37 protein-coding genes, 1 tRNA gene and 2 pseudogenes are annotated in these 42,649 nt (G+C 68.6%); 29 read left to right on the top strand and 11 right to left on the bottom strand.

What is annotated here, in order from left to right; all coding sequences use genetic code 11:
* Window positions 1-182 precede the first annotated feature (182 nt).
* The 9 genes from ACWEVN_RS15950 to ACWEVN_RS15910 all read left to right on the top strand — a co-directional run bounded on the left by ACWEVN_RS15950 (window position 183) and on the right by ACWEVN_RS15910 (window position 9,250).
* Window positions 183-1,115, top strand: coding sequence for an ABC transporter ATP-binding protein (locus ACWEVN_RS15950; protein WP_449684557.1), 933 nt, complete (start codon window positions 183-185; stop codon window positions 1,113-1,115).
* Window positions 1,112-1,852, top strand: a complete 741-nt coding sequence (locus ACWEVN_RS15945) for an ABC transporter permease (protein WP_452051730.1) — start codon at window positions 1,112-1,114, stop codon at window positions 1,850-1,852. The genes ACWEVN_RS15950 and ACWEVN_RS15945 overlap by 4 nt, the downstream gene beginning before the upstream one ends.
* Window positions 1,853-1,871: 19 nt before the next feature.
* Window positions 1,872-3,065 (top strand): sensor histidine kinase, encoded by a 1,194-nt coding sequence (locus tag ACWEVN_RS15940; RefSeq protein ID WP_452051729.1) that lies wholly within the window; start codon window positions 1,872-1,874, stop codon window positions 3,063-3,065.
* The gene (locus ACWEVN_RS15935) at window positions 3,062-3,667 is read left to right on the top strand and encodes a response regulator transcription factor (protein WP_449684554.1); all 606 of its coding nucleotides are present in this window, start codon (window positions 3,062-3,064) and stop codon (window positions 3,665-3,667) included. Before ACWEVN_RS15940 ends, ACWEVN_RS15935 begins: the two co-directional genes overlap by 4 nt.
* Before the next feature lie 24 nt (window positions 3,668-3,691).
* The gene (locus tag ACWEVN_RS15930; RefSeq protein ID WP_449684553.1) at window positions 3,692-4,345 is read left to right on the top strand and encodes a YdcF family protein; all 654 of its coding nucleotides are present in this window, start codon (window positions 3,692-3,694) and stop codon (window positions 4,343-4,345) included.
* Window positions 4,346-4,379: 34 nt separating this feature from the next.
* Window positions 4,380-5,654 carry a deoxyguanosinetriphosphate triphosphohydrolase gene (locus tag ACWEVN_RS15925; RefSeq protein ID WP_452051728.1) on the top strand — a complete coding sequence of 425 codons (1,275 nt, stop codon included), beginning with the start codon at window positions 4,380-4,382 and terminating at the stop codon, window positions 5,652-5,654.
* A gap of 166 nt (window positions 5,655-5,820) precedes the next feature.
* Entirely contained in the window at window positions 5,821-6,900 is a 1,080-nt protein-coding gene (locus ACWEVN_RS15920) for a serpin family protein (RefSeq protein ID WP_452051727.1), read from the top strand.
* On the top strand, window positions 6,897-8,714 hold the full coding sequence (locus ACWEVN_RS15915; protein WP_449684550.1) for a glycosyl transferase: 1,818 nt from the start codon (window positions 6,897-6,899) through the stop codon (window positions 8,712-8,714). The genes ACWEVN_RS15920 and ACWEVN_RS15915 overlap by 4 nt, the downstream gene beginning before the upstream one ends.
* Window positions 8,711-9,250, top strand: coding sequence for a DinB family protein (locus tag ACWEVN_RS15910; RefSeq protein WP_452051726.1), 540 nt, complete (start codon window positions 8,711-8,713; stop codon window positions 9,248-9,250). The genes ACWEVN_RS15915 and ACWEVN_RS15910 overlap by 4 nt, the downstream gene beginning before the upstream one ends.
* Window positions 9,251-9,457: 207 nt before the next feature.
* Here the strand turns inward: ACWEVN_RS15910 and ACWEVN_RS15905 are convergent, their stop codons facing one another.
* Window positions 9,458-9,907, bottom strand: coding sequence for a MarR family winged helix-turn-helix transcriptional regulator (locus ACWEVN_RS15905; RefSeq protein WP_452051725.1), 450 nt, complete (start codon window positions 9,905-9,907; stop codon window positions 9,458-9,460).
* Between the two features lie 24 nt (window positions 9,908-9,931).
* Between ACWEVN_RS15905 and ACWEVN_RS15900 the strand changes: the two genes are divergently transcribed.
* From ACWEVN_RS15900 to ACWEVN_RS15890, 3 genes are all read left to right on the top strand, one after another.
* Complete coding sequence (locus ACWEVN_RS15900; RefSeq protein ID WP_452051724.1) at window positions 9,932-11,290, top strand: MFS transporter; 1,359 nt, start codon at window positions 9,932-9,934, stop codon at window positions 11,288-11,290.
* Between the two features lie 21 nt (window positions 11,291-11,311).
* Window positions 11,312-11,878 (top strand): carboxymuconolactone decarboxylase family protein, encoded by a 567-nt coding sequence (locus tag ACWEVN_RS15895; protein ID WP_449684546.1) that lies wholly within the window; start codon window positions 11,312-11,314, stop codon window positions 11,876-11,878.
* A 63-nt stretch (window positions 11,879-11,941) separates the two neighbouring features.
* Complete coding sequence (locus tag ACWEVN_RS15890) at window positions 11,942-12,712, top strand: hypothetical protein (protein ID WP_452051723.1); 771 nt, start codon at window positions 11,942-11,944, stop codon at window positions 12,710-12,712.
* Here ACWEVN_RS15890 and ACWEVN_RS15885 read toward each other — a convergent pair.
* Window positions 12,693-13,637 (bottom strand): sigma-70 family RNA polymerase sigma factor, encoded by a 945-nt coding sequence (locus ACWEVN_RS15885; protein ID WP_449684544.1) that lies wholly within the window; start codon window positions 13,635-13,637, stop codon window positions 12,693-12,695. The two genes, ACWEVN_RS15890 and ACWEVN_RS15885, sit on opposite strands and share 20 nt — an antisense overlap.
* A gap of 32 nt (window positions 13,638-13,669) precedes the next feature.
* On the opposite strand from ACWEVN_RS15885, the gene dnaG reads away from it, so the two are divergent.
* From dnaG to ACWEVN_RS15870, 3 genes are read left to right on the top strand one after another with little or no spacing between them, the layout of a single operon-like run.
* The gene (dnaG, locus tag ACWEVN_RS15880) at window positions 13,670-15,586 is read left to right on the top strand and encodes a DNA primase (RefSeq protein ID WP_452051722.1); all 1,917 of its coding nucleotides are present in this window, start codon (window positions 13,670-13,672) and stop codon (window positions 15,584-15,586) included.
* Between the two features lies 1 nt (window position 15,587).
* Window positions 15,588-16,109, top strand: a complete 522-nt coding sequence (locus ACWEVN_RS15875) for a hypothetical protein (protein WP_452051721.1) — start codon at window positions 15,588-15,590, stop codon at window positions 16,107-16,109.
* Window positions 16,110-16,156: 47 nt separating this feature from the next.
* Window positions 16,157-16,924, top strand: a complete 768-nt coding sequence (locus tag ACWEVN_RS15870; RefSeq protein ID WP_452051720.1) for a trans-aconitate 2-methyltransferase — start codon at window positions 16,157-16,159, stop codon at window positions 16,922-16,924.
* On the opposite strand, the gene ACWEVN_RS15865 is transcribed toward ACWEVN_RS15870, so the two are convergent.
* Window positions 16,914-17,084: a hypothetical protein gene (locus tag ACWEVN_RS15865; protein ID WP_003097798.1), complete on the bottom strand. Its 171-nt coding sequence runs from the start codon at window positions 17,082-17,084 to the stop codon at window positions 16,914-16,916. The genes ACWEVN_RS15870 and ACWEVN_RS15865 overlap by 11 nt on opposite strands.
* A 167-nt stretch (window positions 17,085-17,251) precedes the next feature.
* Here ACWEVN_RS15865 and ACWEVN_RS15860 point away from each other — a divergent pair.
* The 3 genes from ACWEVN_RS15860 (at window position 17,252) to ACWEVN_RS15850 (ending at window position 18,588) form a co-directional block, all read left to right on the top strand.
* A tRNA-Asn gene (locus tag ACWEVN_RS15860) sits at window positions 17,252-17,324 on the top strand.
* Window positions 17,325-17,744: 420 nt separating this feature from the next.
* Window positions 17,745-18,206, top strand: coding sequence for a hypothetical protein (locus tag ACWEVN_RS15855; RefSeq protein ID WP_452051719.1), 462 nt, complete (start codon window positions 17,745-17,747; stop codon window positions 18,204-18,206).
* 175 nt (window positions 18,207-18,381) lie between these two features.
* Window positions 18,382-18,588, top strand: a complete 207-nt coding sequence (locus ACWEVN_RS15850; RefSeq protein WP_452051718.1) for a hypothetical protein — start codon at window positions 18,382-18,384, stop codon at window positions 18,586-18,588.
* A gap of 22 nt (window positions 18,589-18,610) precedes the next feature.
* Here ACWEVN_RS15850 and ACWEVN_RS15845 read toward each other — a convergent pair whose 3' ends face one another.
* Together ACWEVN_RS15845 and ACWEVN_RS15840 are read right to left on the bottom strand one after the other, a co-directional pair.
* Window positions 18,611-19,780, bottom strand: a complete 1,170-nt coding sequence (locus ACWEVN_RS15845) for a restriction endonuclease (protein ID WP_452051717.1) — start codon at window positions 19,778-19,780, stop codon at window positions 18,611-18,613.
* Between the two features lie 76 nt (window positions 19,781-19,856).
* Window positions 19,857-20,273 carry a hypothetical protein gene (locus ACWEVN_RS15840; protein ID WP_452051716.1) on the bottom strand — a complete coding sequence of 139 codons (417 nt, stop codon included), beginning with the start codon at window positions 20,271-20,273 and terminating at the stop codon, window positions 19,857-19,859.
* Window positions 20,274-20,992: 719 nt separating this feature from the next.
* Between ACWEVN_RS15840 and ACWEVN_RS15835 the strand changes: the two genes are divergently transcribed.
* Both ACWEVN_RS15835 and ACWEVN_RS15830 read left to right on the top strand, forming a co-directional pair.
* On the top strand, window positions 20,993-21,355 hold the full coding sequence (locus tag ACWEVN_RS15835) for a hypothetical protein (protein ID WP_452051715.1): 363 nt from the start codon (window positions 20,993-20,995) through the stop codon (window positions 21,353-21,355).
* Window positions 21,356-21,414: 59 nt separating this feature from the next.
* Window positions 21,415-22,768 (top strand): annotated as a pseudogene (locus ACWEVN_RS15830) (IS256 family transposase).
* Between the two features lie 373 nt (window positions 22,769-23,141).
* On the opposite strand, the gene ACWEVN_RS15825 reads toward ACWEVN_RS15830, so the two are convergent.
* Both ACWEVN_RS15825 and ACWEVN_RS15820 read right to left on the bottom strand, forming a co-directional pair.
* Window positions 23,142-23,831, bottom strand: coding sequence for a hypothetical protein (locus ACWEVN_RS15825; RefSeq protein ID WP_452051714.1), 690 nt, complete (start codon window positions 23,829-23,831; stop codon window positions 23,142-23,144).
* 768 nt (window positions 23,832-24,599) lie between these two features.
* The gene (locus ACWEVN_RS15820) at window positions 24,600-25,817 is read right to left on the bottom strand and encodes an IS110 family transposase (RefSeq protein ID WP_452051713.1); all 1,218 of its coding nucleotides are present in this window, start codon (window positions 25,815-25,817) and stop codon (window positions 24,600-24,602) included.
* A gap of 227 nt (window positions 25,818-26,044) precedes the next feature.
* On the opposite strand from ACWEVN_RS15820, the gene ACWEVN_RS15815 reads away from it, so the two are divergent.
* The 3 genes from ACWEVN_RS15815 (at window position 26,045) to ACWEVN_RS15805 (ending at window position 27,760) form a co-directional block, all read left to right on the top strand.
* Window positions 26,045-26,338, top strand: a complete 294-nt coding sequence (locus tag ACWEVN_RS15815) for a hypothetical protein (RefSeq protein WP_452051712.1) — start codon at window positions 26,045-26,047, stop codon at window positions 26,336-26,338.
* 184 nt (window positions 26,339-26,522) lie between these two features.
* Window positions 26,523-26,792, top strand: coding sequence for a hypothetical protein (locus ACWEVN_RS15810; protein WP_452051711.1), 270 nt, complete (start codon window positions 26,523-26,525; stop codon window positions 26,790-26,792).
* 692 nt (window positions 26,793-27,484) lie between these two features.
* Window positions 27,485-27,760, top strand: coding sequence for a hypothetical protein (locus ACWEVN_RS15805; protein ID WP_452051710.1), 276 nt, complete (start codon window positions 27,485-27,487; stop codon window positions 27,758-27,760).
* Between the two features lie 418 nt (window positions 27,761-28,178).
* On the opposite strand, the gene ACWEVN_RS15800 is transcribed toward ACWEVN_RS15805, so the two are convergent.
* Window positions 28,179-28,577: a hypothetical protein gene (locus tag ACWEVN_RS15800; protein ID WP_452051709.1), complete on the bottom strand. Its 399-nt coding sequence runs from the start codon at window positions 28,575-28,577 to the stop codon at window positions 28,179-28,181.
* A 1,146-nt stretch (window positions 28,578-29,723) separates the two neighbouring features.
* Here ACWEVN_RS15800 and ACWEVN_RS15795 point away from each other — a divergent pair.
* The 6 genes from ACWEVN_RS15795 to ACWEVN_RS15770 are packed head-to-tail and all read left to right on the top strand — an operon-like array spanning window position 29,724 to window position 41,023.
* Window positions 29,724-30,323, top strand: coding sequence for a vWA domain-containing protein (locus ACWEVN_RS15795; protein ID WP_452051708.1), 600 nt, complete (start codon window positions 29,724-29,726; stop codon window positions 30,321-30,323).
* 26 nt (window positions 30,324-30,349) lie between these two features.
* On the top strand, window positions 30,350-31,738 hold the full coding sequence (locus tag ACWEVN_RS15790) for a protein kinase domain-containing protein (RefSeq protein WP_452051707.1): 1,389 nt from the start codon (window positions 30,350-30,352) through the stop codon (window positions 31,736-31,738).
* 16 nt (window positions 31,739-31,754) lie between these two features.
* Window positions 31,755-35,063 carry a DEAD/DEAH box helicase gene (locus tag ACWEVN_RS15785; RefSeq protein ID WP_452051706.1) on the top strand — a complete coding sequence of 1,103 codons (3,309 nt, stop codon included), beginning with the start codon at window positions 31,755-31,757 and terminating at the stop codon, window positions 35,061-35,063.
* Window positions 35,038-36,576: a hypothetical protein gene (locus ACWEVN_RS15780; protein WP_452051705.1), complete on the top strand. Its 1,539-nt coding sequence runs from the start codon at window positions 35,038-35,040 to the stop codon at window positions 36,574-36,576. The genes ACWEVN_RS15785 and ACWEVN_RS15780 overlap by 26 nt, the downstream gene beginning before the upstream one ends.
* Window positions 36,573-38,927, top strand: coding sequence for a hypothetical protein (locus ACWEVN_RS15775; RefSeq protein ID WP_452051704.1), 2,355 nt, complete (start codon window positions 36,573-36,575; stop codon window positions 38,925-38,927). Before ACWEVN_RS15780 ends, ACWEVN_RS15775 begins: the two co-directional genes overlap by 4 nt.
* A gap of 41 nt (window positions 38,928-38,968) precedes the next feature.
* Window positions 38,969-41,023: a hypothetical protein gene (locus tag ACWEVN_RS15770; protein WP_452051703.1), complete on the top strand. Its 2,055-nt coding sequence runs from the start codon at window positions 38,969-38,971 to the stop codon at window positions 41,021-41,023.
* Between the two features lie 26 nt (window positions 41,024-41,049).
* Here ACWEVN_RS15770 and ACWEVN_RS15765 read toward each other — a convergent pair.
* The 3 genes and pseudogenes from ACWEVN_RS15765 to ACWEVN_RS15755 all read right to left on the bottom strand — a co-directional run.
* Window positions 41,050-41,181 (bottom strand): annotated as a pseudogene (locus ACWEVN_RS15765) (IS110 family transposase); the annotation flags it as partial.
* A 133-nt stretch (window positions 41,182-41,314) separates the two neighbouring features.
* The gene (locus tag ACWEVN_RS15760; protein WP_452051702.1) at window positions 41,315-41,578 is read right to left on the bottom strand and encodes a hypothetical protein; all 264 of its coding nucleotides are present in this window, start codon (window positions 41,576-41,578) and stop codon (window positions 41,315-41,317) included.
* A gap of 527 nt (window positions 41,579-42,105) precedes the next feature.
* Entirely contained in the window at window positions 42,106-42,474 is a 369-nt protein-coding gene (locus ACWEVN_RS15755) for a hypothetical protein (RefSeq protein ID WP_452051701.1), read from the bottom strand.
* Window positions 42,475-42,649: the final 175 nt, after the last annotated feature.

Genomic DNA, 42,649 nt, shown 5'->3' with positions numbered 1-42,649 from the left:
GCCGAGCTCCGAAACCAGGAGAGTGGTGATGCCGGCGAGATCGCGGCGGTAGGCGTCGGTGGTCGTCCAACGCACCGAACGCCACATTGGGGCGCTTGGGCCGGGCACCCCTGACACCTGTCACGGCCAAGTCGTGACGCACGATCCGGGGACCCGGGCCCGCCGGGCGGCAGCCTGGGGGCATGCGAGAAACAGACATCCAGGCGGTGGCGGCGGGGGCCGCGATCCACCTCACCGGCCTGCGGAAGCACTACGGCGACGTGCACGCGGTCGACGGCGTCGACCTGACCATCGCCCCGGGCGAAGTGGTCGCCCTGCTCGGCCCGAACGGGGCCGGCAAGTCCACCACCGTCGACATGATCCTCGGCCTGACCAGTCCCGGTGCCGGCGACGTGCGCGTGTTCGGGCGCAAGCCGATCGACGCCGTCCGCGCCGGCCTGATCGGGGCGATGCTGCAGGGCGGGGCCCTGATGGACGACCTGACCGTCGGCGAGACCGTCGGCATGGTCGCGGCCCTGCACCGCAAGCCGATGCCGGTCGCCGAAGCCCTGCGTGCCGCCGGTGTCGAAGAACTGGCCGGCCGTCGCGCCAACAAGCTTTCCGGTGGGCAGAAGCAGCGGGTCCGCTTCGCCGTCGCCCTGGTCAGCAACCCGGACCTGCTGATCCTCGACGAGCCGACGGCGGCGATGGACGTCGGTACCCGGCGCGAGTTCTGGCAGTCGATGTACTCCTTCACCGAATCCGGCCGCACCGTCCTGTTCGCCACGCACTACCTCGAAGAGGCCGAGGAGTTCGCCGATCGGGTGGTGCTGATGCGCCGGGGCCGGATCGTCGCCGACGGCTCCGTCGCCGAGGTCCGCGCGCTGGCCGGCGGTCGCACCCTGCGCGCCGCCGTCCCGGGCGCCACCGACGCCGTCATCGCCGCGTTGCCCGGCGTCAAGGAGTTCGAGCTGCGCGGCGACCGCGTCGCGATCTCCAGCGGCGACTCCGATGCCACGCTCTGGGCGCTCAAGGCCGCGGTTCCGGCCGTGCACGACGTCGAAATCAGCGCCGTCGGCCTCGAAGGCGCCTTCCTGTCCCTGACCGCCGACGAGACCGCGGAGCCCGTCCGATGAACGCCACCTACCTGCTCACCGAGATCCGCCGGAACTTCCGGGCGCCCCGCTTCCTGATCTTCGTCGTCGCCTTCCCGGTACTGATGTTCCTCTTGCAGACCAACGTCTTCACCAAGGCGAGCGATCCGCACCACGCGGAGATCGCCGCGGTGATCATGATCAACATGATGACGTTCGGCGTGTTCGCCGCGGCGACCAACAGCGGGGCCCGGCTGGCCCTCGAACGCGCGGCCGGCTGGCAACGCCAGCTGCGCCTGACCCCGCTCACCGGCACCGGCTACCTGGCCGGCAAGGGCATCTCCGGGATGCTCGTCGGGCTGCCCGCGCTGGTCCTCGTGCCGTTGCTGGGCGTGCTGGCCGAGGGCGTGCACGTCGACGGCAGCGGCTGGGTGCGGATCTTCGCCGGCATCTGGCTCGGCACGATCCCGCTGGTGCTGCTCGGCCTGCTGCTCGGCCAGTTCGGTACGCCGGACTCGATGCAGCCGATCAACATGCTCGTCACGCTCGGGATGGGGTTCCTCGGCGGGCTCTGGATCCCGATCGAGTCGATGCCCGGCTGGATGCACGACGTCGCCCAGATCATGCCGACCTACTGGGTGCTGCAGGTGGCGCGACCGGCGGTGACCAGCGACATGGTGGTCTCGCTGCCGACGGCGGCCGGCGTGCTCGGCGCCTGGACGGTCGTGCTCGGAGCCCTGGTGATCAGGCGTTACCGTAAGGACAGCGCCCGCGTCTGAGGGCCGGAGGGGAACGACGATGGCGAAGCGCCGGTTCGGTCTGGACAGCAAGGAATCCTGGTGGGAGGACCCGCTGCCGGATGCCGCCGACCGCGGGCCCGGCGGTCCGCGCTGGCCGATCATGTCGATGGTCTTCCTGCTGCCGTTCCTCATCCCGGTCACGCGCTCGCTGCTGGCCGAGCCCGCGGTCACCCCCGGGCTCGTCGCCACCCTCGTCCTCGTCTACGCCTACTCCGCGTGCTACGCGGTGTTCCCGTACTTCTTCCGCCGGGAACGCCGGGTGAAGCTGGCCTTCGGGATCACGATGAACGTGCTGGGGCTCGCCTCGCTGGCGACGGCCGCCGGCAGCGGGTTCGTCCTGCTCTACGGCACGGCGGTGGTCGTGTTCCTGGTGCCCGCCGCCTGGTCGGTGATCATCGACCTGACCACGGTGGCGCTCGGCGCGGTGATCCTGCTGGCGCAGGGCCGGTTCGTGGCGGACTACGGCGACCTGATCACCGTATTGTCGATCACGGTGGCGATGTTCTTCATGGGCAACCTCGTCCGCGCGGTCCGGCGGCTGGAACGCGCGAACGAGGAGATCGCCACCCTCGCCGTGGCGAACGAGCGCCAGCGCCTGGCCCGCGACCTGCACGACCTGCTCGGCCACAGCCTCACCACGATCACCGTCAAGGCGGGACTGGCCCGGCGGGTGCTGGAGAGCGCCGGTGACATCCCGCGCGCGGTCGAGGAGATCCGCGAGGTGGAGAGCCTCACCCGCAGCGCGCTGTCCGACGTCCGCGCGACCGTGTCGGCGAACCGCGAGGTGTCGCTTTCGGCGGAGCTCGTCGGCGCCCGGGCGGCGTTGCGGGCCGCGGAGATCGACGCCGACCTGCCGCACGCGGTCGACAACGTCCGCCCGGAGTTCCAGCCCACCTTCGGGTACGTGCTGCGCGAAGCCGTCACGAACGTGCTGCGGCACTCCGGGGCCAAGCGGGTGCGCGTGCGGCTGGGCGACACCTGGCTCGAGATCGAGGACGACGGCACCGCCACCCACGTCGTCGCGGGCAACGGCCTGCGCGGGCTGACCGAGCGGCTGGCCGCGGCCGGGGGCACGCTGCGGACGTCGGGCCGGCCTGGGGGAGGATTGCTGGTGCGGGCGGAGATCCCGCTGCCCGAACCGAGCCCGGCCACCTCGGCCGTGCGCGCCGAACCCGCGGGAGGACTCGCTTGATCCGGGTGCTGCTGGCCGACGACCAGGCCATGGTCCGCGGGGCCCTGGCCACCGTGCTGGGCCTGGAGAACGACATCGAAGTGGTCGGGCAGGTGGGTTCCGGCGACGAGGTGGTGGCCGCCGCGCGCGAGACCAAGCCGGACGTCGCCCTCCTCGACGTCCAGATGCCCGGGAAGGACGGCCTGGAGGCCGCGGCCGACCTGCGGAACGCCCTGCCGTCGTGCCGGGTGATCATCTGCACGACGTTCGGCCGTCCCGGCTACCTCGCCCGCGCGATGGCGGCGGGCGCGGCCGGGTTCGTCGTCAAGGACGCGCCGCCGGAGCAGCTCGTCGAAGCCGTCCGGCGAGTCCACAGTGGACTCCGGGTGGTGGATCCGGCGCTGGCCGCGGAATCCCTCGCCACCGGCGCCAGCCCGCTCACCGGGCGCGAGCGGGACGTGCTGCGGGAGGCCAAGGACGGCAGCACGGTGGCCGACGTCGCCCGGGCACTGCACCTCTCTGAAGGCACCGTCCGCAATCACCTCTCCGCGGCGATCGGGAAGACCGGCGCGCGGACGCGGGCCGAAGCGGTGCGTGTCGCCGAGGAGCGTGGGTGGCTCTGAGCCGCCTCTGAAAGAATGGCCCGGATGGGTACCGCTGAACGCACCAAACCGTCGGTGGCGAGCTGGGCACGCCGGATCGTCCTCGGCACGCTCCTCGTGCTGGTCGCACTCGTCGGCGGCACCGCGTTCCGGGTCTGGCAGGTGGCCCGCGTGAACGACCGGACACCCGCCGACGTCATCGTGGTGCTGGGCGCCGCGCAGTACAACGGCAGGCCGTCGGAGATCTACGCCGCCCGGCTGGCGAAGGCCAAGCAGCTCTACGACGCGGGCGTCGCGAAGACGATCGTCACCGCGGGCGGCAAGAAGGCCGAGGACAACTACACCGAGGCCCGGGCCGGCCAGCTGTGGCTGACCCGGCGCGGCGTGCCGGCGTCGGCGACGCTCGCCGTCGGCGAAGGCAGCGACACGCTGCGCAGCCTGCGCGCGGTCGCCCAGCAGGTCGAGGCCCGCGGCTGGCGGACGGCGGTGCTGGTCAGTGACCCGTGGCACTCCTTCCGCGCCCGGACCATGGCCGACGACCTGGGCCTGGACGCCTGGACCGCGCCGACGCACAGCGGGCCGATCGTCCAGGAGCGCGTCACCCAGGTCCGGTACATCGTCCGCGAGACCGGGGCGCTGCTGTACTACCGGCTGACGAAGACGCCCGCGGACGATCTGTTCGCCACCTTCCTGGGCTGAGCGTTTTGTCGGTGGTCGCCTTTACGCTGGTCACGTGAACTACACCGAGCACGACACCGCCCGCCTGCTACCGGAGGCGGCCAAGGGCGCGGCGCTGCCCGGGGCCCGGGCGGACGGGCGCAGCGCGTTCTCCCGCGACCGGGCCCGGGTGCTGCACTCGGCAGCGCTGCGGCGGCTGGCCGGCAAGACCCAGGTAGTCGGGCCGGGGGAGGGCGCCGAGGTCACCGGCGTCCCGCGCACGCGGCTGACGCACTCGCTGGAGGTCGCCCAGATCGGCCGGGGCATCGCCGAGGAGCTGGGCGCGGACCCGGACCTGGCGGACACCGCGGGGCTGGCGCACGACATCGGCCACCCGCCGTTCGGCCACAACGGCGAGCGCGCGCTCGACGAGGTGGCCGGCGCGTGCGGCGGGTTCGAGGGCAACGCGCAGACGTTGCGCATCCTCACCCGGCTGGAGCCGAAGCTGCTGTCCGCCGAAGGTGACCCGGTGGGGCTCAACCTGACCCGCGCGTGCCTGGACGCGACCACGAAGTACCCGTGGCCACGGCGGCCGGGTCAGGTGAAGTACGGCGTTTACAGCGACGACGTTCCGGTGTTCCAGTGGTTCCGGGAGGGGGCACCGGCCGAGCGGCGGTGCCTGGAAGCGCAGATCATGGACTGGGCGGACGACGTCGCCTATTCGGTGCACGACGTCGAGGACGGCGTGCTGGCCGGCCGGATCAAACTGCGCGTGCTCGCCCACCCGGACGAGCGCGCGGCCGTCGCCGAGGCGGCCGCCAAGCACTTCTCGGCGCAATCGGTGTCCACTTTGGAGGATGCGGCGGCGGAACTGCTGGCGCTGCCGGTGGTGGCGGCGCTGGCGTCGGCCGAGCCGGACGGGTCACCGGGCGCCCAGGTCGCGTTGAAACGGCTGACGAGCGAGCTGGTCGGCCGCTTCACGACGGCGGCCGTCACCGGCACGCGCGAGAAGTTCGGCGAAGGACCGCTGAGCCGCTACGGGGCCGACCTGTGCGTCCCGGAGCGGGTCGCCGCGGAGGTGGCCCTGCTGAAGGCGCTGGCCCTGCGGTACGTGATGAGCGACCGCCGCCGGCTGGCGATGCAGGAGGGCCAGCGCGAGCTGCTGATCGAACTGGTCCACGCGCTGGCCCGCCGGGCCCCGGAATCCCTCGACCCGCTGTTCGTCCCGGCCTGGAACGCGGCCGCGGACGACGCCGGCCTGCTCCGCGTGGTGGTCGACCAGGTCGCCTCCCTCACCGACGCCCAAGCCCACGTCTGGTACTCCTGGCACGTCACCCGCCTCCACCGCTGACCCGCGCCGTGATCGAAGCGCCGACACGCGTGATGCCCGGCCGAGCAGGCGAAATGCCCAGGGGCGCACGGGCGGTGCCGCGAAACTTTCGGGTGAATTTGTCATCCTCGGGTGGAGTTGCGCGTGGGCGGCCGGTGGGGGTCGACGGTCCGGTAGTCTCGCCCGCATGGCCACGGACAGCCACCTCCGGTTCGCCCTCGCCGTCCACGCGGCCCTCGGTGCCGGGGGCGGGAACACGTGCTTTTCGCCGTACTCGGTGGCCAGTGCGCTGACCCTCGCGGCGCGGGCCGCCCGGGGGGAGACGCGGGACGAGCTCGTGAACCTGCTCGGTGACCCCGACGCGCAGACCGTCGTGCTGCGGGAGGCCGCCCAGCTCGCCGAGGACGACGCCGAACTGGCCGTGGCCAACACGCTGTGGGCCGACGACCGGCTCCCGCTCGAAGACTCCTTCAAGGCCGAGCTCGCCGAATGGCCCGGGGCCGCCGTCGCGAGCGCGCCCTTCGAAAAGGAACCCGAAACCGCTCGCGCCCTCATCAACGACGACGTCGAGCGCACCACGCGCGGGCTGATCCCGCAGCTGCTGCCGCCCGGCTCGATCAGCGACGACGTCGCCGCCGTGCTCGTCAACGCCCTCTACCTCAAAGCCGCGTGGAAACTGCCCTTCCGCGAAGCCAACACCAGCGACGCGCCGTTCCACGCCCCGGCCGGCACCCGGGACGTGCCGACCATGTGGCTCAGCGAGAGCCTCGGCTACGCGCACTCCGGCGGCTGGCAGGCGGTGCAGCTGGCCGCGGCCGGTGGCCTGCAGGCCGTCGTGCTGCTGCCCGACGGCGAGCTCGCCGAGGCGGAAGCCCAGCTCGACCAGGAAAAGCTGACGAACCTGCTCGGCAAGATCCGCGCCAAGCAGGTCGAACTCTCGCTCCCCAAGATCTCGCTCGACGTGTCCAGCACGCTTTCCGGCGTGCTGCACGGCCTCGGCGTGCGGACGATGTTCACCGACCGCGCCGACCTGACCGGGCTCTCACCGGATCCGCGGCTGACCGTGTCCGAGGTGCTGCACCAGGCCGTGCTGCGCGTCGACGAACAAGGCTTCGAGGGGGCCGCGGCCACCGCGCTGGTCATGCGCCTCATGTCGATGATGATCGACGACCCGGTCGCCGTGGCGGTGGACCGGCCGTTCCTGCTGCTGGTCCGGCACGCCGGGACCGGGGCGCTCTACTTCCTCGCCAGGGTGGTCGAACCGTGAGCCTGAAGTCCGAAGCCGTTCCCGAGCTGGTGCCGCCCGCTCCCGAACCGCCGGAAGGCCCGAAGCGCTGGGCGTGGCCGGACTCCGCGATCGCCGGCGGGTTCCTGCTGTTCACGATCCTGCTCTACAACGGGCTGTGGTTCGACCTCAAGCGCGGTTACCTCTGGAACGGCGGCGCCGACCAGAGCCAGTGGGAGTGGTACTCGACGGTCGTCGCGAAGGCCGTCCTGCACTTCCAGAACCCGTTCACCACGGACCTGCAGAACTACCCGCACGGCGTCAACATGGCGGCCAACGCGGCGATGTTCGGCCTGAACATCCCGCTGGCGCCCCTGACACTGACCTTCGGCGCGACCCTCACCTGGGCGATCGTGCTCACCGCGGGCCTCGCCGGCACCGCGCTCGGCTGGTACTGGGTGTTCTCCCGGCACCTGGTGCCGAACCGGACGGCGGCCGCGATCGGCGGCGCGTTCTGCGGCTTCGCGCCGCCGATGATCTCGCACGGCAACGCGCACCCGAACTTCGTCGTGCTGTTCGTGCTGCCCTTCATCGCGCTCAAGACGATCCAGGTCGCGCGCGGTGTACGCCCGGTGCGCAACGGCATCGTGCTCGGGTTGCTCGTCGCGTGGCAGATCCTGCTGGGCGAAGAGCCGCTGGCCATCTTCGCGCTCGCCTTCATCGTGTTCGCGGTCGCGTGGCTGATCCCGCACCGCGCGGAGATCCGCGGCATGCTGGCCCCGCTGGGCAAGGGCATCGGGATCGGCGCGGTCGTCGCACTGGTGATCACCGGTTTCCCGTTGTACTGGCAGTTCTTCGGCCCGCAGAGCTTCCATTCGCTGCTGCACGGCTCGGCGGGCAACGACACGGCGGCCTTCACGCGGTTCGCGACGCAGTCGGTCGCCGGCGCGCCCGAGGCGGCCGCGGACGTCTCGATGAACCGCACCGAGGAGAACGCGTTCTTCGGCTGGCCGCTGATCGTGCTCATGGTGATGCTGACGATCTGGCTGTGGCGCGACGTCGTTTCGCGGGCGCTCGCGATCACGATGTACGTGATGGCCCTGCTCTCGCTCGGCATCGAGATCACCGTGGCGCACGAGGACACCGGCATCGCCGGCCCGTGGAAGTGGCTGGGCCAGCTGCCGCTGCTCGACTCGCTGCTCGAGTCCCGGCTCGCGATGGGCTGCATCCCGGTGGTGGGCGCACTCCTGGCGATCGCGACGCACCGCGTCTGGACCGCGGCCGCCGAGCAACCGGAACCCCTCGAGGGCAAGCAGCGGTTCCCCTTGAAGATGGTCTGGATCGGGGCGGTGGTGGCCGTGCTGCTGCCGATCGCGCCGACGGAGCTGGTGACGCACCAGCGGCCGCTCTCGCCGCCGTTCTTCGCCGACGGGATCTGGCGCCAGTACATCGCTCCGGGCGGTTCGCTGGTGCCGGTGCCGCTGCCGAGCACCGGGGAGGCCGAGCCGCTGCACTGGCAGGTCGACGCGGGTCTCGGCTACCCGATGCCGGAGGGCTACTTCGTCGGCCCGACGTCCCCGACCGACCGCCGCGGCCGCTACGGCGCCGTCCCGCTGCCGACGTCGGACCTGTTCGCCCAGGTGGAGCGCACCGGCCAGGCGGCCGAGGTCACCGAGGCCGACCGCACCCAGGCGCTCGCGGACCTGCGCGCCTGGAACGCCGACGTGCTCGTGGTCGGGCCGCGCCAGAACCAGGAAGCGCTGAAGTCCACTGTGGAGCTGCTGCTGCGCAAGCCGGCGGAGTTCGTCGGCGGCGTGTGGATCTGGGACGTCCGCCCGCTGACGGCGTCTTCGTGACCACTGTGGACGATCAGGGCCGCCCGGAACCGCCCTACGACGGCGACGAAGCCACCACGCTCCTCGGCTTCCTCGACTTCCACCGCGCGACGCTGGCCTGGAAGTGCGCCGGCCTGGACGCGGCCGGTCTGCGCGCGACACACCCGCCGTCCACGATGACCCTCGGCGGCCTGCTCAAGCACCTGGCCTACGTCGAGGACCACTGGTTCTCCCACGTGCTGCACGGCCGTGACCGGATGGCGCCGTTCGACGCGGTCGACTGGGCGGCCACGCCGGACTGGGACTGGGATTCGGCCGCGGACGACACCCCGGAGCAGCTGCGCGACCTCTGGGCGGCCGCGGTCGAGCGCTCCCGGGCGGCGGTGAAGGAGGCGCTGGCCGACGGTGACCTGGGGCGGCGCGCCCGGCGTGCCCTGCGGGACGGCGGCACGCCGACCCTGCGCTGGATCCTGGTCCACCTGGTCGAGGAGTACAGCCGCCACAACGGCCACGCCGACCTGGTCCGCGAGGTGGTCGACGGCAGCACCGGGGAGTAGTCAGCCCCCGGGCCGGGCGATCTGTGCCGAACGGGTCGCGGACCGTCGCCCGCCGGTCGCCGTAGGGCATGGCCGCCGGGAACAGGTCCCGGTCGCCCTCGGCCGACGAGGTCGCGCACCACCATCCGCGGGACCACCGTCGGGAAACCCGGGTTCATACCGGCCCACCCAAGCCGGTTCCGGCCGGGCGCACAAGTCGGAGCCGGATCAGCCGAGGACTTCGTCCGCGAGCCGGTCGAGGTAGCCGGCGAAGCGCTCGCGGTCCTCCCGCGGCCAGTGGCCCACCAGCGCGTCGAAGGCCTGGCGCTGGTGAGCCTGCGAAGCCTCGAGGAACTCCTTCGCGGACTTCGTCAGCGTCAGCACCGCCCGGCGCGCGTCGCGGGTCGACGTCGAGCGCTCGACGAAGCCCGCTCGGGCCGCTTCGCTCACCATCCGGCTGGCCACCGAGCGGTCGATGCCCAGCTGGCGCGCCACGTCCGCGACCGTCACCTCGTCGCCGGCCGCGCCGTCGATCGCCTGGATGACGAACAGGTTCGGCACGGTCCACGACGGCGGGGTGCCGGCGGCGAACCGGTCGACGACGTCCGGGCCCCACTGGCGCGCCCAGTGGCGGACCAGGCGGAACAGGGCCGGGCCGCCCTCGCTTGATGTGTGCATAAGGCACGTTATAACGTGTGCTTTATGCACGCATCTCGGAACCTCGCCTACGCCGGCCTCCTGCTCGGAATGGCCATGGCCCAGCTGGACGGGCTGGTCCTCACCGCCGCGCTGCCGTCGATCGGTGCCGACCTGCACGCTCGCACCGGGCTGGTCGCGGTCACCGCCGCCGGGCTGCTGACCCTGACCGTCGCGACGCCGCTGCACGGCCGGCTCGGCGACCTCTACGGCCGCCGGCCCTCCTTCGCGCTGTCGGTGCTCCTGTTCGCCGCCGCCTCCGCCTGGTGCGCCGCCGCACCCGATCTCGCCTCGCTGATCGCTGCCCGCGCGCTGCAGGGACTGGGCGGCAGCGGGCTGATCGTCACGGCGATGAGCGCGCTCGGCGAGCTGTTCGGCCGCGACGAGCTGCTGCGCCGCCAAGGCCGGCAGACGGCCGTCTTCGCGGCGGCCACCCTCGGCGGCCCGCCGCTGGGCGGGCTGCTCGCCGCCGGTCCCGGCTGGCGGTGGATCTTCCTGGTCAACCTGCCGTTGTGCGTGCCCGCCCTCCTGCTCGGCCTGCGCGGGCTGCCGGCGAAAGCGCGTCCGGACAGGGAGAAGTTCGACGTCCCGGGCAGTGCGCTGCTGGCCGTCGCGGGGACCGCCGTCGTCGCGCTCGGCACGGTCGACGCGCTCGCCAGGAGTCCACTGTGGACGCCGATCCTGCTCGGAACCATCGTGGTGGCGGGCTTTCTGTTCGTCCGGCGGCAGCGCCGCACGAAGAGTCCGCTCATCTCGCCGAAGGTGTTCGCGGACGCCGTCCTCAGGCGCGCGGTGGTGGTCAACGGCCTGGCGGGCGCGGCGCTCTACGGCACCTTCACCTACGTCGCCCTGGTCGCCGCGCTCGGTGCCAGGGCGGCGGCCACCGGGCTGCTGCTCGTCGCCATGACCGCGGGGCAGCTCGTCCTCTCGACGTCCTTCGCCGCGCTGGCTCGGCGGTACCCGGACCTGACGGCGTGGGGCCGGTCCGGCTGTCTGCTCGGCACCGCCGGACTGGCCGCGATCGCAGTCGCCGCCGCCTTCGACGGCACTCCTTGGTTGCTCGCCCCGGGGTTGTTCGCGATCGGTGCGGCCTTCGCCGTCTGCACGTCCGCCTACACCGTCCTCGGCCAGACGCGGGCCGACCGGGCGCTGCTCGGCGTGACGCTCGGGTCGCTGACCTTCGCCCGGCAGGCCGGCGGCCTCGCCGGGGCCGCGGTGTTCGGCTGGCTCGCGCTGGCCACGACCGGCGGCCTCGCCGCACCCGGCCTCACCGTCGTGTTCGCCGCGGCGGCGGGGGCGATGCTGGTGGCGTGGTTCACAGCGCCCGGTGTCACGTCTGCGGACGCCGTCTCGTCCAGGCCGTAGACACCGACGAAGGAGAACGACATGCCGCGCATCCCCGCCAAGAAGACGTCCGAGGCCGGGCTCTTCCTCAAGCTCGTCTACCGGATCGCCGGCCGCCGCTTCGGCGCGGTGCCGGAGCCGATGGCCGTCACCGCGCACCACCGCGGGCTGCTGCGGGCGTCCGTGGTCCACGAGCTGCTGACCGAGCGCGTGTCGAAGAAGGTCCCGGCGAACGTGCGGGAGCTCGCCGTCTACCGGGTCGCGACGCGGATCGGCTGCTCGTGGTGCATCGACTTCGGCACCATGCTGCAGAAGCACGACGGCCTCGACATCGAGCGCCTCACGAAGATCGACGACTACGCGACTTCCCCCGCCTTCAGCCACCAGGAGCGGCTGGCGCTCGCCTACGCCGACGCGATGTCCGGCGACCAGGTCACGGTCACCGACGAACAGGTCGCCGAGCTCGAGCGAGAGTTCGGCCGCGAGGGCGCCCTGGAGCTGACCTACCAGATCGCGCTGGAGAACTCCCGTGCCCGGATGAACAGCGCACTCGGCATCGTCGACCAGGGGTTCACCTCCGGCGACGCGTGCCGCGTCCCGCTCCCGTAGGAGGCGCCGAACCCGACCCCGGGGGGACGCGCCGCCGGGGTCCGCCGCGGGACCGTTCCGCCCATGCACCTCGTCGCCAGTGAACGGATCAAGCTCTTCAGCATCACCACGCCCTGGGTGTGCGGCATCTTCACCCTCGTCGCGCTGGCCTTCCCCGCCGTGATCGCCGCGCTCAGCGCGGGGGAGGCCCACCTGCCGCCCACGGTCGCGAGCACCCAGGCCGGCTACCAGCTCGCCCTGGTCGGCGTGCTGGTGCTGGCCGCGCTCGCGGTGACCAGCGAGTACCACTCCGGCACGATCCACGGCACCTTCCAGGCCGTGCCCGGCCGGACGCCGGTGCTGCTGGCCAAGGCCGCGCTCGTCGCCGGGTACGCCTTCCTGCTCGGCGAAGCCGCCGCGTTCGCGGCCTGGCTGCTGGCGCGGGTCCTCGCCCCGGACGCCGACCTGGCCCTGGACAGCGGCGCCGACTGGCGGATCGTCGCCGGGACCGGCCCGGCGTTCGCGCTGGCCGCCGTCTGCGGGGTCGGCGTCGGCCTGCTCGTGCGCTACACCGCCGGCGCGGTCGCGGTGGTCGTCGCCTACCCGCTGATGGCGGAGAACGTCGTCCAGCTGATCCCGCGCGCCGGCCAGGAGATCCACCGCTGGCTGCCGCTGAACGCCGTCACGAAGTTCCTCAGCGGCCGCGGCGAGGCGAACGCGGGCCGGGACGGCGGCAACGCCACCGTCCTGTCCGACTCGCCGCTGAGCCCGGGCTGGGCGCTGGCCTACTTCGCCGCCTTCGCCGCTGTCCTGCTGGCCGCCGGGATCGTGCAGGTCAAGCGCCGGGACGCGTGATCCGGGTCAGCTTGTCCGGGTTGACCATGTCGTAGATCGCCACGATCCGGCCGTCGCGGATGCTGACCGACTGGACGTGCTCGTCGAGGTCGAAGAAGCCGTCCTGGCCCGGCTGCGGAGCCAGGTGCAGGCCCAGGTCGCCGTTGACGAGCACCGGTGTGCCGCCGGTGAGGATCCCGGGCGCGTACTTCCTGGTGAGCCCGATGAAGAACCGGGCGATCTTGTCCGCGCCGACGATGAGGTTGCGGGCGGTGCGGCCCTTGCCGTTCGAGTCGCCGACGAGCACGACGTCCGGGGCCAGCAGCTCGGTCATCGCCCGGATGTCCCCGGCCTGCAGCGCGGTGACGAACATTTCGAGGAGTTTCGCCTGGTCTTCGAGCGGGACGCGCGGTGCCGGGTCGGCGTCGGCGAGGGCCTTGCGGCCGCGGGAGGCGTACTGGCGGGCGGCGTCGACCGAGACGCCGAGGGCGTCGGCGATCTCCGCGAACGGCACCGAGAAGGCGTCGTGCAGGACGAACGCGACGCGCTGCTCCGGCGTCAGCTTGTCCAGGACGACCAGCGCGGCCATCCGCAGGCCGTCGTCGCGGACCGCGACGTCCAGGGGGTCCTCGCTCACCGGTCGCCCGAACGGCGTGACGACCGGCTCGGGCAGCCAGTTGCCGACGTAGCGCTCCCGCTGCGCGGCGGCCGACTTGAGCCGGTCGAGGCAGATCCGGCCGACGACCGTGGTCAGCCAGCCCCGCAGGTCGCGGATCGCCGCGCGGCCGGCGTCGTCCAGGCCGGCCAGCCGGAACCAGGACTCCTGGACGGCGTCCTCGGCGTCGGCGCGGGTGCCGGTCAGCCGGTAGGCGACGCCGATCAGGTGACTGCGGTGCTCGGCGAACCGCGCGGCGAGTGCGTCCTGGGCGGTGGGCGTGGAGGCCATGCCCCGAGTGTGCCGCAACCGGCAAAGCTAGAGTGGGTGACGTGGCAGGACGGATTCGGGAGAGCGACATCGCGGAGGTGCGCGAGCGGAACCGGATCGACGAGGTCGTCGGGGAGTACGTGGCGCTGCGTCGCGCCGGTGGGGGCAGCTTGAAGGGCCTCTGCCCGTTCCACAACGAGAAGACCCCGTCGTTCAACGTCCGCCCGACGCACGGCACCTTCCACTGCTTCGGCTGTGGCGAAGGCGGCGACGTCATCAAGTTCATCCAGAAGATCGACCTGATCTCGTTCGTGGAAGCCGTCGAGCGGCTGGCCGACCGGGTCGGCATCCGGCTCACCTACGAGGGCGGCGGCGCGACGATCCAGCGCGACCGCGGCAGCCGCACCCGGCTGGTCGAGGCCCACCGCCTGGCCCAGGAGTTCTACGCCGAGCAGCTGGTCACCGACGAGGCGCGCCCGGCGCGGGACTTCCTGTCCGAGCGCGGGTTCGACGCCGCGATGGCGAAGACGTTCGGCTGCGGGTACGCCCCCGGCGGCTGGGACAAGCTGACGAAGTTCCTGCTCACCCGCGGTTTCGAGGTCAAGGAACTGCTCACCGCGGGGCTGTCCAAGGAGGGCCAGCGCGGCCCGATGGACCGGTTCCACCGGCGGCTGGTCTGGCCGATCCGCGACGTCGGCAACGACGTCGTCGGCTTCGGCGCGCGGCGGCTGTTCGAAGACGACCGGATCTCGGCGAAGTACCTCAACACGGCCGAGTCGCCGATCTACAAGAAGTCCCAGGTCATGTTCGGCCTCGACCTGGCCAAGCGCGAGATCGCGAAGCGGCACCAGGTCGTCGTGGTCGAGGGCTACACCGACGTCATGGCGATGCACGCGTCGGGCGTGCCGACGGCGGTGGCGTCGTCGGGCACGGCGTTCGGCGAGGACCACATGAAGGTGCTCCGCCGGCTGATGATGGATGACGACGCCTTCCGAGGCGAAGTCATCTTCACCTTCGACGGTGACGAAGCGGGCCAGAAGGCGGCGCTGAAGGCGTTCGAGGGGGACCAGACGTTCGCCGGCCAGACGTACATCGCCGTCGCGCCGGACGGCATGGACCCGTGCGAGCTGCGGCTGGCCAAGGGCGAAAGCGCGGTGAAGGACCTGGTCGCGCGGCGGACCCCGCTGTTCGAGTTCGTCATCCGCAGCACGCTCAAGAACTACGACCTCGACTCGATCGACGGCCAGGTCGCGGCGCTGCAGAAGACCGTGCCGATGGTGGCCTCGATCAAGGACCGCGCGGCCCGCGACGGCTACGCGTCGAAGCTTGCCTGGTGGGTGGGCTGGCAGGACGTCGCCCAGGTCGTCAACCGCGTCCGCGGGGCCGCGGGCGCGACGGACAAGCGCGGCGGGGCCCCGCTGCGGCAGCCCGCGCGCGCCCAGCAGGCCGCGCCGGCGGCCCCGGCGCAGGACGTCGCCCGCCCGGCCCCGAAGGACCCGCGGTTCGCCGTGCAGCGCGAGGCGCTGAAGGCCGCCCTGCAACAGCCCGCGATCGCCGGGCCGGAGTACGACGCGCTGCCGCTGGAGGCGTTCACACACCCGGTGTACGTCGCGGTGCACGAGGCGGTGCTCAAGGCGGGCGGCGCGGGTTCGGGCCTGACCGGCCCGGCGCTGCTCGACGCGGCGGCCCCGCACTGTCCGGAAGGGACGGTCCGGCGGGTGCTGTCCGAGCTGGCGGTGGAACCGTTGCAGGCCAAGGACGAGGTCGACTCCCGGTACATCTCGTCGATCCTGGCGCGGCTGCAGGAGGGGCTCGTCGGGCGGCAGATCGCCGAGATCAAGGGCAAGCTGCAGCGGCTGTCGCCGGTCGAAGCGCCGGACGACTACCGCGCGCTGTTCGGCGACCTCGTCGCGCTGGAGCAGTACAAGAAGTCGCTGGGCGAGCAGGCGGCCGCCGGCGCGTGGAGCTGAGATGAGTTTCCTGCGCCGGTTGCTCGGCGACCGCACCCCCGACGGGTTCGCCGGAACTTTGGAGCCGGGCGAGGAAGTCGTCGACAGCGCCCCGGTCGAGGGCGGCGGCCACCTGGTCGTGACGGCCCTGGGCCTGTGGATCCCGGCCGGCGACGGAGCGCGGCGCGTCGGCTGGCACCTCGTCGGCAAGGCGACCTGGGCGGACGGCGTGTTCACGCTGACGGAGTCGGCCGAGGCCGGCACGGCGGGTACGGCGGTCGTGCTGGCCGACCTGCCGCCGGTGCGCTTCCGGCTGCCGGCGCCGGGCAAGGTGCCGCGCGAGGCCTACCAGCGTGTCGAGGGCTCGATCCGCTCCCGGCATCGGCAGGAGATCGGCGCCGGGGGAGCGTGGTTCGTGCAGCGCAAGGTGCCTGGCCGCGACGGCAGCGTGCTGCAGGTCCGGCCCGACCCGGGCACCGACGTCGAGCTGGTGACCGCCATCGCCGAGCAGGTCGCCGCGAAGCTGGTCAACCCGGCCGAATAGCAGTACGCTCGTACTCAGTACAGGCGTACTGTTTCTGGGAGGCGACCGTGTGGGATCCGGGCAAGTACCTCGACTACGCCGACCTGCGGGCCCGGCCGTTCCACGACCTCGTCTCGCGCATTGGGGCCGCGTCGCCGCGACGGGTCGTCGACCTGGGCTGCGGCCCGGGCAACCTGACGGTCTCCCTGCGTGACCGCTGGCCCGAGGCGGCGCTGGAGTGCAGCGATAGTTCACCCGAAATGGTGGAAGCGGCCCGCGCTCGCGGTCTGGACGCGCAGCTCCTCGACGTCCGCGACTGGAAGCCGGCGCCCGACACCGACGTCGTGGTGTCGAACGCCGTCCTGCAGTGGGTCCCCGACCACGCTGCGCTGCTGCGGCGGTGGGCGTCGTCGCTGCCGGCGGGGGCGTACCTGGCGGTGCAGGTGCCGGGCAACTTCAACGCGCCTTCGCACGTGCTGACGCGCTCGCTGGCGGCCTCCCCGGCCTGGGCGTCCCGCTTGGAGGAGGTGGTGCTGCGCGAGGACGACGCGGTGTCGACCCCGGCGGAGTACGCGAACCTCCTGGCCGACGCGGGCTGCACCGTCGACGCCTGGGAGACGACGTACGTGCAGCCCCTGACCGGGCCTTCACCGGTGCTGGAGTGGATCACCGGAACGGCGTTGCGTCCGATCCGCGCGGCCCTGCCGGACGCGGAGTGGGAGCGGTTCCGCGCCGAACTGGCCCCGCTGCTGGACTCGGCGTACCCGGCGCGAGCCGACGGGGTCACGTGGTTCGAGTTCCGCAGGGTGCTCTTCGTGGCCCGCGTCAGCGCTTGAGCTTCTCCCCGATCTTCGCGCGAGCCACCCCGGCGGCGCCTTGGACCATCGGGTGGTCGACGACCCGGCGGTAGGTGCGCACGAGCTGCTCGTACCGCCCCCGGCCTGCCTTGGCGCCCAGTACGTACCCCAGGCCTGCCCCCAGCAGGAACTTCTTCATCCGCGTCCACGCCTTCCGTCGTTAGGTCGTCCGACTGTCCATTGTCCAGGAAAACCGCGCGAGCGGGGGCGGTTGCGCTAAGTGGGGGGTGGTGCACGGGGCTTCCGGGGCATGGTCTAAAGTTCTTCTCGTCGGTCGGAGAGGCTGGCACTGGAAGTGAGCAACATTCCCCTGTAGCTCAACTGGCAGAGCATTCGGCTGTTAACCGGAGGGTTCTTGGTTCGAGTCCAAGCGGGGGAGCAAGGGCCCAGGTCACAGACCTGGGCCTTTTTGCTACTCGCGAGTAGGGGCGATTTAGTGTCTATCTTGACGATCGTCCAAGGATGGGGTTGGCCATCGACGCCGGTTCACCGGGGTCCGTGGGACGGTGCCGCCGACCTGCTTTGGCGTCGTGCATGGCGTCCCGTCGGAGATACCGTCGCGATGCCAGGGATCGTTTGGGTAGGTCGATGACCCTACAGCCGGGCTGGCCGCTGACCGGGGCTGACGGCGACGGACGTGCCTCAGATGTCCAAAGCGGGCATGCTGTCGTTCATGGGCCGAGGTCCCCGCCGCGAACGGGGCAGATTCAGGGAGTCTCCTCAAGGTGCCCGCACGCGTGAGTTCGTGCGGCGGGACGAAGCTGATCCCGTCAACGTGCGCAACCGCGACGGACAGCCGATGCGGACGCTGGAGAACTGTCGGAACTGGCAGGAGGAGTCGGAGCGGCTCGCGGTGTGGTTTTCGGATCTTCACCCGGTGACGCAGAAGCGGCTGACCGCCTTCATGATCCGGTGTCCGATGAGAGGCTGTCTGCTAGGCCGCGTCTTCCGGCAGGGGGACCCGAAGGCAAGAATTCAGTATGTCTGGCTGGCTCGGGCTCGTGCTGGCCAGAACTCGGCTGCCATCGTCAACTGGGCGTGGGATGGGGGTCGTGGCTCGAAGGAGTTCATGACCACGAGTTGCAGACACGGGACCGCGCGCGTCGACATCGGGCTTCTGCAGGGCATGATCGAGGCCTTGGACTTTCCGCCGTCGTCGCCGACGGAGGGTTGGCTGAACCACTACGAGATGGCCATCCAACGCGGGTATGCCCGCCGAACGATCATCGCGTCCGACACGGACTGGACTGCGCGGACCTGACTGGCGGAGCCAGGTTCGGTATAGTGATGACCACAACCCAAGATCGCCTGCTCGAGCTACAGACAAGGCCTGCCCGGGCCGATGGCGTCTGAGCGCCCCAGCTACCACAGGAGAGCGCCGGCCGTAGCCGCTTGGAGATGAGCACCAGGACCATCCCCTGGAGGGTCCTGCAAGCATGCTCGTGAACATCCTTACTGCCGCGTTGCCGGGTCTGGCCGTGCCGGCCTTCAGCTATCTGAAGTACCGCGCCTACCTGAAAACTGTTCGGCACGTCGTCGACAACCTGGGCGGCGATGGCCTCGACAAGCTCGACGTGGTTCTTCCGCCATCGGGCCCGATGAGGCATTCGCCACCACATCGGCGGCAGTCGAGTTCGCCCTGAAAGCGGTGGAGAACTCGGCAGCTCATCGAAGGCCGTGGCCGGCGGCGATGTGAGGCTTCTGGGCGAGAAGCGTCTCCAGCCTGCTGTCGGGCCAGAGTTCGATGAGGGGTGAAGCTCCCGTCTCGTTGTGTTTCTCTGCCCAGCTCACGGCATCGGCTGTGAAGCGGCCGGTAGTGGCGATGATGAGACCGCGAACCAGGGGCGGCTCCCATAGCTTGACGGTGGCGACGGTGTCCGACACATCAGTGGGGCGAACAGAACGCGAGCGCCAGTGTTTGGCTTGGACGATCACCCGCTCGTTACGCACGCCGCCGGTGCCGTCACGAAGGACGCGGTCCAGCGAAAGATCTCGTCCTCGATCGGGCGCTCGGGTCTGCATGAGCCATTGGACGTTCTCGTGCTCGGGGAAGCTTCGCAGCAGGTCGTACAGCAGGCGCTCGAAACCGCCGTCATCGAGGCGGTCCCACGGAAGAGCGATCGTGGCGGCCCCGGTCAGGCTTCCGGCTGCGGCCTGACCGAGATCAACGGCTGGAACGGGCAATGGATCGGAGTCGGCGAGCGCACTGGCTTCGATGTCGGAACGCACGCTCGGCCAATCCAACTCGGCGATGTCGTACCAATCGTGGCCTTCGCTGAAACGTAGGTGGCGGCGGAGGTCGCTCCAACGGCCCTTGCGCTCGGCTGTGTCTCCCAAGAGCCGCTCGATCTCGTCGACTGCGGCCTTGATCTTCTCTGTTTCTGGGCCTTCCAGCTTCGTTGAGGAGTCACGGGCTACACCGGCGAGAAGAACGGGCAGCAAGCCGTCGATGGTCGACGTCAGCTCATCGAGTCGCTGGCGGGCGGCGCGGCGACGGGCACGGTTGAGTCGGTACCGATACTCGGCTAGATCCTTCGAAGGTTGTTCTCCGACTTCGTAGGCTTCGAGCGGCGGCACACCGATCTCGAAGCAGTCGACGAAAATCGCACCGATTTCGTCGATATCGGGCAGTCCGGCAGTGATGGTCCAGCCATCGATCTCGGGCAGGCCCGCCAGGAGGTCTGACCACGCGCGTCGGAGGTCGTCGTACTCGGGGTGTGAGCCTCGTGCCGGTCCGGTCGGGATGAACGTCTCGGCCCGGCGCCAGACGTCCTCGAGCTTCGCGACGTTCGCCGCCGTTCGGTCCATAGCGTTGAGCAGGTCGTCGAGCTCCACGATGGAAGTGTTACAGATGAGCAGCGCGCACCTTCGCTACGACACGGAGCGCGGAGCGGCGTCGCCCACCTGTGATCTATAGCGGCACCCGGGCCGATTCAGGTTCGTCGAACTGGTCGCACATGACCATGACCCGGCCGGGAAGCGGCATCGCCTCGGCCGTGAGGATGCCGAACTCGTGCGCGGCGCCGATGCCGAGTGAGATTCGCTCAGGACGGTATTGGATCTGGGCGTACGACTCGTCCCGATCGGAAAAGTGTACGCGCGTGGCGTCGGCTTCTCCGATGTTCACCAGTCGATACAGCGCACCACTCACGTGCTCGACAGCGAAGGCAGGTCGGCGCGCTTGCTCGGCCTGCACACGGGTCACCTCGGCATCCTTTCGATCCTGGCGACGATCGAGCGCCTTCCCCAGGCGTCCGAAACCGAAGCCGACACCGCCTCCGAGGAGCGCGGTGACTATCGGCAGGGTTATCTGCAACCAAACAGGCATGCAGCCATTATTCACCGCGAAGTCCTGGATCGGTCACCACGAGGAGCACCGCGTGGCTTTGTCGGGGCATTCGCGTCGCCTTCGCTAGCTTTCTAGTCTCGCTCGATTTCGACCCACTGCTGCTGCGTCTGTGCCTGTCGAGACCGGCTTGGCACCATTCCCGCCACTCCGTTAAGGGAACTCTGCCCACCGCCAGCAGATCGTTTGCGCGCTCTCGTGGTTGCGATCGACCATCTCCCACAGCGGTGGCTAGGTGGGAAGGAGACCACCTCCGGGCGTGCTCGTGACCCTCTCACTGCCAGTGAGGTGCGCAAGGGCTTCTGACCTGCGACTTTGGCGGATCCGCAGGTCGGCTGGGGCAGTCTGGGGCAGCTGAGTGCACTTCGGTGCGGTTGTGCGCCGTTCGAGGAGGGAGTTTGCCCCAGCTGTGCCCCAGTAAAATTGGTGAGAGAAGCGGCGAACAGTGGTGACGTTCCGTCCTGCCCGCTTCTCCGTTATCACCCGTCTATGGTATCCGGCTAGCGACTGAAACGCCGATAAGCGAAGCGCCAGCAGCCGTCGAAGGAGGGCGGCGGTGGAGGTGCGGGTTCGAGCTCGTCGGGGGCACCACGCAAACCATCATCGCCCGAACAGCCTGACCTGACCGGCACTCTGGTCATCGAGGCCATCTACGACCTCTCGTCGAAGCATGGGAGGCGGTGATGGGCTCCTCGGCCGGCGTGAGCAGATTCGTCACCACGATGATGAGCGTCGTCATCGGGCTGACCTTCTTGTTCGGCTTCGGCAACGTCCTGGCCTTGGCGCTGCGGATCGGTGTACCGGTGTACGTCGCTCCGCTGGTGGCTCCGGCGCTAGACCTGACCGTTCTCGGGCTGCTCGTGGGTACCAGGCACCTGGCGATGCACGGCGCTGCGGAAGCGGTGCTGCGGCCGGCCCGGCGCCTTCTGCTGGCGGCGAGCACCGCGACGCTGGCTCTGAACGTCGCCGACCCGATCTGTGCAGGTCAGTGGGGTAAGGCTGGTTTTGATGAGCAATGCTTGAAACCTGTGGATGGCTGGGAAGGGGGCGTACCTTCCCGGTGACCGGTTGAGGTTTCCAAGCATGGCCGACGCGCCAACGTCGGCCGGGAAGGTACGACCCGATGCTGAGCGTAGTCCCTGATCCTGCTGCGGGTGATGACGGTGCGGCGGGCGGCTCGTCCGCGTCGTCGGTGATCGATGAGCTGGTGCGTGAGGGTGCCCGGCGGATGCTGGCCGAGGCGTTGCAGGCCGAGGTGGACGCCTATATCGCCCGGTTCGCCGCCGAGCGTGACGAGCACGGGCACCGCCTGGTGGTCCGCAACGGCCACCACGAACCCCGCGAGGTACTCACCTCCGCGGGCGCGGTGGAGGTGACCGCGCCGCGAGTCAACGACAAGCGCGTCGACCCGGACACGGGTGAGCGGCATCGGTTCTCCTCGGCGATCCTGCCGCCGTGGGCGCGCAAGACCCCGAAGATCACAGAAGTACTGCCGTTGCTGTACCTGCACGGGCTGTCCAGCGGGGACTTCGTGCCCGCGCTGGGGCAGTTCCTCGGCTCGGCGAAGGGCCTGTCGGGGCCGGTGATCACGAAGCTGACCGAGCAGTGGAAAGCCGAGCAGCGCTCCTTCGCCGAGCGTGATTTGTCTACTGTGGACTTTGTGTATCTGTGGGCGGACGGGATCCACGTCAACATCCACCTGGAAGAGGCGAAACTGTGCCTGCTGGTGATGATCGGGGTGCGCGCCGACGGCCGCAAGGAGCTCGTGGCACTGGCTGATGGCTACCGTGAGTCGGCCGAGTCCTGGGCGGATCTGCTGCGCGATGCCCGCCGCCGCGGGATGCGCGCCCCGGTGCTGGCCGCGGGCGACGGGGCGCTCGGGTTCTGGGGCGCGCTGCGGGAGGTGTTCCCCGAGACCCGGGAGCAGCGCTGCTGGTTCCACAAGATCGCCAACGTGCTCGCCGCGCTGCCCAAGTCCGCGCACCCCGGGGCGAAGAAGGCCCTCGCGCAGATCTGGAACGCCGAGGACCGCCGGCACGCCCTGGACGCGGTGAGGGCGTTCGACGCCGCCTACGGCGCGAAATTCCCCAAGGCCGCCGCCAAGATCACCGACGACGTTGAGGTGCTGCTCGCGTTCTACGACTACCCGGCCGAGCACTGGATCCACCTGCGCACCACGAACCCGATCGAGTCGACCTTCGCCACCGTGCGGCACCGCACGAAGGTCACCAAGGGCCCCGGCTCACGCGCGGCCGGGCTGGCCATGGCGTTCAAGCTCATCGAAGCGGCACAGGCCCGCTGGCGCGCGGTCAACGCACCCCACCTGGTCGCCCTCGTCCGCGCCGGAGCACGCTTCGAGGCAGGCAAACTCGTCGAACGACCCACCGAACACACCCCACCCGCAGCCGCCTAAAAGACCTTCATCCACAGGTCTTGACAATTGCTCGGTTTTGATGCAGTTGGACCGCTGCTCTTGATCGGCTGGGCCGAGGTGGGTCCCGCATTGCTCCGAAGCCTGCAGATGGTCGACACCGCGCAAGATCAGCGAGAAGATCACGACAGCTCAGCGTCCGACCCGGCGGCGGAGCCGGAGTGCGCAGTCCCGGTTGACCAGGAGCCGACGCTCGAGACGACAGCTGCAGGTACCGAAGCGAAGCTGGAACGTGCGAGGAGCCTCAACCGCGAGCACTGGGATCGCTACCAGCGTCCCATTTCAGCTGAAAGCCTGCGACGCGAGCTCGGGGGAGGAGCCTCGACTTCGAGGAAGGTGTGTGCGGCCGTGCGATCCGAAATGCAGGCGGCAATGGCTGCTGTTCCTCCAGGCTGCCCCGAGGTGCCATAAAGCCGAATTCACCCGGCCCGCCCCCGCTGCCCTGGCGGCATGATGCCGCGGGCCCGAGCGGTGTAGACCCACTTGTGGACGGTCCGCGGTGAAACGGCCGTCAGCTCGGCGATCGTCGGCGCGGGCGGCAGGCCCCGTCTCAGGCAAAGCGCGTAGGCGCTGCGGATCCGGACCAGAAAGTCGTCGGTGATTCGGCTGCCCTGTGGCGGGTCGAGCACAGGGAAGTCGTCGGCCTCGGCAGCGGGAGGCTCTGGTGCTTGAGGCATGGAGGCCTGGCGGACACCTGACTCCGCGAATTGCGCGAACCAGCTTTCCGCGACCCAATTGCTCAACGATTTTTCGGGACCCTCGTGCGCTCTGCCCCGGACCGGGCCTCCACAACTGCTGCAGTGTCGGCCGCTGTACGTGCCTGATCCCCAGGTCGTTGCGTAATGCGCCGCCAGCCGGTGGAGGTCTGGCCCGGCCACGTTGGAGCGGCTCTCCACGGATTCCGGCCCTTCAAGCATGGCTGCCTCCAGAGCATCGATGGGCAGCTGCCGGATCGCTGCCAGCGGCAGAGGCTCGCCTTCGCCATCGACGTAGAGCTCAGTGATACGCCACCTGCGGTCGGTGCCTTGCGCGAAGCGCGCGTACACCTGGCCGGGCAGTCCGATGCCGTCCACCCGCACCCAACCGCCGTTGCCATAGCCGATTCGCACGGGCGCAAGTCTACGCCCTATGGTAGTAACTTGACGACAGATACTCTGCTAGCTGGCCCTTACCGTGGAGTTCACGCAGAAGGAACTCGAGTCGTTGGAGGGGCGGGTGGCTCTTCTCTTGCTACTGCTGCCGGCATGTATGGGCATTGCGATGATCATCGCGGTCAGCGGGGCTGTGTTCTCACGCTCGCCGAGCCGGCGCCGTGACGGGCTGACCGCGCTCGCGCTGCTTACGCGGTCGAAGAGCGTCGTCCTGCGCGTTGGGCCGCACGATAGAGTGTGAATTCGCTTCATGTCGCTTCAACGCGGACGCAACGATCGGAATTGGCTAGACGTGGTCTGCGGGTGGTCGACCGTCTGGCTGCGGCATGGGGTATTTGCCAGGACGCCGGCAGTGGCAAGACGGTGTGGGCACATGTTCCGTGTGGCGGAGACAGCCGCGGGCCTTGCAGATGAGGCACTCCCTGAACTGACCGTGGATCGGGAACAGCATCCGCGAACGGGTTCAGCGGCGGGTGAGTCGAAGAGATGATCGATAAGCCGCGTTCAGCGGCCTCCGGGGTTCGGCACATCTGACTCGGAGCAGTGGTGCTTGTCCGATGCGGGTTGACCTGCTGAGGAATCTGATCGGCTCCTATGCAACCTGGTGCTGTGCGCGGCGACACCGCAGGTCGCGGCTGCCGCAGCGAGCACACCTGGGATCCGTGGACGCGGCGGCCGCGGCTCGACGCAGCGGAATTTCCGGCCCGAGGAGTCTCAATGACTGTGTCAAGTAGCGGCTGCGGCCGTGACTGGTGGTGAGGGATGGAACTCGCGGCCGTCGCGCAGCAGGGCCCAGATGACGTCGACCAGGCGGCGGGCCAGGGCGATGAGGGCTTGGGTGTGCCGCTTCCCCTCGCGGCGTTTGCGCTGGTAGAAGGTTTGGGATGGGCTGTCGGGGCGTTTGATCGCCGACAGGGCGGCCAGGTAGAACACCCGCCGCAGACCGCGGTGGTAGCGCTGCGGGCGGTGCAGGTTGCCGCGCACCCGTCCCGAGTCACGGGGCACCGGCGCGAGACCGGCGTAGGCGGCCAGGTGCGCGGAGCTGCGGAAGGCTGCCTGCAGGTCGCCGCCGGTGCCGGCCAGCAACTGGGCCCCGAGGATGGGACCGAACCCGTCGAGGCTGGTGATGTGCCCGGCGTCCGGGTGCTCACTGAACCGGCCGGCGATCTGTTTGCCGAGGTCTTTGCTCTCCCGGTCCAAGTCGAGCAGCTGCCGGGCCAGCCGCGCAATCAACGGCGCGGTCACCGCTTCACCCGGCAGAGCAACGGTTTGCTCATCGGCGGCCGCGAGGGCTTTGTCCACGATGGACGGAATGCTCTTGGCCCAGGCACCGTGTTCGGCCAGATAGGCCGACAGGCCGGCTGCTTCGTCAGCGCGGATGCCGTCTGGGGTTTGGAACCCGGTGAGCAGGATCAGCGCGGAACGTGTGGAGTAGTCGAACGCCCGCTCCAGCGCGGGAAAAATACTCGCGAGCAGCTCACGGATCCGATTGACCCCGCGCACCCAGTCGGCCATCAGATCCTCCCGGCGCGCGGTGAGCACCTGCAGGTCGGCCACGACCTCCTCGGTGCTGGTGATCGGGGTCAGATCAGTGCGCATCCGGGCGGTTTCGGCGATGGTGCGGGCGTCACGCGCGTCGGTTTTGCCTTCACCGGCGAACGCGCCGGCCATCCGGTTGACCAGCCGGCCCGGCACCGACACGACTGGCTGGCCCGTGGCCAGCAGCAACGTGATCAACAGCCCTGCGGCGCCGGAGGTCATGTCCACCGCCCACACCACCCCATCGGTGGCTTTCGCGGTGGTCCGGGTGATCAGCTGCTTGATCGCGGCCTGTCCATTGGCCACCTTCCGCGAGAACACGACCTTCCCGGCTGCATCCACCGCGCAGGCGTGATGGAAACCTTTCCCGACATCGATCCCGACCCACACCTTGCCCACGGCCATCCGGCCCGATCCTCCTGTCTTCGCAGCTGCACCCCGTGGACGACCCGCCGGCATCTCCATAAACAGCGACCAAGCGCAGATCTCAATCAGCGGCCAGGGCGTCCAGAACGACAGGGCGGCCACTCCTCAGAAGCCACCACACAAGGCAAGGACCGATCAGCCACACCCCATCGCCCTGGGCATCCAGGACAACCCGTCCTGAACACCAACAATCTTATGGAGGACCCATGGACACCCTGCGCATCGACAACAAGGTCGACGACTACGAGCAGTGGAAGGCCGCATTCGACAAGTTCGGCCACGTCCGCCAGGAGGGCGGAGTGCCGGCCTACCGCGTCGCGCGAAACGTGGACGACCCGAGCCAGGTCTCCGTCGACCTCGACTTCACGACCCGGGACGAAGCGGGAGCGTTCCTCGAGGTGCTGGCGAAGATCTGGCGGACACCGCAGTCGCGGGCCGTGCTCGTGGGCCACGGCACCCCGCAGATCCACGACGTCCTCGAACAGCGGTCCCTCCGATGATCGGCAACGTCGCGGCCTCGGGTCTGCGGGCAGCGGGGCTACGCCGTTTCACCGCGATCGCGGTCGCGGGTACTGCCGTGGCGGTGCTGTTCAGCCCACGGGACTGTTCGGCGGGTTCTGGGCACCCACACCGGATGGTCCGGCGCCGTCGGGAGCGGTCCTGGGCGGTCTCATCGCCGAGCGCATGATCGAGAAGGTGGCCTTCGGTGCCGGTCTGGCAATTCTGCTCACCGGCCGCCGCTGGTTCGATGCCGGCACCGCCGCTCGCAGCCGTACCGCGTGGCTGGCCACCGTATGGCTGCTTGCGTCGTGGATGCCGCACGGTGCCCTCCACGTGCACAACGGGATGCAGCCGGCCGACCTGCTGGTCATCGAGTGGATCTTCCACGTGGGCACGATCGCTGCCGTCGTCGTACTGCTCTGGGCACTACTGACCCGGGGCCGAAACGCCTGACTGTCAGGGGCGTCCTCCCATGAACGCGGCGCGGAGCCCGGCGAAGCCGACGTCGCGCCGCCCCATGTTGCCGATCTTGGTTGCAGCGCGGGCTCACAACAGCTGCACTCGCCGGCGCGGCCGTTGGGCTACGGGGACCGGCCCGTTGCCCGGACCGGTTCACCAAGCTGTTCCGCAGGCTCAATACCGCCTCTGGATTGCCGCCGGTTCGGCGCACGATCTGCGTCACGGCGCGGTCAGCCTGGTGCTTGGGGCTGGCGATGACCTCAAGTTCGTCCAGGCTCTGCTTGGGCACGCAGCATCGTGCTGACCGCGGACACCTACACCAGCTTTCTGGACGAGCACGCGCACCGTGGCGCGCGGGCCACGGCCGAGCTGATCCTGGCCACCGAGAAGCGCCTGGCGCGGCGGCTCCGCCGGCCGTCCCGACGACGGCACCGTGACATGACCCGCACACGCGGTACACGGAAAGTCGCGGCTCCAGGCTTCGTGCGGTCACGCCCGAGTGCACGGGCTCTGCTCCGGGTGGGAAGGCCGGCCAGGTCGGCGGCCACCTGGTAGAGGCCGTCGGCCTCGTCGAGGTCGCCGCACAGCCGGGCCCGGGCTGCTTCGGCCAGACCCTGCACGACCACCTCGTTCATCGGCGGTCGCTCGACCTCCGGGACACCAGTCGCGGAGATCAGGGAGGCGACGTGGGCGTCGACGTGTCGCAGACGGTCGTCCAGCCCGCGCTCGCTCAGCCCGCGCTATCCGGCTGTCACACGCTTGGGCGTTTATGGCCCATGCAGACAGGTGCCCTTCGCCCACGCGTCGAGATCACGCGCCTCGCACCGGCCGGACCGGAGCAGCTCATCGAGGAGGGCGCGAAGGCCAAGAGCAGCCGCGATCGGATCCGCCGCCCAGAGGTCGGTAGCGAGCGCCGGGGCGGCGGGAAGGTCCGCATCGTCGAGGGCGAGACTGATTGTTGAGATGGCGACGGGGTGAGCTGTGGGTGGGTCGTCGAGCGTGCCGGACGGTCCGGCCTCGTCTGCCGTAGCTTGGCTGACCCCGATCACGTCGTGCGATTCTCCCTGCCAGGCTCGGTGAGGACACCGGACGGATGGACGGATGCGGACCCACGAGCGAGGGAATCCCCGTTGTGCCCCTGTTGGCGCGGGGCCGTCGTGGCGGCTGTCGTCGGGCGTTCACAGGCCGCGTTCTCGTGGGTGAGCCGTTCGCGGGGTGTTCGGCCTGGTTCCGTTCCTGGTCGGTGCGGCCGCTGCCACCCGCTTGCCGCCAGGAGAGACCTTGTCGTGTTGATGTCACAGCGCTTGAGGTTCAACGTGGCTGCGGGCAGGTCGCCGAGACTGGGGCCGGCGGCCAGGTCCGCCGGATTGCGGAGCGGACTTACCAGGTGACGGCGTCGATTCCGATGAGGAGGGGCTGGTCGGTTTCGGTCCAGATCTGGATCCCGATCGTGGTCACCTGGTCGACGGCCGGGACGGTCCAGGTGAAGGGCGTCCAGCCTGCGTGGTCGGGCAAGGGGGTCTCCGTCTGCTGGTCGCCGCCCGGTTGGTTCTCCACTGACCAGTGGTTCCGGCCGTGTGAATCGTGCACGAGGAAGCTGATGCCACCGCGTTCCGGGCCCGGGACCCAGATGTGTGCGCTCACCCGGGTTCTTGGCTTGATCGAATCGACGTCGTGTGAGATACCGACGGCCGAATATCCCTTCGCGGCCGAGGCGCCGGTCACGGTGACCAGGAGGGAGTGCGTGCCTTCGTCGGCGAGGCTCGTGGTGGTCTCCACGTGCGCGACTTGAGCGCCGTAGAGGATCCACCAGCGGACGGCTTCGCTTTCGAAGCCATGCGTGCCGGGGCGGCGGTCGGCGCCCCGGCGGATCGCCAGATGAGCAGCCCGGCGGCGAGGGCGACCAGCGCGAACACCGCGCCCGCCATGACCGTCCGACGACGGTGGTGGGTGGTCCGAGCCGACTCTCCGGCGACCTCAACCGTGTCGGGAGAGTTAAGGAGAGCGGCTGATTCGTGCCGCGCGCGTTCGGCGAGCGCTGTCGCACGGAGTTCGACCAGGGAGCCGTCGTCGATGTCGAGCACCTTTTCCAGCGCTGTCACGAGGTCTTCCAGCGGGATTCGGCGGCCGTGCTCGTAGTCGAGGAGGGCGCCGTGCCCGGCGAGGCCGACCCGCCGGGCCCTGGCTGCCTGAAACCCCGTGTCCGCCTCACCGGGGCAACTCCAGACCACTGATGCCAGGCCACTAACGTATGGTCCGCGTTTGGTTCGCGTATGGTCCATCGGCTACCGACACGCGCTGACCGGCTGACAACGTCCGAGTTGAAAGGTTGAAAGGGCTCCGTTGCGGTGCAGGAGAAACGCATGCCGGTGACCTTGAACTGGTTCCTTCGACCGGCAGGCGTACAGATCTGGAATCTTGTACCGACAAGGCCATCGCCGGGGATATCTGTGGATATGCTGTGCACTCGCGCTGGGGAGTTGGCGGGGTATGTGCTGGTGCAGGAGGCGGACGCCGCCGCGCCCCGTGCCCTCGTTCTACTCGGCATCGACGTTCGCAGATGACGGCGAGCCGCGTCATGGTCCCGACCATGTTGTGTCTTTTTTGTGCCGGCGTGTGGAAGGTGAGGTGAGGTCGCTGCACGAGCCGCCGCTGGCGAGATCCCGGGAGATGACGCCCATGAACGCCAAGACCACGTCAGACGTGTCGCAGGGTGGTGGCTTGTGTCAAATGTCCACTCGTCCACTGGCATGTTGTCCCGGTTGGCCACGGCGTTCGACATGCGCTATCCTGGTCGGCTTTGTTGTGGGGTTAGGGAGGAATGAGTTGATGGATGGTCCTGTTCCTGGACCTGCGGCCCAACGTCCGCGTTCGCCTGCAGCCAGGCCGTTGCCCGTTGTGGTCTTGGCCGATGTGAGCAGCAGTATGGGTGAGTGGGGCAAGATCGACGTGCTCAACTCGTGCATCGCGGCGATGTTCCGGGCATTCGCTGAGGAGCGTGCTGGCCAGATTCTGGTGAGCGTCGTGACGTTCGGTGGTTCCACCGCAGAGGTTCATTTGCGCCCGACGCCGGCTGCGGAGGCACGATGGACTGATATGACGGCGTCTGGGGTAACGCCGATGGATCAGGCGTTTGATGTGGTCCGGGCACTGCTCGAGGACGAAGATTCCATTCCGCGTCGGGCTTCACGTCCGTGTCTGATTTTGTGTTCGGACGGGTTTCCGACGGGACCGGACGGGCGGCGCAGTGATGCGTGGGAGGGGGCGTTGGATCGGCTTCTCACCTCCCGGCGTGGTGGGCGAGCGTTGCGGCTGGCTGTGTCGATCGGACCGGACGTGACGGACGAGGCTCGCGCTGTGCTGGCGGCGTTCGTGGCGGATCCGGCATATCCGGTGGTGAACGCGGAGGACGCGGGGCGGATCACTCAGTTTTTCGAGTTCGCGACGCGGACGGTCACCACACGGATGGCTGGTGGTATCGAGGTGCCACCGTTCGATCCTGAGCAGTTGGCGGACCTACTGTGACCGCGGCGGGAGGAGCGCCGGAGTTGGTGGTCCGCGATGACCACGGTCGTGCGTTGGCTCTGGAGCCAGCGGATATCGGTCAGGGTGGGCAGGGTCGGGTGTACCGGGTGCGGGACAGCCGGCTGGCGGTCAAGGTGGTCAACAGCATGCGGTGGCGGCCCGAGGTGGCCGAGGAACTGAAGTCCCGGTTACGGGCGGTCAGCCGGCTGCCGCTGGACGGCCTGCCGCTGTCTCGGCCGGTGGCGCATCTGGTCGAGCCGCACGTCGGGTATGTCATGGAGTTGCTCGAATCGGTGGTGCCGCTGGCGCAGGTGGGTCGCGCACCGGCGGATGTCGATATTTCCGGCTGGTATCTCCAGGGCGGCGGGTTGGCTCGCCGGCTTCGCGTGTTGACCAGGTTGGCGTGGGTGTTGGCCAGCCTGCACGGGCGGGGCATCGTGTACGGCGACCCGTCGCCGACCAATATCGTGATCTCGGGCCGGACCGACCGAGATCATCTGTGGCTCATTGACACCGACAACCTGGCCGTGACGGCCGACGCCGCCCGGGACATCGGCGGCACTCCCGGTTACGGCGCGCCGGAGTTGGCGTCCTCGTCGACCAGGCTGAGCACGTTGTCGGATGCCTTCGCGTTCGCGGTCCTGGCGTTCGAGGTGCTCGTCAGCCTGCACCCGTTCACGGGTGATCAGGTCCATGATGACGACGAGACCGTGCTGGGCCGGGAAGCGATGGCGTTCCAGTTGCCGTGGGTGGATCACACCACGGATGACAGCAACCGGCTCAGTTATGGGATCTCCCGCGAGTGGGTACTCACCCGCAGCTTGCGAGAGCTGTTCCAGGAGACGTTCGAGGACGGGTTGCGTACGCCGCGCGCTCGGCCGGGGATGTCGGCCTGGTACGCCGCATTGGCGCGGGCAGCGGACGCGACACGGAGTTGCTCGAGCTGTCAGCACACTTTCTACGTCGACCGGCCAATGTGCCCTTGGTGCGGGACCGCAGCGTCGCCGGTCGTGGTGGGACGGGTGTTCGTTCAGCTGCGGCGGCGTGACTTCAGTTCGGAGAACGGCGAGACCGAACTCGCCTTAGCCGATACCCGCGACCTCGTGGTGGTGGAGCAGGATCGATGGGCGTCGATCAGCACTCGCACTGGCCGCCTGGTGCCGCAAGGGGATCCGTTCGAGCCGGTCGCGGCGGCGCGCTGGGACGGCAAGGAGCGCTTGATGGTGCACAACCCGGGCACGGTCCCGTTTCATCTGGTCTCCCAGGACGGGCGGAACCGCAAGCGGGTCGTTCCGCGTGAGCAGTTGCCGGTCACCGTCCGGCCGGGGTCGGCCACCTGGCTGCTGCACCTGACCGATCGTCTCAATGCGCCACATCGCCTGGTCGTGTTCGACGTGCACGGCTGGCAGCACTGACTCGGAGGCGTGAGCGATGGACATAGCAGAGCTCGCGCACGGGCGTGAGTACGAAGTCGAGTTGACTCCCGTCGGCCGGCCGGACATGCGCGGTATCTCGCAGCACGCCGAGGTCGTGTTGCGGCAATCCAGACCCGACGAACCGTGGCTGACCTGCCAGGCATGGGACGGACCGGTACGCGGGCGGCGCATGCTCGACCGGGCACTGCTGGATGATCTGCTGGGCCGGGAGCGGGCCCTACTCTGTTGGGTCGCTGACGTGCCGCGCAGCGGCCTGTATGTGTCGATCCACATCCACGTCTTCGACGAAGCACAGCACTGGGTCAGCCAGGACCGGGTGGACATCGCGGTGGACGACAAGATTCAGGACGATGTCACCCGCCGCGCGGTGGGTACGCCCGACTGGTCGCTCAGAGATCCGCTCCAATGGCTGCGGACAGAGTTCCTGATGCCACCCCTCACGTCGGCCAGCAACACACGGCTGGTCGTCTCCGGATCGGCAGACAACAGTTTGTCGCTCCACGGTCGGCGGTACACGTTGGATGTGCGGCGCCGCGAGGACGGGACGCTCTTCGCCGAACGGCTCACCCGCCGCAGGCCCAACGCCCCGCATGGGTCGACGGTTCTGCTCACCGCGCCGGTCGAGTTCGCCAACGCGCGCCGCGCCGCCCGGCTGGACGCAGAGATCACCGCGCAGTTGGTCCAAATACGCGAACGGAGCCGCTCGTATCTGGACCTGTGGCAGCACTACAACGAATTGGAACATGACTATGTGCTTGGCCGCGCCAAGGAATTGGGCACCGTCTGGTACACCGCGCGATCGGTCAATGCCGACGGAAGTTGGCGATTCCAGGTCGAGCTGACCGACGAGGCCCGGGAGTTCCTGCGGTTGGCCCGCATTCAGCGCGACGGCGATGGTCTGGAGTTGGTAGCGGCGGCTGACCCACCCACGTTCGGCCAAGACGACGTGCACAAAACGGTTCGGGCGCGCGGGCGCCGCCGTGCCGGGTTCGACCTGACCGGTGTCCCCCGAGGGATCGACACGGAGGCTATGACCGTTGACCTGGCCCCGCAGAAAGGCCGTGACGACGAGCGCCGTCCGCCGGTGCAGGGCTACCTGTACCGGGCCTACCGCGGGGACGAGGCGCAGATCGACCGGCGCCGCCGCGCCCGCGACCGGATCGCCAGCGGTCAATCGGAGATGGAAGATCTGGACCTGCTACTCCAAGGAATCGTCCCCCCGCCGCGCAGACACGGACCGAAGCACAAAGGACTGAGCGCGGCAGCTAGACACCTGTTCGACGACGAGCCCACCGACAGCCAGCGCGAAGCGTTGAAAATAGCCCTCAACACGCCAGACATCGCGTTGATCCAGGGGCCACCCGGCACCGGCAAAACGCAGCTGATCGCCGCGCTCCAGCAACGGCTGTCCGAGATCGGCGAATCGGTCGAGACAGTCGGCGACAGCTTGCTGACCAGCTTTCAGCACAACGCGGTGGACAACGTGGTGCGCAAGATCCGGATTCGCGGACTGCCCCCCAGCCGCATCGACTCACGGGAGAGGAACCGGCCGGCGGAAGTCGCCGAGCAGTGGCGGCACGACACGATCGCCGCACTGCGCTCGACCATGCCACCGGAAAGCCAGGCCTGGACACGGGTCCGGGAACTCGAGGACCTGGTGATCGGGTATATCACGTCGCCGCCCACCGTGACCGGAACCGTGACGTTGCTCTCCGAAGTGGACCAGCTAGCGATCGGGATGATCCCACTGGCGCTGCGGCAACGGGTGATCCAGGCCCGCGACGGACTCCGCACCACGATGGAAGTACGGCAGACCAGAGATCTGAGCATGGTCGGCCCGGTGCGTCGGCTGGTCAGCGGCTTGCGTTGCACGGCTGAGGGACATGCCGATGACGGACCGGCCCGAGCGGCGGCGTTGCTTCGCGGGCTACCCGACTGGCTGTCTCTCCCCGTGGCCGGAAAGGCGGATCTGGCTGCGGCATCGGATGGTTCAGCGGACGCGGACCTGCTGGGCCGGTTGCGCGCACTGCGCGATGACCTGCTTGACCAGCTGGTTGGCGAGTCTGGGCCGGTCGCGGTGCCCGCGGCTGATCCATCGGTGCGCGAGTTGCTCGAGGAGGTCGTGGCCGAAGCGATGACCACCGTGCGGGAGTCGGCCGACGGCGCCCATGTCGCCGTGTCTGAGTATCTCGACGAGTTGGAGAACGACCCCTACCTGGTGGAGCGTTCGCTGATCGAGTACAGCTCGGTACGGGCATCCACCTGCCAGCAGGTCGATTCTGCCCTCATGCGCGATGTCATGCGGGATGGCTTGGTCTTCGACACGGTGATCGTCGATGAGGCAGCCCGGGTGAACCCGCTGGACCTGATGATCCCATTGAGCCTCGCGCGGCGACGGATCGTGCTGGTGGGCGATCACGCACAACTGCCGCACATCCTGGAGAAGAAGCTCGAGGACCAGCTCAGCCAGCTCAACCGGACCTCAGGAGAACAGCACGACGAAGACTGGTTGACGCTGCTCCGCACGAGTCTGTTCCAGCGGCTCTACACGCTACTTGGGAAAGCACGGGCCAAGGACCCGAGCATCGAGGATCGAGTCGTCCGGCTGAACAAGCAGTTCCGAATGCATCCCGACCTGGGCAACCTCGTCAGCCGGCTGTTCTACGAGACCGATGGGCCGCGCATTGAGAACGGGGTGACCGCGGCCCAGCGCCGGCACGGACTGGCGAAGTACGGTGACCGTGCCGCGGCGTGGCTGGACGTCGGAGCCGACGACGGGGCCGACTCCAAGGTCGGCACCAGTCGCGCACGAACCGCCGAGGCAAGCCGGATTGCCCGGGAGATCAAGGAACTGGCCGGTCAGGCGCCGCACTTGACATTCGGTGTGATCACGTTCTACGCCGCGCAGGTCCACGAGATCTGGGAACAACTCGCGCTGCTGAACCTTGCGAACGAAACGCACGGCGAGTTCGTACCTGTGCCGGACCTGGCTCAGACCCCCGACGGTCGCGAGCGGCTCCGCGTTGGCACGGTCGACGCGTTCCAGGGCAGTGAGTTCGACGTCGTGCTGCTGTCTGTCGTACGCAGCACAGGCCCGGATCGGCCCCGACGGCTGCAAGCACGACTTCACTATGGGCACCTCACCTCACGCAATCGACTGTGCGTCGCCCTCAGCCGGGCCCGACGGCTACTTATCGGGGTCGGCGACGCCGGCATGTTCCGCCGACCAGCAGCGCCACCCGAGGTCACCCCGCTCACTGAGTTTCTGGAGATGTGTCATGACGGCAACATGGTCCAGCCCTGACCGCCTTGTGCTGGATCTGGTGGACGACGCGCCCCGCGGCCACCGTCGATGGTTGCTGTGGCCGGCGTGGCAGTTCCGGGTGCACGCGCCAGTGGTCGGTCAAACGCGGATGGACGTGTTCCAGCGAGCGATTCTCCGGCTGTGTCGCGCGGGTGTGCGACGGCCGGAGTTGTTGGGTGAGCGATTGTGCCTCGAACCGGACCTATGTGAGTACGTGCTGGAACAGCTCCAGCTCTACGGCTACCTCACCGAGACACGCGAACCGACCCGCAACGGGCTCGACGCGTTGGCCACCGGTGAACTGGACCCGCTCGACAGCGTCGTCGTCTACGTCTTCCAGGACCCTTTCACCCGACAGTTGTGGCCGTCGGCCACCGACCGGCTGTATCCCGGGGAGGTGGTTTGGCGACGCGGACAACCAGCGCTCGTGCGCGGCGACGCCGGTGATCAGATGGAGTTCAAGTGCATGGCCGTCCAGCCACCCGCGGACGCCCAGCCGCGCAAGCCCGAGGCGATCGACGTGCTCCAAGCGGTACGCCGGTTCAAGCTGCCTGACCGGGAGCCTGCCGATTTCGGCGTACCTGGAGACCGCACGATCCGGCGTGTCTCATTCATCGACGCCCAACCCGAGCCGGTGTGGCTGGCCACATATCTGTTCGTCGACTGGCGAGCCAAGGACAAGTCTATTCCCTGGCAGGCGCGCGACCCGCTCGGGTCGGGTCCGAGCACCATGCTCCGTCGCCTCATCTTGGCCCGCCGGGAGGAAGACGAGAGGCTACGTGCGGTGATCGACAACCTCGTCGGGCGACGGGAATCGGCCCGGATTGAGGCGGCCCAGCAGGCGAGAGCCGAGGTGAGCCGGGATGCTGCGGACTGGCTGGATCTCGAGCTCACCCTGCAGATCCGCGAACACGAAGAGGTCCACAAGCTGCTGGTCGACATGGAAACCAGCTACCGGCTCGGCAAGAACGGGTCAGGCGGCACCGAGTTCGAGACCGCGGCGCGCGACGCACTCCGAGCCTTCGAAGTCGTGTTTCGCGAGTTGCTGAGCCGGTACCCGGTAGCCGACGATGACCTGGAAAAGCTCAATCTCAGACCACCAAACCTGGTTGAGCGTCGCAAGAGGGAGGTGCGCAGGCTCGTCGTCGATCAAGCGAAGATCGTTGGCATTACTAGCACCAGCGACCTGGACCGACTCGTCAACGGGAACTTCTCCCAAGTCGTCAATGCCGCACGAAAACCCGCGAGGGCTGACTTCCAACCCAGCCTGCCGGTTCTCGTGCTGGCCACTCGCAACCGAACCGACCATCCGCTGGCCAGGGCGGCCAGGCATCGGCCTGACCTGATCGACACGCTCATCACGACAGCTCGCCTACGCAACCCGACCGCACACGAACGCATCAAGGACTTGGCTCAGGACGAGGTCGAGTGGGTCCGCGAGGCGATCCTGTCGCTGTTGCCATTCCTACTCAACCTGTCCACCCCGGTGAAAGAAGGAACAAGCGCTCCATGACCCCCAACAACCGCCGAACCAAGCAGAATCAAGGCCAGAAAACCACTCGCGCTAACCGGAAGACCCCTCCACCAGCGCAGAATCCACTGCAGGAGGCTGCGGAGTTAGGCGCGCAGGCCACCTCGGTAGCGGAGGTCGAAGGGGTCGAACTGCCGGACATCCCGGAGCCAGCGGACGCATCGGTGGACGAGTTGCGACACGCTATCACCGAGGCACGAAAGAGCAAGGCGATCTACGACCGAGCCGCCGACCTGGCCGGCCGGCGCCAAACCAACGCCGAACAGGAAGTCAAACGAGCCACCGAAGCGCGCGAGTCAGCGGACCAACGCTCCGCGGAAGCGCGGCAACTGCAGAGCGATTTGAATGAACAGCTGGCCACGCTCAAGGCGACCACCGAAGACCTGGACGCACGAGAGCAGGACATCGCCGCCCGCGAGCTGGCCGCCGAGGCGGGGTTCCGCAAACAGCAGGAGCAGGTCGTCGCCGAACAGCGCCGCGAACTGGAGCGGATCAACAGCGAGATCAGCATCGCCTGGGAAGCGTTCGCGGCCAAGCAGAATGAGGAACGAAAGCAGGCCCGCGAACGGCTGGATCGCGAACAGAAAGAACGCAGCGCCGAACTCGACACCCGCGAACGCGACTTGGCCAAGGAATCCAGCGACCTCGCCAAGCAACGCGGCCGGTTGCGTGCTGAGGCAGGCCAACTCCAGGTCGAGACAGAGAACCTCAACGCCGCACACGCCACTCTCGACGCACAGGTCCAGGCGATCGCCGGACGACAGGTGGAGGAGTTCCGGCGGCAACTGGCCACAACCCAGGATCTGCTCGAAGTCGCCAACCAGGAGGCTGACCGGATCCGCCAGGAACTGGTCGCCCGCGAGCGGGAGTCCGCTGCTCTCGACGGACTCGGCCCGCTGGAAGCGGCACAACGCCTACGCCTAGCGGAGGACGACAACCGGAGGCTACGTCAGGAACTGGCGGAACGGCCGAACGCTGAGGCTGTGCGGCGGCTGCAGGAAATCGCCGATGCTCACCGCGGCTGCGAGACACAGCTGGCGGAACTGCGGTACGCGAACGGTCGGCTGGAGGCCGAGATCGGCAACATCAAACTCGGTGTCGCAGACCTGGAACGACTGCGCGACGCCGAGAATTCGTACCGACTGATCATCACCGGCTATCAGGCCCAGGTACGCGACCTGGAGGACCGCTACGCCCAACTCACCGACCGCAAGAACCAGGCCAACCCCTTCCCAGGCCTCTCCAATCTGCACGACAGCCCCGCTATGCGCGTTCCACCCCGGCTGGCCGCGGACCCACCGGACCTGGCCGATCTGGTGCTCCATGTGCAGAGCCGGATGGCACACGCCGAACAGCCGCTACACTACCGCGCCCGCGACATACGCAGCTTCCTGGCCGGACTCGCCACCAGCCACCTCCACCTGCTGGAAGGCATCAGCGGCACCGGCAAGACCAGCCTCCCCCGAGCGTTCGCCACAGCCATCGGGGCCGGCCATGAGCTCGTGGAGGTTCAGGCCGGATGGCGGGACAGGCACGACCTCTTTGGCTACTACAACACGTTCGAGCGCACCTTCCATGAGACGAAGTTCCTCAAAGCTCTCTACAAGGCAGGCCGTCCGGCGCACGCGACTCGTCCGTTCTTCGTCGTGCTGGACGAGATGAACCTGTCCCACGTCGAGTACTACTTCGCCGATCTGCTGTCCAAACTGGAAAACCCGGACGGAAAACCGATCGAACTCCTGCCGGCGCCGGTCGGTCAACCGCTCGACGGGCTCGTCGGTGGCACCGGTATCGCCCTCCCGGACAACGTCTGGTTCATCGGTACCGCGAACAACGACGAGACAACGCTCACCTTTGCCGACAAGACCTACGACCGCGCGTACCTGCTGGAACTACCAGCCACCCGCACAACTCTGGACGCAGAGGCACTGCCGGCGCGCACGCCGTTGTCCATCGACGCGCTCACCGCCGCGTTCGACCGAGCCAAGAACATCCACAAGGACGACGGCGACCGGATCGTGGAGGACTTGCTCAACAGCGACCTACGACCGGAACTGCAGCGACTGTGCGGCATCGGATGGGGCCCACGGATCGAAGAGCAGACCCGCACCTACACAGCAGTCGTCCGCGGGGCCGGCGGCACGGTGGAGGAGGCCGCAGACCACGTACTGGCCACAAAACTGCTGCGAAAGGTGCGCGGTCGCTACCAGATCCGTCACAACCATCTATCCAGTATGGAAAAAGTGATCCGCCGGACCTGGCAGGAAGCCGAGCTGAACGGTGAGCCTGGGCAGAGCCTCGCCCTACTCGAAGACGAGAAACAAAAGCGCTGATGAACAGGCCACAATGGATAGACCGTCTATCGGCCGCAAGCGTGGAGCCAGTCTCCTTCCAGTACCTCATCGGACAGTTAATACTGACGAACGCTGACAGTCCGGTTTATCTCAACGACCGCCCGGCGGACCTCGGCGACTACCTCGTGCCGAGCACCGACAGCCGATGGAGCATCCGGCAACCGGAGATCGGCGTGGCCACCGGCACGTTCATCGCCGACTCACCGACGAACGAGGTCATCGCCTCTGGTGTACTGGAAGTCGCGCAGCGGCTGGCCGAACGGGGCGATGACGTCGTCACGTGGACCGGAGTCCCGCCATTGATCGAGGACATCGGCGACAAGCTGGACATCCAACCAGTGGAACAGCGGGCAAACGACGATATGCCTCACCTTCAGTCGGTCTGCTGGGACCCCGCCGACCGACTCGTCCTCGTTGACGAGTTGATGTCGGTGGCGAGAGCTCGCCGGATCGCACCACAAGCCGTACGCCACCTGTCCCAGCACAGCGAGCACTGGGAGTCGCGGACCCTGACCGGTGTCCGGCCCGCCCGGATCCTCGGCAGCCGACCGGAAGACGACATCGACCGGTACGAGAACCGTGTCACCGCCCGCCTCGTGCAGAATCTGCTGTCCAGCGTCCGAACCCGGCTGGACGCCGCGGCAAAGCTGGACGCCCACATCAAGAGAGTCACCGACCACGGCCAACAGTTCGGCCAGCGGCCGTCATGGCGCAATGCCTACCGTCTTGCCGAACTCCTGGACAGCATGTTCTCCGAGCCCGCACCGCTACACGACAAGGCCACCAAGCTGCTGCGGCTCCTCACTGACCTCGATCAGGAACTGACCGCACTGCTGGGTTCTCCGGTGGTGAGACAACTGACCGGCGGCGCCGTGCCGCCCGAGCTACGCCCCACCAACCTGTTCACCAACGACCACCGATACCGCCAAGTCCGCGAACTGTGGGACGAATGGATCGCCTCGCTCAACTCCACTGACCTCGACTGGGCCGCCTACCACCAGCATCTGTGCCGGGCATTCGAACGCTACGTGCTGCTCGTCACGCTGCTGGCCGGCGAGTTCGTCGGACTGCATGGCGTTGCCGGGCAACGCGCCATGCCCGACGCCTCACTTACTCTGACCGGCCACCCAGCCGGTGATCACACACTGTGCTGGAACTCGGACGCCACATTCACTCTCAGCAGAGACGCCGTACCACTACTTCGGATCGTGCCACTGGCACACGCGCTGACCGCCGACTCGGCCGACGAAGTACGCCGATGCGTCACGACGGTGGAGAGTGCCGCAAGCCGATCGACGGTACCGACATTGGTGCTCTACCCGGGAAGCCAAGAGGAACGAGACCAACTGCCCGCCGATCTCCGGGCACGCGCACACGTGACAATTGGGTCCCCGGGCCTGGTGCCGATCAGCCCTGCGGAACTGGACAGCATCGAACGGGTCGCCCGTGCGCTGCGCTGGCACATCGACGGTTCTTGGTTGCGCACCTACCCACCCAGTCACGCGACTCCGGCACAGCTCGGCCAAGCATTGGCCACAGGTTGGCTGGACCACCGCAACGGACAGCTGCGCGCGACTCAACCACCGGACACCACGGCCTGGGCAAGCACTATCGCCACAATCCGCAAACACGCAGAAGGTGCACCGCGGACGGTACGCCACGACGACCCCACCGCGCAGATCACACCAACCCTGAACGAACTACGCGACGACATCACCGCATTCGCCCACTGCCTGGTATGCCGCAAGCCCATCCCGTACCGCCAGTTTCAGGCGCGAGACCGCGACACGTTCTGGGCCGTCTGTCCCAACTGCAAAATCGAATGGGGACTACGCAGCTGCGGCACATGCGGCGGCCGCTACCCCGTGCTCGCCACTCGCTCCGAACAACTCCGACCCGGCGGGCACGGCGACGAACTTGATCACCGATTCGGCAACGAACTCCTAGCCGAACCGTGCCGGCAACCCCGACCGGAAGAGCCACCCTCGTTCATCTGCACCTCATGCGGCACCTGCGCGGCCGGTGACGGCTGCGAAAGACAACCACGACATGAGTCCTGGTCGCCCACGTCCTGAGCCTCGGGGGTGTCCCTATGTGGTTGTCAAGCCGCGGCTGGGGTCGGAGTGGGGTCGGGGTGGCGGTAGTGGGTGCCGTTGCGGAGCATGGCGTAGAGGACGTCGCAGCGGCGGCGGGCAAGGCAGATGAGGGCGGCGTTGTGTTTCTTGCCCTCGGCTCTGTTGGGTCGGCCCGAGGCGCGGTGCCAGCCTTTCGACTGGCCCGTTTCCTCGGACCGCCCGCCGAACCCGGCGTGCCCATTACTGAGCACCGGGCTCTCCACAAGCCCCAGCCGGCCAGCCGGTGGGTCCTCAGTTCGTGGCGGTCCACGGTGTCGGGGTCTTCGTGCCTCGGCAGCGGTAGCGGATGATCCGCATCTGCCCGGGGTCGAAGAGGTAGGACTGTCCGTCGGTGGGCCACCATTCGCCGCCGCAGAAGCTGGGGAGTAGAGGGAAGGTTTCGACACGCAGCGCGAGGAGTGGGAGCGCCGGTACGCCGAAGCCCGTCGACGCTACGAGGTCCACATGAAGCAAGTCGCCGAAGCTGTCGAGGCCAAAGATCTGGCTGGCGACCAACCATCGTGATCGATCACCGACGGCCTTGGGACCCCGAGAGCGCTCTGGACCGATAGATCCGTGATCATGACGGACACTTTCCGGACGCGATGCGTGGTCTTCGTCGGGCGGCGCCGGATGCGGGTCCGGCTCGCCGGCTACCTCGAAGGCCCTGGCGTCATCTGAAACTCGCTCTGACGGCGGGTGCTGATCGCCGCCGAAGCCGAAGACCTTCCAGACGGCGCGACCACCGCGGCCTGATCGTCCTTACTTGCTGACCGCTCGGCACGCCCCTGTGGAAGGAGCCGCATCAGCGCGGGGAGCGAGTGCGTCAACGGTATCCGAGGCAGGCTGCGTCCGTCGGCGCAGGTGATGAACCAGACCTCAGTTCACAAATCAGGCAAAAATAGTTTATCGGACAATTTGGCTCATTGACTCCCTGATTCGCGTCTCTGGATGCAGGAGAAGCGTCTGAAGTGGGCAACTGTGGTGACTTGACGGCGCCTGGGAGTGCTGCCTGCGTTTTCGGCAGGGAATGGCAAGCGAGGTCAAAGGTTCTCAATTTCCAACCGGATCGAAAAGTGTTGCATGGTCGAAAATGCCTGACGATCGAGGATTTGTTGAATAAATCTGGATTGCGTAACGCGGGTGTTGACGTGGACGACATTGGGGGTTGCTGTCGTCCGACGCTTGGCCAGGAGGTCCGCTGTGCAACCGTCTTTCGCTTCTCGCGCAGGCTTGTTCGCGGTCTTCATCCTCGTCGCCGGGCTGGTGCAGCCGGTGGCCTCTGCTGCTCCCGCGCCGCCAACCTCGACCGTTGCCTCTCCGGCTTCTCCGGCGGCGCCGACGGCCACAACCAGTGCCCCGCCGTCATCGAGCAGAATCCCCGCGCCGACGACCTCAGCGCCGCCGACCACGGTTCCTGCGGCAACACCGCCGCCACGTCCTCAGGACCAGCCACGCACCGGCACCCACCCACTCACAGCGAAAGCGACGTTGGGACTGCCCCCGGTTCGGTTGACTCCTGACCTGTGAGGATGCGCTCCTCGCTGGAAGGATGTCCACCATGCCCAAAGCGTTCCCGCCGGAGTT

It is taken from the genome of Amycolatopsis sp. NPDC003861 (genome assembly GCF_053605405.1).
This window is presented reverse-complemented; position numbering and strand designations above follow the sequence as displayed.

Excerpts from the sequence above, each read along its gene's own strand:
- ACWEVN_RS15795 (WP_452051708.1), top strand. The coding sequence starts at position 29,724 with ATGGGTGAGTGGGGCAAGATCGACGTGCTCAACTCGTGCATCGCGGCG.
- ACWEVN_RS15945 (WP_452051730.1), top strand. The coding sequence starts at position 1,112 with ATGAACGCCACCTACCTGCTCACCGAGATCCGCCGGAACTTCCGGGCG.
- ACWEVN_RS15905 (WP_452051725.1), bottom strand. The coding sequence starts at position 9,907 with ATGCACACATCAAGCGAGGGCGGCCCGGCCCTGTTCCGCCTGGTCCGC.
- ACWEVN_RS15940 (WP_452051729.1), top strand. The coding sequence starts at position 1,872 with ATGGCGAAGCGCCGGTTCGGTCTGGACAGCAAGGAATCCTGGTGGGAG.
- ACWEVN_RS15785 (WP_452051706.1), top strand. The coding sequence starts at position 31,755 with ATGGACATAGCAGAGCTCGCGCACGGGCGTGAGTACGAAGTCGAGTTG.
- ACWEVN_RS15900 (WP_452051724.1), top strand. The coding sequence starts at position 9,932 with ATGCACGCATCTCGGAACCTCGCCTACGCCGGCCTCCTGCTCGGAATG.
- ACWEVN_RS15930 (WP_449684553.1), top strand. The coding sequence starts at position 3,692 with ATGGGTACCGCTGAACGCACCAAACCGTCGGTGGCGAGCTGGGCACGC.
- ACWEVN_RS15820 (WP_452051713.1), bottom strand. The coding sequence starts at position 25,817 with ATGGCCGTGGGCAAGGTGTGGGTCGGGATCGATGTCGGGAAAGGTTTC.
- ACWEVN_RS15865 (WP_003097798.1), bottom strand. The coding sequence starts at position 17,084 with ATGAAGAAGTTCCTGCTGGGGGCAGGCCTGGGGTACGTACTGGGCGCC.
- ACWEVN_RS15810 (WP_452051711.1), top strand. The coding sequence starts at position 26,523 with ATGATCGAGAAGGTGGCCTTCGGTGCCGGTCTGGCAATTCTGCTCACC.
- ACWEVN_RS15780 (WP_452051705.1), top strand. The coding sequence starts at position 35,038 with ATGACGGCAACATGGTCCAGCCCTGACCGCCTTGTGCTGGATCTGGTG.
- ACWEVN_RS15950 (WP_449684557.1), top strand. The coding sequence starts at position 183 with ATGCGAGAAACAGACATCCAGGCGGTGGCGGCGGGGGCCGCGATCCAC.
- ACWEVN_RS15895 (WP_449684546.1), top strand. The coding sequence starts at position 11,312 with ATGCCGCGCATCCCCGCCAAGAAGACGTCCGAGGCCGGGCTCTTCCTC.
- ACWEVN_RS15850 (WP_452051718.1), top strand. The coding sequence starts at position 18,382 with ATGCTCGTGAACATCCTTACTGCCGCGTTGCCGGGTCTGGCCGTGCCG.
- ACWEVN_RS15775 (WP_452051704.1), top strand. The coding sequence starts at position 36,573 with ATGACCCCCAACAACCGCCGAACCAAGCAGAATCAAGGCCAGAAAACC.
- ACWEVN_RS15875 (WP_452051721.1), top strand. The coding sequence starts at position 15,588 with ATGAGTTTCCTGCGCCGGTTGCTCGGCGACCGCACCCCCGACGGGTTC.
- ACWEVN_RS15815 (WP_452051712.1), top strand. The coding sequence starts at position 26,045 with ATGGACACCCTGCGCATCGACAACAAGGTCGACGACTACGAGCAGTGG.
- ACWEVN_RS15840 (WP_452051716.1), bottom strand. The coding sequence starts at position 20,273 with ATGCCTGTTTGGTTGCAGATAACCCTGCCGATAGTCACCGCGCTCCTC.
- ACWEVN_RS15920 (WP_452051727.1), top strand. The coding sequence starts at position 5,821 with ATGGCCACGGACAGCCACCTCCGGTTCGCCCTCGCCGTCCACGCGGCC.
- ACWEVN_RS15855 (WP_452051719.1), top strand. The coding sequence starts at position 17,745 with ATGCGGACGCTGGAGAACTGTCGGAACTGGCAGGAGGAGTCGGAGCGG.
- ACWEVN_RS15885 (WP_449684544.1), bottom strand. The coding sequence starts at position 13,637 with ATGGCCTCCACGCCCACCGCCCAGGACGCACTCGCCGCGCGGTTCGCC.
- ACWEVN_RS15890 (WP_452051723.1), top strand. The coding sequence starts at position 11,942 with ATGCACCTCGTCGCCAGTGAACGGATCAAGCTCTTCAGCATCACCACG.